Origin of the sequence: Pseudomonas sp. EA_65y_Pfl2_P74 (genome assembly GCF_963970575.1) — a bacterium.
Taxonomy (GTDB): domain Bacteria; phylum Pseudomonadota; class Gammaproteobacteria; order Pseudomonadales; family Pseudomonadaceae; genus Aquipseudomonas; species Aquipseudomonas baetica_A.
The window spans coordinates 1-57,671 of sequence record NZ_CAXAOQ010000005.1 but is presented as its reverse complement, the minus strand read 5'-3'; the positions used below and the strand labels follow the sequence as shown (position 1 = coordinate 57,671).

The following is a 57,671-nucleotide window of genomic DNA, read 5'->3' as shown; positions in this document are numbered from 1 at the left end:
GCTTTCGTCAACTTCGTTGCTCGGGAATTGGCGCAGGAAATCGGTGCGAGGCATGCGTGCATCACGTACGCACAGCTGCATGATCGCGCGCTCTTGCTGACGCAGGCGATCCAGGGCACTGCGAACACGCTCGACCAGGCCTTCGAATTGCTTCGGGACCAGTTTGATCGGCATGAACAGCTCGGCCAGAGCCAGCAGCTCGGCAATCGCTGCCTTGTTGCTGCGACCGTGCTTTTTCAGAGCCTTGCGCGTGATTTCCATCTGATCGGACACAGCGCCGAAACGCTGGGCAGCGATAACCGGATCCGGACCGCTTTCGGCTTCTTCTTCGTCATCGGAAGAATCGGCTTCATCGTCGTCGGAATCGTCGTCCGCTTTCACGGCCTTCGGATCGACAGGCGGCGGCACTTCTGCCGCAGGCGGCGCGATGCCGTCGTCCGGGTCGATATAACCGCTCAGAACGTCGGACAGGCGACCACCTTCGGTGGTGACGCGGGTGTACTCCGAGAGAATGTGGTCAACCGTGCCAGGGAAGTGCGCGATCGCGCCCATCACTTCACGGATGCCCTCTTCGATCCGCTTGGCGATTTCGATTTCGCCTTCACGAGTCAGAAGCTCGACCGTACCCATTTCGCGCATGTACATGCGCACCGGGTCGGTGGTGCGACCGATATCGGTCTCCACCGCTGCCAACGCAGCGGCTGCTTCTTCCGCAGCGGCCTCGTCGGTATCGGCGTCGGCCAACATAAGGGCGTCCGCATCCGGAGCACTCTCGTGTACGGGGATCCCCATGTCGTTAATCATGCGGATGATGTCTTCCACCTGCTCCGGATCTGAAATATCCTCGGGCAGGTGGTCGTTGACCTCGGCGTAAGTCAGATACTTCTGCTCACGACCCAGTTTGATCAACTCAATAATACGAGACTGCTGTTGCGCTTTTCCGGACATAACACCCTATCCACTGAAGGTCTTGGCGGGCAAAAAACAAGCCGAGGATTATACCTGAGCTATGACCTCACGCGCCAGTTGAGGTCGGGTTTGATGCGGAAACATTGCGACTCAATAGGTCGCGCAGTTGATTTTTCTCTTCGATACTCAGTTCGCTTTGACGCGCTTTGCTGAGCAACTGTTCCAGATTTCGCTCGCGTTGGCGGGCTGACAAGCTAGTAATGGTGTCGAAAAACTGTTGTTCAAGGTTATCTCCGTCAATCAACCACTCCTTTTCTGCCAGCGCCTTGAGCAAGCGACCCTGTTCAGTGCCGTGCCATCGTGCGATCAACTGAAATGAGTTTAGCTTGGGATTCTTCTGTACGGCTTCGAGCAGCGCCACAAGCAACTGGGCGTTGGTCTGATTTTCATCCGCGATGTGCCCGGCGTCTTCGACGCGCTCGGCCAATTGCGGGTGATGGAGCAGTGTGCGCAGGGCCGTCAGGGTCGGTGACTCCACGCCGATGGGCGTGCGCGGGCGTTGTTGATCACGATCTCCGCCGCGCTTGCCATTCTTGTCCCAGGGTTTCTTGTCCCACTTCTTGCCGCCGGCGCCGGGTTTCTTTGGCGTCCACTCTTGCTGCGGCACATACATGTCCTGTGCCTGCGGCTGATGGTAGTCGCTGTAGTCCGGCATTGCGTCGTAATCGATGCCCGGATCGTAGGCGGGTGGCGCTTCCTGCGGCGCACTTTGCGCCAGTTGACTGACGGTTTCGCTGCTCAGGCCGGTGATTTCGGTCAAGCGCTGACGCATCAGGATGCGCAGGTTGGCGCCCGGTACTTTGTCGATCAACGGTGCGGCGAGGGTGGCCATGTGGGCCTTGCCTTCGAGTGAGCGTGGATCGGCCTCTTCTGTCAGTTGCTGGAAGAAATAATCCGCCAGCGGTTGGGCGTGCTGATTGATTCGGGCTTTGAAAGCATCGGTGCCTTCGGCGCGGACCAGGGTGTCCGGGTCTTCGCCCTCGGGCAGGAACAGGAATCGCGCGCGGCGACCGTCTTGCAGGCTCGACAGTGTTGCTTCGAGTGCGCGCCAGGCGGCGTTGCGGCCGGCCTGGTCGCCGTCAAAGCAGAACAGTACGTTCGGCACGACGCGGAACAAGCGCTTCAAGTGCTCTTCGCTGGTGGCGGTGCCCAGTGTCGCGACGGCATTGCGCAAGCCTTGCTGGGCGAGGGCGATGACGTCCATGTAGCCCTCGACGACGATTATTTCGTCGAGGTTGCGGTTGTTCTTGCGTGCTTCATAAAGGCCGTAGAGTTCCTGGCCTTTATGGAATACCGGGGTTTCCGGCGAGTTCAAGTATTTGGGCTTGTCATCGCCGAGCACGCGCCCACCGAAAGCGATGATCCGGCCTCGGGTGTCGCGGATCGGGAACATCACGCGATCACGGAAGCGGTCATAGCGTTTGCCGGTTTCGGCGTTCTCGATCAGCAGGCCGGCGTCGATCATGGCTTTTTGCTGCAATGTGTCGCTGCTCAAATGCTTGAGCAGGTTGTCCCAGCCGGGCGGTGCGAAGCCGAGGCCGAAATCCCGAGCGATCTCGCCAGTCAGCCCACGGCCCTTAAGGTAATCCACTGCGGCTTTGCGCGATGGATGGCTCTTCAGTGCCTGCCGGTAAAAGTCGGCGGCGGCGCTAAGCAGCGGATACAGCGGCGAGTCGGTCGGCTGTCGCGGTTTGTGCTGACGGCCACCTTCTTCGCGGGGGATTTCCATGCCGGCAGCTTTCGCCAGATCTTCGATAGCCTGGGGGAAGTCCAGGTTGTCGTGATCCATAAGAAAGCCGAGGGCATTACCGCCAGCGCCGCAGCCAAAGCAGTAATAGAACTGCTTGTCGGGACTGACACTGAACGAGGGGGTTTTCTCTTTGTGAAACGGGCAGCAGGCGGTGTAGTTCTTGCCGGCTTTTTTCAGTTGCACACGCGAGCTGACCACGTCGACGATGTCGGTGCGGTTCAGGAGGTCGTCAATAAAGCTCTGGGGAATCAGCCCGGCCATGGCGTTCTCGTCGTCTGCGCTGTAATAAGTCCGATGCGAAGGGCGGCCGAACACGGTTCGTTGCTCGAAGCGCGCAAAATGTGCGGCTCGACCGGTGTCGTCTGCTTGATCGCTGTCGGGAAGTGTATCTGCCGAAAATCCACTGACGTTAATGCCTATCAGTTTTCGACTATTTGAAAGTGTTGCGCTGAATCCGCTGACGGCCGGTTAATGGCCTCGGATAGCTCAATAAAACGGGCACGCATGCAGGTGCCTTGGGCTGATCGTCGTTAGAGAAATCAGTGGGTGTGCTCGTCAGTAGCCTTGAAAGGCTCGTCAGAAAAGACGTGCACCGCTGGCAAAAGAGCCAGGCCTGACGCGGTGAAGCAGATTTGTCTAAGTCGCGTCTGCGGCTTCGACGGTGAAGCATCAAGCGTTTTACGCAAATGCCATTAGCCCGGCTGAGGGCCGGGCTTAGGCAAGAAGCTTGCTACGAACGTCTGTGTATTAGTACAGACGAACGGCGCGGCGCTGTTCGCGCTGAACTTTCTTGGCGTGACGCTTAACAGCGGCTGCTGCTTTACGCTTACGCTCAGAAGTTGGCTTCTCGTAAAATTCGCGGCTACGAACTTCAGCCAGTACACCGGCTTTTTCGCAGGAGCGCTTGAAACGACGCAGAGCTACGTCGAAGGGTTCGTTCTCTTTAACTTTGACGGCTGGCATCCAGAGCTACCTTCATTCATTACCGGGGTCAACATCCTCGCGGCAAAAGAGCACTTGAAGACGTCGGTTTTTAAGGGTTGCGGATGTTAACCCCTCATCGCTCGGAATGCAAAGCCTCTGATCGAAAACCGCTGGCCGGGGCATCACGCGGCGACTATTATGCGCGCCTTCGAATTCAGCCTAAACAAGGCGCAAACCCATGCTAGTACTGGGATTAGAAACCTCCTGCGACGAAACCGGTGTCGCATTATATGACAGTGAACGCGGCTTGCTGGCCGACGCATTGTTCAGTCAGATCGACTTGCATCGTGCCTACGGCGGTGTGGTGCCTGAGCTGGCCTCGCGTGATCACGTCAAACGCATGCTGCCCTTGATTCGTCAGGTGTTGGCCGAGGCTGACTGCGTGCCCACCGAGATCGATGCGATCGCTTATACCGCAGGTCCTGGCCTGGTGGGTGCGCTACTGGTCGGCGCTTCTTGCGCACAAGCGCTGGCCTTTGCCTGGGGCATTCCGGCGCTGGGTGTGCACCACATGGAAGGCCATTTGCTGGCGCCGATGCTGGAACCGAAACCGCCGCAATTCCCGTTCGTCGCTTTGTTGGTCTCCGGTGGCCATACGCAGTTGGTTCAGGTCGATGGCATTGGCCGATACAGCCTGCTCGGCGAGACCCTTGATGACGCCGCCGGTGAAGCTTTCGACAAAACCGCGAAAATGATGGGCCTCAATTACCCGGGCGGGCCGGAAATCGCCAAGCTGGCGGAGAAGGGTGTCGCGGGACGTTTTACTTTTCCGCGTCCGATGTGCGATCGCCCGGGGCTTGATTTCAGCTTCAGTGGTCTGAAAACCTTCGCACTCAACACTTGGCAGCAGTGCGTCAGCGCCGGGGACGACGGCGAGCAAGCCCGCTGCGACATCGCGCTGGCGTTCCAGCAGGCCGTGGTGGAGACTCTGACCATCAAGTGCAAGCGTGCCCTGAAACAGGCCGGCATGAAGCGTTTGGTGATCGCCGGTGGCGTCAGCGCCAACAAGGCATTGCGCGTTTCGCTGGAGAAAATGCTCGGCGACATGAAGGGCGACGTGTTTTATGCGCGCCCCGAGTTTTGTACCGACAATGGCGCGATGATTGCGTTTGCCGGCTGCCAGCGTTTGCAAGCCGGTCAGCAGGAAAGCCTGGCGATCAGCGTGCAGGCGCGCTGGCCGATGGAGCAGTTGTCGGCGTTGTAATGAGCGTCGCTCTTGAACGGTATTTAGAAATGCCGTTCGCGCCCGGCAAACAGGTCGCGTAGATTGCCGCGGTGGCGCCAGACGATGAGCAGTGTCAATGCGCACATCGGCAACAGCGCCTCCGGTTCCTGCCAGGCGAGCAACGGCAGGGTCAGCGGTGTCGCAATCAGGGCCGCCAGCGAGCTGGTACGGGTCAGGTAGAACGTCAGCAGCCAGGCGCACACCGCCAGCAGGGCTGCGGGCGGATACAGCCCCAGCAGCATGCCGGCAGCAGTGGCGACACCTTTGCCGCCGCGAAAACGGAAATACAGCGGGAACAGGTGACCGATCACGGCGCACACGCCGATCCAGGCCTGATCTTGCAGCGACAGGCCTGCTGCGGATGCGATCAGCACTGGCAGCAGGCCTTTGCACAGATCACCCAGCAGGGTCAGGATCGCCAGTTTGCGACCGGCCAGGCGCAGCATGTTGGTGGCGCCGGCATTACCCGAGCCACTCATTCGCGGATCCGGGTTTCCGGTCAGGCGGCTGAGCAAAATGGCGAAGGACAGCGAGCCGAGCAGGTAGGCGAGAGTCGCCAGTAACCAAAACATGCTAACTATTCCGGGCGAGGACGCCCTGATTCTAACGGCGCATTGCGCCCTTGTCGTGCAGCGGAGAAAAGTGCTTGGACAGAGTATTTATCGAGGGCCTGGAAGTTGACACCGTCATCGGTGCCTACGACTGGGAGCGCGGCATCCGACAGTGCCTGCGTCTTGATCTGAGCTTCGCCTGGGACAATCGCCCGGCCGCCGCCGGTGACGACCTGACCCTGGCGCTCGACTACGCTAGCGTTTCCACGCGTATTCAGGCTTTTGCCGAGCAGGCGCAGTTTCAGTTGGTCGAGACCTTCGCTGAGCGTCTGGTCGAGGTGCTGATGACTGAATTCAAGATCACTTGGGTGCGTCTGAAGCTGACCAAGCCTGGCGCCGTGCCGGCCGCCAAAGGCGGAGTGGGTGTGGAGATCGAGCGCGGATGTCGCTGACTCAGGTCTATCTCGGGCTCGGTAGTAACATCGAGCGCGAAACCCATTTGCGTGCCGGTCTTGATGCGCTGGCCACGTTTCTGGTGGATATCCGCTGTTCGGCGGTGTTCGAGAGCCAGCCGGTAGGCGTCAAGAGCGGGCCGTTCTTCAATTTCGTGGTCTCGGCGTTTACCGATTTGCCGTTGATGGAGCTGGATCGCCGGTTGAAATTCATTGAGGCCGATAACGGCCGTTATGCCCCGGATCGCAAGGGGTTGCCGCTGGATATCGACGTGCTGTTGTACGGCGATCTGGCGGGCAATTTCGACGGGCTGGTGCTGCCCCGAGCCGAAATCTTGAAAAATGCCTTTGTGTTGTGGCCGTTGTCGTTGATTGCCCCGGATCGCGTGCATCCGGGTGTGGGAAAAAGCTTCGCGACGTTGTGGGCTGAGGCACAGATTGATCAGGTCTTGGCGCCGGTGAGGTTTGAGTGGCGGGGTGAGCAATTGACCCCTTCAGTTCTGTGTTGACCTGACTGACACCTTCGCGAGCAAGTCAGCGCCCGCATTGGAGCGCATGTTACCTGTGAGCGCTGGCTTGCTCGCGAAGCTGTTCAGCAGGCCGAAGCTTCCTTGTAAGTCTTCAAGGCCTTGAGCCGCTCGCGCTTGAGCGCCTCGCCCAGTTCCGGGCCCTTGAAACCCTTCTCCAGCAACGGTTGCACCGCCACACCTCGCGCCACTGTTGCGGCGCCACGCAAGTAATCGGCCTGTGGATAACTGCGCTGCTCCAACCCTTTACGGCCTCGCGCATCCATCTCGCAGGCGGCAATGAACTCCTCAAAACGCTGCGGTCGGCGATACACGTCAAAACTCTGCAGTAACTCCAGCAATGTCGATGCTTTCAACTCCAGAGCGCGGTGGCCATGGGTGTGATACTGGCCAACCAGCAGGGCCAGTTCCTGGCAATCTTTCGGCGCCTTGAACCGCGCGTTGACGGCTTTGATCAGCTTCAGCCCTTTGTGCTCGTGGGCAATGTGCCGCGGCCATTCTTCTTCAGGGGTCAGGCCTTTGCCGAGGTCGTGCAGCAGGCAGGCCCAGCGCACGGTCAGTGGTTGCTTGTGCAGCGCTGATTGCTCCAGCACGCTCAACGTGTGAATGCCGCTATCGATTTCCGGGTGATGAACTTCCGGTTGCGGTACGCCAAACAGCGCGTTGACTTCCGGCATCAGCACCTTCAAAGCGCCGCATTCGCGCAGCACCTCAATGAACACCTGTGGCTGATTTTCCATCAGTGCCCGGGAGATTTCTTTCCAGCTGCGTTCAGCCGTCAGCGCCTCCAGTTCGCCCGAATCGCTGAGCTGACTCATCAGCGCCAGGGTCTCGGGTGCAATGCTGAAACCCAGCTCGGCGTATCGGGCCGCGAAGCGTGCAACGCGCAGTACACGGAGTGGATCTTCGGCGAACGCCGGAGAAACGTGGCGCAGAACTCGAGCCTCCAGATCGCGCTGGCCATGGTACGGATCGGTCAGATTTTGCTGATCGTCCTCGGCCATGGCGTTGATGGTCAGGTCACGGCGTATCAGGTCTTCTTCAAGTGTGACTTCGGGACTGGCGTGGAAAGTAAAACCGCCATAGCCACGACCGCTTTTGCGCTCAGTGCGGGCGAGGGCGTATTCCTCGCCGCTTTTTGGGTGAAGAAACACCGGGAAGTCTGCGCCAACCGGGCGATAACCCTTGGCGAGCATTTCTTCCGTAGTGGCGCCAACGACCACCCAATCGACATCGGTGACCGGTTTGCCCAGCAAGCGATCACGTACTGCACCGCCAACCTTGAAAATCTGCATAAAAAACCTCCGTTAGCCCGACAGGATAACCCTTGCGTCGGACTTTCGGAGGCCGCTAGCGGATCAAAGATGAATGACGGCCAGGTCGAGTCGACCGTAATCCCCTTCGCTGTGTTCACTGCGTGGCGGTACGTGATGGGTTTTCATGATCTGGTCGCCTTGCAGGGTTTCCAGATGAATGTCGAAGCCCCACAAGCGATGCAAGTGCTTGAGCACCTCGTCAGTGGAGTCACCCAGCGGTTTGCGGTCGTGTTGCTGGTGGCGCAGGGTCAGCGAGCGGTCGCCGCGACGATCGATGCTGTATATCTGCACGTTTGGTTCACGATTGCCGAGGTTGTACTGCGCAGCCAGGGTTTCGCGAATGATCCGGTAACCGGTTTCGTCGTGAATCGCCGGCACCAATAGATCGTCCTTTTGATCGTCATCGAGGATGCTGAACAGCTTGAGATCGCGGATCACCTTCGGTGACAGGTACTGAAGGATGAAGCTTTCGTCCTTGAAACTGCTCATGGCGAACTTGATGGACGACAACCAGTCAGTCCCGGCGATCTCGGGGAACCAGTGACGGTCTTCTTCTGTGGGTTCTTCGCACATGCGGCGAATGTCACGGTACATGGCAAAGCCGAGTGCGTAGGGGTTGATGCCGTTGTAGTAAGGGCTGTCGAAGCCTGGCTGGAACACCACGCTGGTATGCGATGTGAGAAATTCCATCATGAAACCATCGGTGACCAGACCCTCGTCGTACAGGTCGTTCATCAACGTGTAGTGCCAGAACGTCGCCCAGCCCTCGTTCATTACCTGAGTCTGGCGTTGCGGATAGAAATACTGGGCGATCTTGCGCACGATCCGCACGATTTCGCGCTGCCACGGCTCCAGCAACGGCGCGTGTTTCTCGATGAAGTAGAGAATGTTTTCCTGCGGCTCGGCCGGGAAGCGGGCGTTATCCTTGTCGCTGTACTTGTCTGCGCCTTTGGGGATGGTGCGCCACAGATCGTTGATCTGCTTCTGCAGGTGTTCTTCGCGATCCTTCTGCCGCCGGCGTTCTTCTTCGGCGGAAATCGGATAAGGGCGTTTGTAGCGGTCGACGCCGTAGTTCATCAGTGCGTGGCAGGAGTCGAGCAGGTCTTCTACCGCATCAATGCCATGGCGTTCTTCACATTGCATGATGTACTGCTTGGCGAACACCAGATAATCGATGATCGAACTGGCGTCGGTCCAGGTGCGGAACAGGTAGTTGCCCTTGAAGAAACTGTTGTGGCCATAGCAGGCATGTGCCACCACCAGAGCCTGCATGCAGATGGTGTTTTCCTCCATCAGATAGGCGATGCACGGATCGGAGTTGATGACGATCTCGTACGCCAGCCCCATCTGCCCGCGGCTGTATGATTTTTCGGTGCTGAGGAAGTGTTTGCCGTAGGACCAGTGGTGGTAACCCAGCGGCATGCCGACCGAAGCGTACGCATCCATCATTTGCTCGGCGGTGATCACTTCGATCTGGTTGGGGTAGGTGTCCAGCGCATAGCCCGCCGCGATGCGGGCGATCTCGCGGTCGTAGGTCTGGATCAGCTCGAATGTCCATTCGGAGCCGGTTGAAATGGGTTGGCGCTTCTGCTCTTTGGCGGTCATGTCACTAACCTGCGCTGGAAGAGTTCACGGAAGACCGGATAGATATCCCCGGCCGAGACCAGTTGCTGTTGGGCAAACGTGTCAGAGAAGGCTTCGGCGATACGTTCGTATTCGTACCACAAGGCCTGATGTTCGCGCGGGGTGATTTCCACATAAGTGTAGTACTGCACAAACGGCATGATCTGGTTGATCAGGATGTCGCGGCAGATCGGTGAGTCGTCGTTCCAGTTGTCGCCGTCGGAAGCCTGAGCCGCGTAGATGTTCCACTCGTTGCTCGGATAGCGCTCGGCCATGATCTCCTGCATCATTTTCAAGGCGCTGGAGACGATGGTGCCCCCGGTTTCCCGCGAGTAGAAAAACTCCTCTTCGTCGACTTCACGGGCACTGGTGTGGTGACGGATGAACACCACGTCGATCTTGTCGTAGTTTCGCTTCAAAAACAGGTACAGCAGGATGAAAAAGCGCTTGGCGATGTCCTTGGTCGCCTGGGTCATGGAGCCGGAGACGTCCATCAGGCAGAACATCACCGCTTTGGAGCTTGGATTCGGCTGCTTGACCAGCAAGTTGTATTTAAGGTCAAAGGTGTCGAGAAACGGCACGCGATGGATGCGCGCGCTGAGTTTTTCGATCTCCGTCTCGATTTCCTGAATGTCGCCGAAGTTGTCTGGCTCCTCGCGCTTGAGGCGCGCCAGTTCTTCTTTGGCTTCACGCAGTTTTGCGCGGCTGCTGCCGGACAGGGCGATGCGCCGCGCATGAGCTGAGCGCAGGGTGCGGATGATGTTGATGCGTGAGGGATTACCTTCGTTACTGATCCCCGCGCGAACGGTCTTGAACGTGTCGGTACCGGTCAGATTGCGTTTGACCAGGTTGGGCAGTTCGAGGTCTTCGAACATGAATTCGAGGAATTCTTCCTGAGTGATCTGGAAGACGAACTCGTCCATGCCCTCGCCAGAGTTGCCGGCCTTGCCCGGTCCACGTCCGCCGCCGCCTCCCGGTGGGCGCGCGATGTGTTCGCCGGCGGTGAATTCCTTGTTGCCGGGATGAACAACGGTCTGCTTGCCGCCGCGACCATGGTGAAGCACCGGTTCGTCGATGTCGCGACCGGGAATGCTGATCTGCTCGCCGTGCTCCATATCGGTAATGGAGCGCCGGCTGACCGCCTCTTCGACAGCCTTCTTGATGTGGTCACGGTAACGTCGCAGAAAGCGCTGACGGTTCACCGTGCTCTTGTTCTTGCCGTTGAGACGTCGGTCGATTACATAGCTCATAGGCCCCTCCGGGGAGCTTGAAGTCGTAAGCCTCAAGCAGCAAGCGATGCGCCGTCAGTTCCCGATATCGGGGCTCACCCGCTTTTCTCTTGCCGCTTGTAGCTAGAAGCTTGCAACTGCTTCACTGCGACTTCCGGACCCGTAGGTACCATTCGGAAAGTAGCCGTACCTGTTTGTCGGTGTAGCCACGTTCGACCATTCGTGTAACGAAGTCGTTGTGCTTTTGTTGATCCTCCTTGCTGGCCTTGGCGTTGAAGCTGATGACCGGCAGCAGGTCTTCGGTGTTCGAGAACATTTTTTTCTCGATGACCACCCGCAGTTTTTCGTAGCTGAGCCAGGTCGGGTTCTTGCCGTTGTTGTTGGCCCGTGCGCGCAGTACGAAGTTGACGATCTCGTTGCGAAAATCCTTCGGATTGCTGATGCCGGCCGGTTTTTCGATTTTTTCCAGTTCTTCGTTCAGGGCTACGCGGTTGAGAATCTCGCCGGTTTCCGGATCGCGGTATTCCTGATCCTGAATCCAGAAGTCTGCGTACAGCACGTAGCGGTCGAAAATGTTCTGGCCGTACTCGCTGTAGGATTCCAGGTACGCGGTCTGAATCTCCTTGCCGATGAACTCGATGTAGCGCGGTGCCAGGTATTCCTTCAGATAACGCAGATAGCGCTCGCGCGTCTCGGCCTGAAACTGCTCCTGTTCGATCTGCTGTTCCAGGACATAGAGCAGGTGCACCGGGTTGGCGGCGATTTCATGGGGATCGAAGTTGAAGACTTTCGAAAGGATCTTGAACGCGAAGCGGGTCGACAGGCCGTTCATCCCCTCGTCGACGCCGGCCGAGTCGCGGTACTCCTGAATCGATTTGGCTTTTGGGTCGGTGTCCTTGAGGTTTTCGCCGTCGTACACGCGCATTTTCGAATAGATGTTGGAGTTTTCCGGCTCCTTGAGGCGTGACAGCACGGTGAACTGCGCCAGCATCTTCAAGGTGTCGGGCGCGCAGTGGGCCTTGGCCAGGGAGCTGTTGAACAGCAGCTTGTCGTAGATTTTTACTTCATCGCTGACTCGCAGGCAGTACGGCACCTTGACGATGTAGATCCGGTCGATGAACGCCTCGTTGTTCTTGTTGTTGCGGAAGGTATGCCATTCCGACTCGTTGGAGTGGGCGAGCAGAATCCCGGTGAACGGAATCGCGCCCAGACCTTCGGTACTGTTGTAGTTGCCTTCCTGTGTGGCGGTCAGCAACGGGTGGAGCACCTTGATTGGTGCCTTGAACATTTCGACGAATTCCATCAGGCCCTGGTTGGCCCGGCACAGCGCACCCGAATAGCTGTAGGCGTCCGCGTCGTTCTGTGGGTATTCCTCGAGTTTACGGATGTCGACCTTGCCGACCAGCGCGGAAATATCCTGGTTGTTCTCGTCACCCGGTTCGGTTTTGGCCACGGCGATCTGGTTGAGGATCGACGGGTACAGCTTGACCACGCGGAACTGGCTGATGTCGCCGCCGAATTCGGCCAGGCGTTTGGTTGCCCATGGCGACATGATGGTGTTCAGGTAGCGCCGAGGGATGCCGAAGTCCTCTTCGAGGATCGCGCCATCTTCGGTGGCGTTGAACAGACCCAGCGGAGACTCGAATACCGGCGAGCCCTTGATTGCATAGAAGGGCACTTTTTCCATCAGCTGTTTCAGCTTCTCGGCCAGGGACGATTTACCGCCACCGACTGGGCCGAGCAGATAGAGGATCTGTTTCTTCTCTTCCAGGCCTTGGGCGGCATGGCGGAAATACGAGACGATCTGGTCGATGCATTCTTCCATCCCGTGGAAGTCTTCAAAGGCCGGATAGCGACGGATCACCTTGTTGGAGAAGATGCGTGACAGCCTCGAATTGGTCGAGGTGTCGAGCAGTTCCGGTTCGCCAATAGCCATTAACAGACGCTCGGCGGCGGAAACATAGGCGCTGCGATCCGTTTTGCACAGCTCCAGGTACTCCTGCAGTGAGAGTTCTTCCTGGCGTGTGGACTCGAAGCGTTGTTGGAAGTGGCTAAAGATACTCATGACGTCACCTCGCTCGATACGTGGAGCCGACGCCGGATCAGTCAGTCGATGCTGGCAAGCGGCCGTCGTGGCTGCTTGTTTACCCCCCAGAACACTTTCGCGGTCGACAACCTTGAAAGTCACTCCCGATGACCCGTGCGCCGGTGTACCGGCTCTCCCCTGTTTTGGATGGCCTGGGCTTAAGGATAGTTGGGAATTCGGGAGGTAAAGGCGAGATACGTAATTATGTGTGGCAGACCGTTTGTCTGCCCAGCGCGGGCCCACGGCAGCCGGGGCTCGCGCCTGACAAAAAAATTATTGCGCGCAGCTTTGAGCGGTTTCTGCAGGATAAGTCGTACGCCATAGCTCGAAGCCGCCGTCCATGCTGTAGACGTCGGAGAAGCCCTGGCTGATCAGGTACGCTGCTGCGCTCTGGCTGGAATTACCGTGATAGCAGACCACTACCAGTGGTGCGTCGAGGTCGGCGTTACGGATGAAATCGGCGATGGAATGGTTGTCCATATGTTGGGAGCCGGCAATGTGCAGCGCGGCGTAGGTTTGCGGGTCGCGGACGTCGATCACGACGGCGCCTTTCTCGCGCAGGGCCTGGGCTTGTTCCGGGGGGATTCGTTTGACTTCGCTCATGGCGGGTTCCTGTAGCTCGGCTGAATACGCAGTCTAGCGTGGTGTGCTGACTGGCGAGGTGTTGGGGGTAAGTGGTGCGACTGACGGCAGGACGCCACCGTGTTCGTCGCATTTGCATGACAGGCGTTCACCGCTGTCGACGTTCATCAGGGTCAGGCTGCCACCCCACACGCAACCGGTGTCGAGCGCTGCGATGCCCGGTTCGCTGACCTGGCCTTCGAGGGCGGCCCAGTGACCGAAGATGATCCGCAAGCCGAGGGTCTTGCGCTCCTTGTGCAGGAACCACGGTTTATAGCCCGGCGGTGCGGTATCGAGGCCTTCCTTGCTCTTGAGGTCAAGTTTGCCTTCGGCGGTGCAGAAACGCATGCGGGTGAAATAGTTGGTGATCACGCGCAGGCGAGGCACACCTTGCAGGTCGCTGTCCCATTTTGCCGGCTCGTTGCCGTACATGCCGTCGAGATAAAGCGGCAGCAGATTATCGTCACGCAGCGCCGCTTCGGCTTCGGCGGCCAGCTTCAAGGCTTTGCGCAGCGACCATTGCGGCGGTATGCCGGCATGCACCATGGCGACGTCACGTTGTTCGTCGTAGTGCATGAGCTTTTGCTGGCGCAGCCACTCAAGCAAGTCGGCGGCGTCGGGTGCGTCGAGAATCTCGCGCAGGGTGTCGGATTTCTTCAGGCGTTCGATGTTTTTTGCGGCGGCCAGCAGGTGCAGGTCATGATTGCCGAGCACACAGACCAGTGACTCGCGCATGCCATATAGAAATCGCAGGGTTTGCAGCGACTGCGGGCCGCGGTTGACCAGGTCACCTGCCAGCCACAGCCGATCGATCGCCGGATCGAACGCGACCTGCTTGAGCAGGCACTTGAGCGGTTCGAGGCAGCCCTGCAGGTCGCCGACGGCATACGTGGCCATCAGTGCAGCGCTCCGGGAGCGGCGAGAAGAAAGGGTTTGATGATCGCGTCGAAATGCTTGCCGTCGTCGGCGACCATTTCGTAGGTGCCTTGCATGGTGCCAACCTTGGTGGTCATTACCGTGCCGCTGCTGTAGGTGTGGCTTTCGCCTGCATCGATCAACGGTTGCTGACCCACGACACCTGCACCGCGCACTTCTTCGACGTGCCCGTCTCCGTCGGTGATGACCCAGTGTCGCGACATCAGTCGCGCCGGCTTGTCGCCGTTGTTCTGTACGGTGATGGTGTAGGCGAAGGCAAAGCGGTCGTGCTCGGGTTGCGATTGGTCTGCCAGATAGTGGGTAACCACGCTGACATCGACCTGGTAACGGGAATCGGACATGCAAAAGGCCTTAAACGAAGCGGAACGCGGGGCGTAGCTGATGGGGAATCAGTCTAGGCAAGTATCGGGCAGTAAACCAGAGTGGCGTCCTGCCCGATAGCGTTCATCACTTGTCAGTCGGCGGCGGGCGTCTCTGGGGCTTGCTCGCTGAGCTTGTCGGCCAGGCGCACGAAGGCGGCCAGATCCAGTTGCTCGGGGCGCAGGCTGCCATCGACACCGGCGGCTTCGATCTCGGCAGACGTCATCAATTGCTTGAGCGTGTTGCGCAGGGTCTTGCGGCGCTGGTTGAAGGCTTCGCGAACAACGCGCTCCAGCAGGCGATGATCCTTGGCCGGGTGCGGCAGTACCGCGTGCGGGACCAGACGGACGATAGCCGAGTCGACTTTCGGCGGTGGGTTGAACGCTCCCGGGCCGACGTTGAACAGGTGTTCCACGCGGCAGTGGTACTGAACCATGATCGACAGGCGACCCCAATCACCGCCACCAGGACCCGCTGCCAGGCGCTCGACAACTTCCTTTTGCAGCATGAAGTGCATGTCGCGAATGATGCCGGCGTTGCTCAGCAGGTGGAAAATCAGTGGCGTAGAGATGTTGTAAGGCAGGTTGCCGACTACGCGCAGGCTGTTCGGCGCGGCGTTGAGCGTATTGAAGTCGAACTTCAGCGCATCGCCTTGATGCAGGTTGAAGTTGCTCTTGCCGGCGAACTGCTGGTTGAGGATCGGGATCAGGTCCTTGTCCAGCTCCACGACGTCAAGTTGTGCGCCGGAGTTGAGCAGGCCGGCGGTCAGCGCGCCCTGGCCCGGGCCGATTTCCAGCAGGCGGTCTTCGGACTTGGCGCTGATGGAGCGCAGGATGCGGTCGATAACGCCGGCATCGTGCAGGAAGTTCTGGCCAAAGCGTTTGCGCGCCTTGTGTTGGTATTGCTCGGTCATAAACGGGTCTCGGCCATCTGGTAGGCGGTTTCCAGGGCGACTTGCAGGCTGCCGGTATCGATCTTGCCGCTGCCGGCCAGATCCAGGGCGGTGCCGTGGTCGACCGAAGTGCGGATGATCGGCAGGCCGAGGGTCACGTTGACGGCGGCGCCGAAGCCTTTGTACTTCAGCACGGGCAAGCCCTGGTCGTGGTACATCGCCAGCACTGCGTCGCAGTGCTCCAGATATTTGGGGGTAAACAGAGTGTCGGCAGGCAGCGGGCCACGAAGGTCCATGCCCTCGCCGCGCAGGCGCTCTAATGTGGGTTCGATGATGTCGATTTCTTCATGGCCCAGGTGTCCGCCTTCACCGGCGTGCGGGTTGAGCCCGCACACCAGAATGCGTGGCCGGGCGATGCCGAATTTGTCTTGCAGGTCGGCGTGCAGAATCCGCGTGACCCGCTCCAGCCGTTGCGGCGTGATCGCATCGGCAACCTCGCGCAGGGGCAGGTGAGTGGTGACCAGTGCCACGCGCAAACCGCGTGTGGCAAGCATCATCACCACTTGCGCAGTGTGGGTCAGATCGGCGAGAAATTCCGTGTGTCCGGAGAACGCGATGCCTGACTCATTGATCACGCCTTTGTGTACTGGCGCGGTGATCATCCCGGCGAATTCGCCGTTCAGGCAGCCATTGCCAGCGCGGGTCAGGGTTTCGAGGACGAAGGCCGCGTTGGCCTTGTCCAGTTGCCCGGTCACCACGGGGGCGCTGAGCGGCGTATCCCAGACGTAAAGGCTATGTTCAGGTGCGGGCGCATCCGGCCATTGACCGGGCGCAACATCCAGCAGATTGACGGCCAGCCCCAGCTGCGCGGCCCGCTCAAGGAGCAGGTCGCGGCTGGTGATGGCAATCAGGGGGTGTGGCTGGGCTTGCGAGGCGAGCAGCAGGCACAGGTCGGGACCGATGCCGGCTGGTTCGCCGGGTGTCAGCGCGAAACGCTTGGGTTTCACTGCGCTGCCTGGTCTGCACCAGGAAGTTTGATCTCTACGTACGCTTCGTCACGGATCTGACGCAGCCAGGTTTGCAGCTCTTCGTCGTATTTGCGATTACGCAATACCGTCATGGCTTGCTGCTCGCGGGCTTGTTCAGTGCTGTCAGTGGCGCGACGGCCAAGGACTTCCAGAACGTGCCAGCCGTATTGGGTCTTGAATGGCTTGGACAGCTGACCTTGAGGGGTCTTGGCCATTACTTCGCGGAATTCCGGAACCAGTACGTTCGGGTCGATCCAGTTCAGGTCGCCGCCGTTGAGGGCCGAACCCGGGTCTTCGGAGTAGCTTTTCGCCAGGGTGGCGAAATCTTCACCGGCCAGAATCCGCTCGTACAGCGATTGAACCAAGGCCTTGGTCTTGGCTTCGTCGCGGATCGGGCTTGGCTTGACCAGGATGTGGCGCACATGCACTTCATCGCGGGTTTGAGTTTCGCCACCACGCTTGGCCAGCAACTTCAGGATGATGAAGCCACCTGGCGTGCGTGCAGGCTGAGTCACGTCGCCGACGGCCATGCTGCTCAACTCGCGATCAAACGGAGGTGGCAACTGCGCGGCTTTACGCCAGCCCATGTCGCCGCCTTCCAGGGCGTTGTCGCTGGCGGATTTGGCGACGGCCAATTGACCGAAGTCGGCGCCTTGCTTGAGCTGCTGGTAAATCTCCATGGCCTGACGCGCGGCATTCTGAATCGCTTCAGAGTTGGCGCTTTCCGGGGTCGGAATCAGGATGTTGGCCAGGTGCAGTTCTTCGGACAATTGCATCTTGCCCAGGTCGGAGGCGAGGAAGTTCTTCACTTCCTGTTCCGACACCTGAATGCGTTCTGCTACACGGCGCTGACGTACACGGCTGATGATCATTTCGCGACGGATCTGGTCACGGGCGTCGTCGTAAGACAGGCCGTCGTGAGCCAGAGCAGCACGGAATTGATCCACCGTCATGTTGTTGCGCTGGGCAATGGTGCCAACAGCCTGGTTCAGTTCTTCATCGGTAATGCGGATACCGGAACGTTCGCCGATCTGCAATTGCAGGTTCTCGACGATCAGGCGTTCGAGCACCTGCTGATCCAGTACGCCTGGGGGCGGCAAACCGCCACCACGCTTGGCGATGGTCTGCTGAACTTCGTGGACACGCTGATCCAGTTGGCTCTGCATGACCACGTCGCTGTCGACGATCGCTACCACTTTATCGATGGGCTGTACTGCAGCATTCGCCGCAGTACCCAGGAACAGCGCGCCCAGCACAAGCGGGCGCAGACAATCAGAAAGCTTGGTCTTCACGTTCACGATAACCTTGAATGCCTTTGTCGAGGAAGCTCTCTACCTTGGCGCCAGTGAGGCCACCGAGTCCCTTCAGAACAATTTGGAGGAAGACGCCATGGTCGCCTTTTTCGTTTTCCGGTGCGTTCTGACTGAACTCGTCATAGGAAACCCAGTAACGGTTGATCAGGCGCAGTTTCCAGCAGCAGTTGTCGTACTCGAAACCACCGAAGGCTTCCAGGGTACGGTTACGGTTGTAGTCATACTGCCAGCGGCTGATGGCGTTCCACTGCGGCACGATCGGCCAGATCACCGAGAAGTCGTGCTGTTTGATTTTGTAGTAGTCCTTCACGTAGCCAGGCTGGCCTGGAGTGCCGTAGTCACCACCACCCACCGACCATTTACCGGTGTTCTGGTCGTAGCGAACCTGGTCATTGCGATAGCGATAGCCGGCGTTGATGACCTTGTTCGGGTTGTCTTCAGGCTGGTAGTGGAACATTGCACTGCCGGAACGTGGGCTGCGGCTGTCCGGATCCCAGTTGTAATCGGCCGTGGTGCGCCAATCACGGTTCCAGCGGTATTCGTATTCCAGTGCATATGGCGAAACGTTGGATTTCGCGTCATCACGGGTTTTTGCATCGATGCCTGGCAATTGGACTTCGCGATCCTTGAAGTACAGGGCCTGGCCGACGCTGATGCGTTGACGCTCGAAGCCATTGTCTTCGATCCAGCGGCTGGTTACGCCCAGCGACAGTTTGTTCTCGTCGCCGACACGGTCGGAGCCGGAGAAACGGTTGTCACGGAACAGCGACGCGTAGTTGAAGGTGTATTCGCTGGTGTCGAACACCGGAATGTCCTTCTGATCTTCCTCAGGAACGTAGAGGTAGAACAGGCGCGGTTCCAGGGTCTGGCGGTAGTTCTTGCCAAAGAACGACGTGTTACGGTCGAAGTACAGGCCGCTGTCGATGCTGGCGATTGGCACGCCGCGGTTCTGGTTGCTACCGAATTTTCCGTAGAGGTTCTGATTTTCCGGCGACATTGCAGCAATCTGGGATTTACCAGTACCGTCCAGATCCAATTGATACTGGGTGTACTGATACTTGAGCGATGGCTTTAAGAAGCCATAGGTCCAGTTCATTGGCAGACTTACACCGGGCTTCAGATTCAGACGGTCGCCGTTTGCACGGGCCAGACCTTGAATGTTGTTGTCCAGTCGAGGTTCTGTCGTAACGCCGTCTTCCTGAGTGAACGTCCCGCTTTTCAGATCACGATCAAACCGAACAAGCTCGGTCTCGTAATCGAAACTCAAACCTTGCGGGTGATACGGCAGCTGACCATTGAAGGTGATCTGCGGCAAACGATCATACGGCGTGATGTTCGAAACGGTTGCCAACTGATACGCCTGAGCGTTCAACCGCGCGGTATAGCTGTCGCCACGATAGGTAACCGCGCCCTGCTGGTTCACGTAGTCGCTGGATTTCACACCAATCTGATCGGTCTGCAGATCCTGGAAGTAATACGGATCGCTGATCTTGGTGTAGTCAACTTCAGTGAGCACGCGGGAGTCGAGACCGCCCTTGTGCTGCCAGTTGTACATGTATCGGGTTTTTTCGTAATCGGTCTGCTTGCTGCGTTCAGTGTCGTCATCGTTCAGGTACGCAGCGCCGAACTGGCCTTCGCTGGACTTGGTCAGATAACGGAACTCGCCTTCCACCAACATGCCACGCTTGCTCATGTAACGTGGATACAACGTGGCGTCGTAATTAGGCGCCAGGTTGAAGTAGTACGGCGTTACCAGCATGAAGCCGGTGTCGCTGCCGGTGCCGATGGTCGGCGGCAGGAAGCCCGACTGGCGACGGTCATCGATCGGGAAGTAGATGTACGGCGTGTACAGGATCGGAATGTCTTTGACGCGCAACGTCACGTTGGTCGCGGTACCGAAGCCGGTGGCCGGGTTCAGGGTGATGTTGTTGCCCTTGAGCTGCCAGGCGTTGCTGTTCGGTTCGCACGTGGTGTACGTGCCGTCCTTCAAGCGGATGATCGCGTTTTCGGCACGCTTGGCGTACAGCGCGTTACCGCGAATGCGCGATTTGTGCATCACGTATTCGGCGTTGTCGACCTTGGCTTCGCCAGTGTCGAGCTGCACATCGGCGTGGTCGCCAACGATCAGCGCGCCGTTGTCACGGATACGCACGTCGCCACTGAGCTCGGCGCGGCTCTCGGCCTGATACAGGCTGGCCTCGTCGGACTCGACCTGCATGCTGCCCTGACGCAGGACGACATCACCGGCCAGCGTACCGACTTGATCATCGGTGTTATAGCGAGAGGCTTTTGCGCCGATAAAGGTCGGAGCATCGCTTTTATTCGTCTTGTCATTCATGCCAGGACGAATCGGCTCGATATAAGCACCTGAGCAATATGGACCGGTCTCGGCCAATTGGGCGGCGGTGAGCTTCTCGCGCGCAACCCAGTCGAGGTGACTGAAGTCTTCGCTACGGGATTTCAAACCGCGGCCCTTGGCTTCGGTGACCAGCACGGGCTTGGCGCCAGTGTCGGTGGTCGAACCGTTCTGTGCCGGGGCTTCGCCGGTGGCGCTGACGGCACTGCCGTCATGCACCGGACGCGGCGGCAATGCAGCGGCCGGCGTCTTGGGCGAACAGTCCCAGGCACCCGTAGCCGATACAGAGCAGTCATACTGCTCGGCGGCGACAACGAATTGACTGGCCAGAGGTTGCATAGCCAGCAGACTGCCGGTTACCAACAACGGAAATTTTTTACGAAACGCGGGGGATTTCAATGCCATCTTATTAGTCCGGGCTTCCTGCGTGCCATCTGCCCGCGGTGTGGGCCGCACGCCTCTCGATGGTCTGAAAGTTGGGTAGGAGCAGACCATTTCTGGCCTGCTCCCCCCTAAAAACCGTACGTGCGCCTTTCAGCGCATACGGCTCAAGTCTCTACTTAACCCCCGAAATCGGGAGCCGGTTTGTTCACTGTTAGCCCACGAGCATGAAGCTGCTGGTGGCAAATGGGATGCAATAGTACCCGGTTGCTTAGCGAGTCACCACCGCCTTGTGAGCGATAAATGATGTGGTGGTCGTGCCACCCCGTCTCCCTGGTTATCGGGTTCTTGCACAGTAAACACAGACCTTTTTGCGATTGAAACAGGTTTGATACTTGTTTACGGTATTTCAGCTTCCCGAGCATCCGGGACATCCGCAGTTTCTCGCCCATTTCCTCCATCGAAGGATCGAACGGGTTGTACTCCCCGCTGATTTTTCTGTGCCTCTCGATCGGCGTAGCCTCAAGGGTGTATAGCCTGATCTCCTCTTTGTCCCCAGTCTCTGTCAGTAACGTGGTGCAGAACACCCAGTTTCGACCCTCGATGAGTTGGAAATACTTCTTCCTGATCCAGTCGAGGTTTTTGTTCGGGTGTCGCCGTTTTGCCCAGCGCCATAGCGCTTGGAATATTTGAAAGTCCATGCGGCTGTACGCCTTCTTGGCGACTACTGGCTGGTGATAGAACGCCCAGCCTCGCAGCATCGGGTTCAGCAATCGGATCAGATCCTCTTGCGTCACCGCTTTGTTGGTGCTGATGACCTCCTTGGCCTTGCGATAGAACGCTTTCACGTTTTTCTTGCTCGGCTTGATCAGAAGCTTCCCGCCGTACTTGCGGAAATTCCAACCCAGAAAGTCAAAGCCTTCATCTATATGGACGACATGGGTTTTCTCAGGGGATAACTGCAATCCGCGCACCGCGAGGAACTGCTCCACCCAAGGTTTGACTTCGCTATCGAGCACCTCTTTCGATTCGCCAGTGATCACAAAATCGTCCGCATATCGCACTACATTGATTTTCAGCTTCTTGGCCCGTGTCACGCCCAGATATCGCTTGAGCTGTGTTTCCAGGCCATCCAGCACCATGTTTGCCAAGGTCGGCGAGATAATCCCGCCTTGAGGTGTACCGGCATCCGTTGCCTGAAGCTGGCCTTTATGGATCACGCCTGCTTTCAACCATTTGCGAAGAACCATTTTGTCCGTAGGGACGTGGTGGATCAGCCAGTCGTGGTTGATATGGTCAAAGCAGCCCTTGATGTCCGCTTCCAAAACCCATTTGGCCGATAGCCTCTTGGACAGGCAAACGAACAACTGCCCCATCGCATCCGCCGTCGAGCGTTCGATCCTGAAGCCGTAGCTATTGGGATCACCCGTGGTTTCTGCGATGGGCGCCAGAGCAAGCAAGTACAACGCCTGCATTGCCCTGTCAGTCATGGTCGGGATGCCCAAAGGGCGCTCCTTTCCATTCGACTTTGGGATAAACACTCGCCGTAGCGGCCGAGGTTTATACCCGTGGCGCTTCAATCCATCTGCCGCTTTCCATTTGGCATCCGGTGTATCCCAGAGCACGCGGTCGACTCCCGCCGTGCGCTTACCCTGGTTTTCAGTGACTCGCCGTACGGCCAAGTATCTGGCCGAGCGTGAGCGGGTCAGCATCCGTTGCAAGGCTTTCACCCTGCGCCAGTTGCCTTCCCGACAAGCCTTCGCAATCCGTATCTGCATTGCCCGAACGTTCCGCTGAACGCGACACCAGTCGATGTCGTGCCATTGCTGCGGAACGTCGGAAGGCGCAGACACGGCCATTTGGCTGTGTTCTATCATGCTGCCTTCCTCTCAGATGACCCTGAGCAAAAGACGTACGCATCCCCTGATGAGGAGGGGCGCTTCCGTCAGGGTTGGACTATTGGAAGGTCCGGTATTTCTGGACCTCGAAGTTCATTGAAACAGGCTCAATCAGCATTCATGCGACGAAAGACCACGCAGAAGTCTGCCCGGTTTCCCGTGGGATAATGTTCCAATCCCTATCCGAACCATTACAGCCCGGCGTTCGCTTTCTCTGCGATCCCATACCCGCACAGCCAACAGTTCACCTTGCGGTTTGCCTGCCCGAAGGCAGCCATACGGGCTTACCACGTTCCCTGACTGTCACACGACTGGTTTAGGACCTGCCTTTTCGCCGGAGGCTTGTGCAGCGACGTATTCCCACATCCCACAGGAATATCTGGCCTCGTACCTTTTGGTTCATGCCTGACAGCAGTTTGGGCATGGTTATCCTTACGGCGTTTATCAGCAGTTCACTTACGTTGCCCTTGCCAGCCAGCCTAGCGCCTCAACCCGGTACTGCTCCGAGCATCCATGACTTGCCTCGCAGCAAGATCACGCCCTGACGGGGGCTACATTGTCGGAAGAGCTTCATACCCCACCGTTACCAGTGACGCATGTCTTCCTAGGCTATCGTTGGTCGCACAACGAGTCCGCTACTGTTCAGTGACTGCAACAGTTGGACAATGACAGACAGAACTTTCGCTCATGTCTCCAGTTGAAATGGACAAGGACCGTAGGAAAACGGCTTGTCTGGGTGATGTTCCCCCTATTTGCAGAAGGAGGAACCCCTGCGGGGATTCTTCCCGTCAGAGTAAGGCCATGGGGCCGATGTGATGAAGTAAGCACTCCCAGTCCGAAATCCGGACCATAACCACGCTTCCGAGTGCTAAGTGGTTTTGGGTTCGCTATTGCGCCGCAGCGACAACGAGTCTTTTTAAGCGAAGGACTCCTTGGGCGGTTTTGTTTCCCGAATTGGCTGCCGGGCTGTTGGTTCCTTTGCAAGAACCCTTCACGATGACTCCTCATCGCGAAGCTGGAGGCACGCTACGCGTGTCGCACAAGATGCTGGATAATAAAGCATGACCCGCTTGACGGCTAGCGCCGTCGGAGACCCTTGCAATGCCTGACCAAGATGTACGCTTGCAACACCTGAAACTTTGGCTCGATGAGCAGTTGGCAAACCTTTTTGCAGATCAGGGTTGGGGCGCCGTGCCCCCGGCCACGTTGACCGCGGCCAGTAGCGACGCGAGTTTTCGCCGTTACTTCCGTTGGGAGGGCGCGGGTCGCAGCTTCGTCGTCATGGACGCGCCGCCCCCCCAGGAAAACTGCAAACCGTTCGTGGATATCGCCTTTTTGCTGGCGAAATCCGGAATAAATGTGCCGAAAATTTATGCAGAAGACCTCGAACGCGGATTTCTTTTGCTCAATGACCTGGGCAACAAGACCTATCTGGACGTGATCGACACTGAAAATGCCGACGCATTGTTCAACGATGCCCTGCAAGCATTACTGGCTTTTCAGCAGTTGCCGATGGTTGCGCCGTTGCCCAGTTATGACGTTGCTTTACTGCGCCGCGAGCTGGAACTGTTCCCTGAGTGGTACGTGAAGCGTGAACTCGGTGTCGAGTTCGATGCGACTCAGCAACAACAGTGGCAGCAGGTCAGCGATCTGTTGATCAATAGCGCCCTGGCCCAGCCAAAAGTGCTGGTGCACCGCGACTACATGCCGCGCAATCTGATGCTCAGCGAGCCAAATCCCGGTGTGCTTGATTTCCAGGATGCGGTGTATGGCCCCGTGACCTACGACGTGACCTGTCTGTTCAAGGACGCCTTCCTCAGTTGGCCTGAGGAGCGCGTACACGGATGGCTGGAGCGTTACTGGCAGCAAGCCTCGGTGCTGAACATCCCGGTGCAGCCAGATTTTCAAGACTTCCTGCGCGCCAGCGACCTGATGGGTGTGCAGCGTCACCTGAAAGTCATCGGCATCTTCGCGCGCATCTGCCATCGCGACGGCAAGCCGCGTTATCTGGCCGATGTGCCGCGCTTCTTCTCTTATATAGAGGCGGTGATCGCTCGTCGTCCTGAGCTGGCGGAACTGCAAGCGCTGTTCACCAGCCTGCGTGGTGGAGCGACGGCATGAAGGCAATGATTCTGGCGGCAGGCAAAGGTGAGCGCATGCGCCCGCTGACCCTGACCACGCCCAAACCGCTGGTGCGTGCCGGCGGCGTCCCGTTGATCGAATATCACCTGCGCGCCCTCGCGGCAGCCGGATTCAACGAGATCGTGATCAATCACGCCTGGCTGGGTCAGCAGATCGAGGATTACCTGGGCGATGGCTCGCAGTTTGGGGTGAGCATTCAGTACTCGCCGGAAGGCGAGCCGCTGGAAACCGGCGGCGGTATTTTCCGGGCGCTGCCGTTGCTCGGTGACGACGCGTTTCTGGTGGTCAACGGTGACATCTGGACCGATTACGACTTCAGCGTGCTGCACCAACCGATCCCCGGTCTGGCGCATCTGGTGCTGGCGGACAATCCGGCGCATCACCCGGCCGGTGATTTCTCACTGGTTGACGGACAAGTGATTGATGGCCAGGCGGATGCCGCGACGCTGACTTACAGCGGCATCGCCGTGCTCCATCCGCAACTGTTCGAGGGTTGTGCGCACGGCGCCTTCAAACTGGCGCCGTTACTGCGCAAGGCCATGTCTGAAGGCGAGGTTACTGGCGAGCGACTCAAGGGCCATTGGGTTGATGTCGGCACGCACGAGCGTCTGGCCGAAGCTCAAACCTTGATAGAAGCGAGTCGCTGATATGTTGTGGCCAGGGACTCTGATTGGAGCCGGAGCGGGTTTTGCTATCGCCAGCATTCCGGGGGCCATGCTTGGGGCGTTGTTGGGGCAGGCGCTGGATCGGCGCCTGCACTTGCAGAGCTGGGGGCAACTGCGGGAAAAACTCGGTGGTCGGTCGGTGTTGCGCAACGACGAATTGTTGTTTGTGTTGCTCGGGCGTCTGGCCAAGAGTGATGGCCGGGTTACGGACGGGCATATTCAGCAGGCGCGCAACGAGATGCGAGCGCTGGAAATGAGCGACCCGGCGATGCGTCGGGCGATTGCGGCGTTCAATCGCGGCAAGTCCGGCAGTGATCGTCTGCGCGGCTATCTTCGGCGTTTGAGTGCGCAGCCGCACGCGGCCGAAGGCGTATTGCGTGCGTGTTGGCGGATGGTCTGGGCCGACGGTCGAGCTGGCGTCAGTGAGCGGGAGTTGCTGGCGCAGTGGGGTAAATGGCTGGGCTGGACGACGCATCAGGTGCAGGCACTGGCCAGTGATTACGAGCCCGGCAAGCGGCCAATCGTCAGTGCGGCGGTGAGCTATCAGGAAGCGATGCGTCTGCTGGGTGTTTCGGTGTCCAGCGAGCCGGCGCAGATCAAACGGGCTTATCGACGTTTGCTCAGTCGGCATCATCCGGACAAGATTGCCGGCAGCGGTGCGACACCGGCACAGGTGCGTGAAGCGACCGAGAAAACCCGCGATTTGCACAACGCCTACACGTTGATTCGGGAACGGCGGGATTTTCGTTAGGCACTAGATGGGTGTTGTTAGCACTTGCCTCTTCGCGAGCAAGCCCGCTCCCACATTCGATCGCGTTTGTTCAGTTGAAATGCAATCAAGTGTGGGAGCGGGCTTGCTCGCGAATGGGGCAACTCGGCGCTGGATCAGTCCGGGTTCTGCGGATTCAACCAACCACGCACCCGGCGGAACAATTGTTCCTGCTCTGCCTTGTTGTCCGGCAGTGCCTTGAGTGCGACTTGGCTGAACGCCGAAGTCTTCAAACGCTTGCTCGCCTGCATCCGTTCCAGCGCCGCATGGCGATCCAGCGGTTTGTCCATGTAGAAAATATCAGCGGTCGGCAACTTCAGCATGGGCGTGAGTTCGGCCAGTGGTGGTTTGGCCTTGGTCGGGACCTGCGCATCGACCATGACAAACTTCTCGACCTGCGCCGTTTGCTTCTCGCTCAAATAACGCGCTGCCCAGTAGGCCCCCGTGCCGTGACCGAGCACCACGATACGGCGTGCGCTCTGCTGTTCGGCGTAGGCAATGGCTGCGTCGATGCGCGCGAAGATGCGTTCGGCATCCGCTTTGGCTTGTTCTTCCGTTGTTTCGGCCACCACCTGATCGGCCACCTCCGCTTCACCGCCAGCCGCTTGTTCGATCGGTTGCGCAGTGGTGGCATCCTTGCTGCCACTTTCGGGGGCTTTCGCTGGTGCCGCCGCTTCGATCACGCGCGGTGCGATGACATCGCTTTGCAGGTCGGGCAGGGTGATGCTCAGGCTGCTCCATTCGACGTCCGGCAATTTTTGCCGTAACGGGCCGATTGCCTGAGGCCAGTCAGCTGTTTCGCCCGCGCCGGGGATGATAATCACCGCGCCTTTGGGTTCGGCGGTATTGGCCGGTTTCCACAGGGCAAGGAAGGTCTCGCTGCCAGCCTGCAATTGTTGCTGTTCTTGCGTCGGGACGATACGTTCCAGTGCCGCCGCCTCTTCCTGACTACGCTCAAGCAGTGGCTGACGTTCGACGGGTTTTTCTTCAGCGGGTTGGGCCGACGTGGTGGCAGGCGCCGGATCGGCCGCTTCGACGGAAAACGCACAAGGCAGGATCAGCGACAGGCACAATGCTGGCATTGCCAGGCGGTAGACAGAGGGCATCGGTTATTCCAGGCCAGAAAGTATCCCGGCAGCCTAATGGGTTGGTCAGAATTTGTCAGTGTATGGGGCTTCAATGAAGCGATTTTGCTGCCTGTGGGTTATCGGCTGTTTGTGGTTTCCCTTGATGGGCTGGGCCGCGCCTGCGCCACCGGCACACGTTGCACAATTGTCAGAGGGCCAGCAGCAATGGTTGGCGCAACACCATGAACTGCGTGTCGGTCTGGTGTTGCAGGCGCCCTTTGCGCAGTACGACCGACGCTTGCAGCGCCTGTCCGGGGCCAACGTCGAGTTGATGAAATGGCTGGCCCGGGCTCTTAATATCGAGTTGAGCTGGCGTAATTTTCAGGATCTGGCGCAATTGGAAACCGCTTTGCGCGACGGCGAGATCGACATCGCCCCGGGCCTGACCCAGACGCCGAGTGCCCTGCGTCTGTGGAAGTTTTCCGATCCATACATGCGTGTCCCGCAACTGGTGGTCAGCGATCAAAAGTCCAGCGGAGCAGTGGATCTGGAAAAAATCGACAGCCAGACTCGCGTCGCCATCCGCATGCCGAGTGCCACCGCCGACTATCTGCGCAGCAACTATCCCCATCTGAATCTGCAAGGCGTGCCGCTGGAGCGTCAGGCGTTGCAGTTGCTGCTGAGTCAGCAGGCCTCTTACGCGGTGATTGATGAGGCACAACTCGGTCGGTTGTCGGCCGAGCCCGAGTTTGCCGAACTGGTGGTGGTCGGTGATGTGGGCCTGCCGCAATTGCTGCGAGTCGCCTCACGTCGCGATTGGCCGGAACTGGCGGGCATTGTCCAGAGTGCCTTGAACGCAATCCCGGCCAGGGATCTGGAGCGCCTGCACAATCAATGGCTGCAACCCAAATACCCGCGACTGACGGAGTCGCCGGGGTTCTGGCAGAACCTCAGTCTGTTGTTCGCGGTGATGCTGCTCAGTTGCGCGGCGATTGTGTTCTGGCAGCGGCGCCAGCAACAGAGCCTTGAGCAACGTCTGCTCGCCGCACGGGAAGACATCGCCCTGCGCGCAGCCAGCGAAGAGGCGTTGCGCCTGACGCAGTTCTCCATCGATCAAAGTACCGTCGGCATTCTTTGGGTCAACTGGGACAGTCATGTTCGCTATGCCAACCGCGCGGCGGAAAACATGCTCGGCTACCCCTCTGGCGCACTCATCGAACGACCGCTGATCGACTTCGAACCGGGTCTGCACATGGACCGCTGGCTCAGCCTGTGGAAGCGCGCGCGGACCAGTGAAGAAGGCCCGCTGAGCTTCGAAACCAGTTGCGTGCGCGCCGATGGCAGCATCCTGCCGGCTGACGTATCGCTGAGCTTTCTGCGTTTTCGCGAGAGTGAATATCTGGTGGTTTACCTCACCGATGTCACGGAACGCCGTCGCGCGTTGGCGGCGTTGCAGGAAAGTGAGGCAAGGCTGCAGGGGATCGCCGCCAATGTACCGGGGCTGGTGTTCCGTCTGGAGCGGGCGCCAGTGACCGGGCAGATCGACTTTGCCTATATCAGCGAGGGCAGCGAAAGTCTGGTCGGTTACGCGCCGGCGGCGATTGCCCACCGCGACATGGGCCTGCGCAGTCTGGTGCACCCGGACGACAAGGCCGGTTATCACCGCACGCAGGATCACGCGCTGGATACCGACAGCGATTGGTCGTGGCAGGGGCGAATCCTCACGCGCCAGAGTGAGCAGCGTTGGGCCGAGATCAAGGCGATCACCCGTCAGTTGGAGGATGGCGCCTATGTCTGGGACGGCATCGTCTGGGACATCACCGAGAGCAAGCGCATCGAACTGGAACTGGCGGCATCGCGTGAGCAACTGCGTGAACTGTCGGCGCACCTTGAAAGTGTCCGCGAAGAAGAGAAGGCGCGCATTGCTCGTGAGGTTCACGATGAATTGGGGCAGATGCTGACGGTGCTCAAACTCGAAACATCGATGTGCGAACTGGCTTACGCGCAACTGGACCCGGGGCTGAATGAGCGGTTGAACAGCATGAAACGCCTGATCGCCCAGTTGTTCCAGTTGGTGCGCGATGTGGCGACAGCGCTAAGGCCGCCGATTCTGGATGCCGGGATCGCTTCGGCGATTGAATGGCAGGCCCGTCGATTCGAAGCGCGCACGCAAATTCCGTGTCTGGTGCAGGTGCCGGATAATCTGCCGGCGCTGAGCGATGCCAAGGCGATTGGCTTGTTCCGTATCCTGCAGGAAGCGTTGACCAACGTGATGCGCCATGCTCAGGCGCATACTGTGGAGCTGACGCTGGCGCTGGAAGGCGACGAATTGTGTCTGACGGTCAGCGATGATGGCGTAGGCTTTGTCGCCCCTACGGGCAGGGCGACGTCGTTTGGTCTGGTCGGCATGCGTGAGCGGGTGCTGATCATGGGCGGGCGCTTGGCGCTTGAGAGTGAGCCGGGGGAGGGCACCAGTCTGAATGTTTGGGTGCCGGTGGATGAGGTTTGACTGAATCTGGAGAAGAACGTGATCCGTGTACTGGTAGCCGAAGACCACACCATTGTCCGAGAAGGCATCAAGCAATTGATTGGCCTGGCCAAGGACCTGCAAGTGGTGGGGGAGGCGAGCAATGGTGAGCAACTGCTTGAAACCCTGCGTCATGTGCCGTGCGAAGTGGTGTTGCTGGACATCTCCATGCCTGGGGTCAACGGCCTTGAGGCGATCCCGCGAATCCGTGCGCTGAACAATCCGCCGGCCATTCTGGTGTTGTCGATGCACGACGAAGCACAAATGGCGGCACGGGCATTGAAGGTCGGAGCGGCCGGCTACGCGACCAAGGACAGCGATCCGGCGCTGTTGCTGACCGCCATTCGCAAAGTCGCGGCGGGCGGGCGCTACATCGATCCGGATCTGGCTGATCGGATGGTCTTCGAGGTTGGCCTGACTGATGCGCGACCGTTGCACTCTTTGTTGTCGGAGCGCGAATTCTCGGTGTTCGAGCGCTTGGCGCAAGGCGCCAACGTCAACGACATCGCCCAGCAACTGGCCCTGAGCAGCAAGACCATCAGCACGCACAAGGCGCGGTTGATGCAGAAACTCAACATTACTTCGCTGGCCGAACTGGTCAAATACGCGATGGAACACAAACTCCTCTGAAGATCACCGCAATCAAAAACGGTGGGAGGGGGCTTGCTCCCGAATGCGGTGTATCAGTCGCCAACTAAGTTGGATGACCCACTGCATTCGGGAGCAAGCCCCCTCCCACATGGAATCTCTACCGTGTTCCGGATTGTGGGCATATCCGTTAGCGACAGCGGCTAGTGCCTGCTCTGTTGGCTCGCAGCTTGTCGCTCGCGGCGGCCTTATCCGTTAGCGCCATCCTTGTAGGGCAATCCCTACCCCCAACCTTCCATCCGGCTGAGGCGATTCTCTCCTGCGCCCCGATTTGCGTGCCTGTCAGCAGCCACTAGGCTTAACCCACAAGCAGTCATCAACAACAAAGGTGCGGGTATGAGCCAGGTCGATTCAAACGCAGGGGCCAGTGATGTGTTGGTCAGCTTTCGTGGAGTGCAGAAGAGCTACGACGGCGAGAACCTGATCGTCAAAGACCTCAACGTGGACATTCGCAAAGGCGAGTTCCTGACCCTGCTCGGGCCGTCCGGCTCCGGCAAGACCACCAGCCTGATGATGCTCGCCGGTTTCGAAACACCGACGGCCGGGGAAATCCTTCTGGGCGGGCGTGCGATCAACAACGTACCGCCGCACAAGCGCGACATCGGCATGGTGTTCCAGAACTACGCACTGTTCCCGCACATGACCGTGGCCGAGAACCTTGCGTTCCCGCTGACCGTGCGCGGCCTGAACAAGAGCGACGTCGGCGACAAGGTCAAGAAAGTCTTGAGCATGGTTCAGCTCGACGCTTTCGCCTCACGCTATCCGGCACAGTTGTCCGGTGGCCAGCAACAGCGTGTGGCACTGGCTCGTGCGTTGGTGTTCGAACCGCAACTGGTACTGATGGACGAACCGCTCGGCGCCCTCGACAAACAACTGCGTGAACACATGCAGATGGAAATCAAGCACCTGCACCAGCGGCTCGGCGTGACCGTGGTCTACGTGACCCACGACCAGGGCGAAGCCCTGACCATGTCCGACCGCGTTGCGGTATTCCATCAGGGCGAAATTCAGCAGATCGCGCCGCCACGCGCCCTCTACGAAGAGCCGAAGAACACCTTTGTCGCCAACTTCATTGGCGAGAACAACCGCCTCAACGGCCGCTTGCTCAGCCAGAACGGCGAGCGCTGCGTGGTCGAACTCGGTCGTGGCGAGAAGGTCGAGGCGCTGGCGGTCAACGTCGGCCAGACCGGCGAACCGGTGACTTTGTCGATCCGCCCCGAGCGCGTCAGCCTCAACGGTTCGAGCGACCAATGCGTCAACCGCTTCTCAGGGAGGGTGGCGGAATTCATCTATCTGGGCGACCACGTCCGGGTGCGCCTGGAAGTCTGCGGCAAGACCGACTTCTTCGTGAAACAACCGATTGCCGAGCTCGATCCCGGGCTCACTGTCGGTGACGTGGTTCCGCTTGGCTGGCAGGTCGAGCACGTACGCGCGCTTGATCCTCTTTTAGAGGCGAACTGATCGCCCCGGCACTACCAACACCAACCCTGCACGTGGAGAGAACAATAAATGTTGAGATCCCTGAAGTTCACCGCCCTGACCCTGGGCCTGATGGGTGCGGCAAGCGCAATGGCCGCTGGCCCGGATTTGACCGTGGTGTCGTTTGGCGGGGCGAACAAGGCGGCGCAAGTCAAAGCCTTCTATGCACCGTGGGAAGCGGCGGGCAACGGCAAGATCATTGCCGGCGAGTACAACGGCGAAATGGCCAAGGTCAAAGCCATGGTCGACACCAAGAGCGTGTCGTGGGACCTGGTCGAGGTTGAATCGCCAGAACTGTCCCGTGGTTGCGACGAAGACATGTTCGAGCCACTGGACCCAGCGTTGTTCGGCAAGAGCGAAGACTACGTCAAAGGCGCGATCCAGCCCTGCGGCGTTGGCTTCTTCGTTTGGTCGACCGTACTGGCGTACAACGCCGACAAGCTGAAAACCGCGCCAACCAGTTGGGCTGATTTCTGGGACACCAAGAAATTCCCGGGCAAGCGTGGCCTGCGTAAAGGCGCCAAGTACACCCTCGAATTCGCCTTGATGGCCGATGGCGTTGCGCCGAAGGACGTCTACAAAGTACTGGCTGGCAAGGACGGTCAGGACCGCGCGTTCAAGAAACTCGATGAGCTCAAACCCAGCATTCAGTGGTGGGAAGCCGGCGCTCAACCGCCGCAATACCTTGCTTCCGGCGACGTGGTCATGAGCTCGGCCTACAACGGTCGCATCGCTGCCGTGCAGAAAGAGTCCAACCTCCAAGTGGTCTGGAACGGCGGCATCTACGACTTCGACGCATGGGCCATCCCGAAAGGTCTGGACGCCAAGCGTGCCGAAGCGGCGAAGAAGTTCATCGCCTACTCGGTGCAGCCGCAGCAGCAGAAGACGTACTCGGAAAACATCGCCTACGGCCCGGCCAACACCCAAGCCGTACCGCTGCTGTCCAAGGATGTTCTGAAAGACATGCCGACCACCCCGGAAAATATCGCCAACCAGGTGCAGATCGACGTCAGCTTCTGGGCTGATAACGGCGAGCAGCTTGAGCAGCGTTTCAACGCCTGGGCGGCGAAGTAACCCGAGGGCTCGCCCTCCTGTGGGAGCAGGCTTGCTCGCGAAAGCGCCAGTACATTCAACATTGATGTGACTGACACGCCGCCTTCGCGAGCAAGTCGAATCGTCGCACCGTCGCCCCCACATTTGGATCTGTGTGCATCAATCGATCGAGGTGGTTCGCCACCTCTGTAACGATCAAAGATTTGCGGAGTACGTCATGGCCATCGCCGTTCCCCTGAACGAGGGCGCCAGCCCCACCTTGAAGCAGAAGCTCAAGCACGCCGAGCGGGTCAACCGCTGGAAGGCCCAGGCGTTGATTGCGCCGCTGGTGTTGTTTCTGTTGTTGGTGTTCCTGGTGCCGATCGTGGCGCTGCTCTACAAAAGCGTCGGCAACCCGGAAGTGGTCGGCGGCATGCCGCGCACCGTGGCGGCCATCGCCAGTTGGGACGGTCGCGGTCTACCCGCCGAACCGGTCTACAAGGCTGCCAGCGACGACCTCGCCGAAGCCCGGAAAAACTCGATGCTGGGCGATTTGTCCAAGCGCTTGAACATGGAGTTGGCCGGCTATCGCAGCCTGCTGACCAAAACGGCCCGGGCGCTGCCATTTGCCAGCGAGCCGGCGTCTTATAAAGTCGCCCTGGAAACACTCGACGAGCGCTGGGGCGACCCGGCCTACTGGCAAGCGGTCAAGCGCAACACCAGTAGCATCACCCCGTATTACCTGCTGGCGGCGGTCGACCACCGCATCGACGACCTCGGCGAGATCGCCCCGGCCACCCCCGATCAGGCGATCTACCTCGACATCTTCGCCCGTACGTTCTGGATGGGCCTGGTCATCACCGTGATCTGCCTGCTGCTCGCCTATCCACTGGCTTACCTGTTGGCGAACCTGCCATCGCGCCAAAGCAACCTGCTGATGATTTTGGTGCTGTTGCCGTTCTGGACCTCGATTCTGGTGCGCGTCGCCGCCTGGATCGTGTTGCTGCAATCGGGTGGTCTGATCAACGGCGCCCTGATGGCGATGGGCATCATCGATAAACCGCTGGAGTTGGTGTTCAACCGCACCGGCGTTTACATCTCGATGGTGCATATCCTGCTGCCGTTCATGATTCTGCCGATCTACAGCGTGATGAAAGGCATCTCGCCAACCTACATGCGTGCCGCGATCTCGCTGGGCTGCCATCCGTTCGCCAGTTTTTGGCGGGTGTACCTCCCACAGACCTACGCCGGTATCGGCGCCGGTTGCCTGTTGGTGTTCATCCTCGCCATCGGCTACTACATCACCCCGGCGCTGCTCGGCAGCCCGAACGATCAGATGGTCAGCTACTTCGTCGCGTTCTACACCAACACCAGCATCAACTGGGGCATGGCCACCGCGCTGGGCGGCTTGCTGCTGCTGGCAACCGTGGTGCTTTATCTGATTTACAGCTGGCTGGTGGGCGCCAGTCGCCTGCGCCTGAGCTAAGGGGAATTTGAGATGCTGAGTCCTTACATGTCGCCCATCGAACGGGTGTGGTTCTACAGTTTGCGGATCCTGTGCGGCTTGATTTTGCTGTTCCTGATCCTGCCGGTGCTGGTGATCGTGCCGCTGTCGTTCAACTCGGGCAGTTTCCTGGTGTACCCGCTACAAGGCTTTTCGCTGCACTGGTATCAGGACTTCTTCGCCTCGGCGGAGTGGATGCGGGCGCTTCGCAACAGCATCATCGTGGCCCCGGCCGCAACCGCGCTGGCCATGGTCTTCGGTACGCTGGCAGCGATCGGCCTGACCCGTGGCGACTTTCCCGGCAAACCGCTGGTGATGGCGCTGGTGATTTCGCCGATGGTCGTGCCGGTGGTGATCATTGGTGTGGCCAGTTATCTGTTCTTTGCGCCACTGGGCCTGGGCAACAGCTTCTTCTCGCTGATCGTCGTGCATGCGGTACTCGGTGTGCCGTTTGTGATCATTACGGTGTCGGCGACGTTGCAGGGGTTTAACCATAATCTGGTGCGGGCGGCGGCCAGTCTTGGTGCTTCGCCGCTGACCGCGTTCCGTCGCGTGACTTTGCCGCTGATTGCGCCAGGGGTCATTTCCGGGGCGTTGTTTGCCTTTGCGACGTCGTTTGATGAAGTGGTGGTGACGTTGTTTCTGGCCGGGCCTGAGCAGGTTACGTTGCCTCGGCAGATGTTCAGCGGGATTCGCGAAAACCTCAGTCCGACGATTGCGGCTGCCGCGACCTTGCTGATCGCCTTCTCGGTGATCCTGCTGCTGACCCTGGAATGGTTGCGTGGCCGTAGTGAAAAACTGCGCACCGCCCAGGTCTAAAGCCGTACTCGGTGAAAACGGTGGGAGGGAGCAAGCCCCCTCCCACAAGGGATTTGTGTTGTGTGCGAAGTCTTGGGTTATTCACGACCTGAATAGCAGACAACCCCGAATCCCCAGCTAATCTTGTGCCCAGCTCCCCTATCTATAAGAGGCTGCGCACCATGAGTCTTTCCCAGTTCAAAATCGCTCACAAACTGATCACCGGCGCCGGCGCCATCGAGCAACTGGCGGCGGAACTCACCCGCCTCGACATCGACAACCCGCTGATCGTCACCGACGCCGCGCTGGTCAAATCCGGCACCGTTGAGCTGGCGCTGGTGCAACTGGGCGGGCGCGAGTACGAGATTTTCGACCGCGTGCTGCCGGACCCGGAAATCGCCATTGTCGAAGACTGCATGCGCGCGTACCGCGAGGGCGGGCATGACGGCTTGATTGGTCTGGGCGGCGGCAGTGCCATCGACATCGCCAAAAGTGTCGCCGCCTATGCCGGTTATCACGGCGCGCTGGAGGATCTGTTCGGCGTCGAACAGGTGCCACGCAAAGGCCCGCCACTGATCGCCATCCCGACCACCGCCGGCACCGGCTCGGAAGTGACCAACGTCGCCATTCTTTCGGACAAGGTTGCGCAACTGAAGAAAGGCATCGTCAGCGACTATCTATTACCGGACGTCGCGCTGGTCAGTCCGCAGATGACCCTGACGTGCCCACGCAGTGTCACCGCCGCCAGTGGCGTCGATGCGTTGGTGCATGCCATCGAATCCTATCTGTCGGTCAACGCCTCGCCGATCACCGATTCCCTGGCCATCGGCGCGATCAAACTGATCGCCAAGGCCCTGCCCAAGGCCTACGCCAACGGCGCCAACCTGCAAGCGCGGGAAGACATGGCCACCGCCAGCCTGATGGCCGGGATGGCCTTCGGTAACGCCGGGGTCGGTGCGGTGCATGCGCTGGCCTATCCGCTGGGCGGGCGTTTCAACATTGCCCATGGTGTCAGCAATGCGCTACTGCTGCCCTATGTCATGACCTGGAACAAGATGGCCTGCGTCGAGCGGATGCAGGATATTGCCGAAGCCATGGGGGTGAAGACCGCTCATCTGAGTGCCATTGAGGCAGCGGATAAAGCCGTGCAGGCCATGACCGACTTGTGTGCAGCGGTGGAGATTCCCGCCGGGTTGCGCAGTTTCGGTGTACCGCAAGACGCGATCCCGGCCATGGCCGTGGAGGCCGCCGGCATTGAACGGCTGATGCGCAACAACCCCCGTAAACTCAGCGCTATTGATATCGAGAAGATCTACCGCGCCGCCTACTGATCATCGCCGTCACGGTGCGCGCGCGCAAACTTGAGGTATACAATGCGCGCCATCGTGATTTAGCTCAGTAAAGGTGCGTCATGCAGCCCTTCGTAATTGCTCCGTCGATTCTTTCCGCCGACTTCGCCCGCCTCGGCGAAGAAGTGGACAACGTCCTCGCCGCGGGTGCCGACTTCGTTCACTTCGATGTCATGGACAACCACTACGTGCCCAACCTGACCATCGGCCCGATGGTTTGCGCGGCATTGCGCAAGTACGGCGTCACTGCGCCGATTGACGCGCACCTGATGGTCAGCCCGGTGGATCGCATCGTTGGCGACTTCATCGAAGCCGGCGCCACCTACATCACCTTTCACCCGGAAGCCACGTTGCACGTCGATCGCTCGCTGCAACTGATCCGCGAGGGGGGCTGCAAGTCCGGTCTGGTGTTCAACCCGGCGACTCCGCTGGACGTGCTCAAGTACGTGATCGACAAGGTCGACATGGTTCTGCTGATGAGCGTCAACCCAGGCTTTGGCGGGCAGAAGTTCATTCCCGGCACCCTCGACAAACTGCGCGAAGCACGGGCGATCATCGATGCGTCGGGGCGTGACATCCGTCTGGAAATCGACGGCGGCGTCAACGTCAACAACATCCGTGAAATCGCTGCCGCTGGCGCCGACACCTTTGTGGCCGGCTCGGCGATCTTCAATGCACCGAACTATCAGGAAGTCATCGACAAGATGCGTTCCGAACTGGCGCTGGCGCGCCCATGAGCGGTTTTGAGCAGCTGTTCCCGGGCAAACTGCCACGGTTGGTGATGTTCGATCTGGATGGCACGCTGATCGACTCGGTTCCCGACCTGGCAGCGGCGGTGGACAACATGCTGCTCACCCTCGGCCGCCAGCCGGCGGGCATCGAGTCGGTGCGCGAGTGGGTTGGCAATGGCGCGCCGGTATTGGTGCGTCGTGCGCTGGCCGGCGGTATCGATCATGCCTCTGTGGATGACGTCGAAGCCGAGCAAGCGCTGGAAATTTTCATGCAGGCCTACGGCGCCAGCCACGAGCTGACCGTGGTCTATCCCGGCGTGCGCGACACGCTCAAATGGCTGCAAAAGCAAGGCGTGGCCATGGCGCTGATCACCAACAAGCCGGAGCGTTTCGTCGCGCCGCTGTTGGACCAGATGAAAATCGGCCGCTATTTCAAATGGATCATCGGCGGCGATACCTTGCCGCAGAAGAAACCCGACCCGGCCGCGCTGTTCTTCGTGATGAAAATGGCCAACATCCCGGCCTCGCAATCGCTGTTTGTCGGCGACTCGCGCAGTGACGTGCTGGCCGCGAAAGCGGCGGGGGTCAAATGTGTGGCACTGAGTTACGGCTACAACCATGGCCGACCGATTGCCGAGGAATACCCGGCACTGGTGATCGACGACCTGCGCAAGCTAATTCCCGGTTGCCTGGATCCGGCCGCTGAGATAACGTTGCCCGACGCTTCTCAATCCCCTTCTGGAAACGCCATCGTGGTGGTCACCCGCAAACTCTGGATGAAAGTCATCAAGGCCCTGGCCCGCTGGCGTTGGCGCGCCTGACTTGTTTCTGGCCGGCCTGCCGGCGCGTTTGCACACCTGACTGACAGCACCTCACACCACGAGGCATCTTATGATTCGCGAAGAATTCCTGCGCTTGGCCGCTGATGGCTACAACCGCATTCCGTTGGCCTGCGAAACCCTGGCCGACTTCGACACGCCGCTGTCGATCTACCTGAAACTGGCTGACCAACCCAACTCCTACCTGCTCGAGTCCGTGCAGGGCGGCGAGAAATGGGGCCGTTACTCGATCATCGGTCTGCCGTGCCGCACCGTGCTGCGGGTTTACGATCATCACGTCAGCATCACCGTTGATGGCGTCGAGACTGAAAGCCACGACGTTGAAGATCCGCTGGCCTTCGTCGAAACCTTCAAGGCCCGCTACAACGTGCCGACCATTGCTGGCCTGCCGCGATTCAACGGCGGTCTGGTCGGTTATTTCGGTTACGACTGCGTGCGTTATGTCGAGAAACGCCTGGGCAAGTGCCCCAACCCTGATCCGCTGGGCGTACCGGACATTCTGTTGATGGTGTCCGATGCGGTCGTGGTGTTCGACAACCTCGCCGGCAAGATGCACGCCATCGTATTGGCCGACCCTGCGCAGGCGGATGCCTACGAGCAAGGTCAGGCGCAATTGCAGGGACTGCTGGAGAAGCTGCGCCAGCCGATCACCCCGCGTCGTGGTCTGGACTTCAGCAAGCAGCAGTCCGCTGACCCGGTGTTCCGCTCCAGTTTTACTCAAGACGATTACGAAAAAGCCGTCGACACCATCAAGCAATACATCCTCGCCGGTGACTGCATGCAGGTCGTGCCGTCGCAGCGCATGTCGATCGACTTCAAGGCCGCACCGATCGATCTGTATCGCGCCTTGCGCTGTTTCAACCCGACGCCGTACATGTACTTCTTCAACTTCGGCGACTTCCACGTCGTCGGCAGTTCGCCGGAAGTGCTGGTGCGGGTCGAGGATAACCTGATCACGGTGCGTCCGATTGCCGGTACTCGCCCGCGTGGCGCGACAGAAGAAGCCGATCTGGCGCTGGAAGAAGACCTGCTGTCCGACGATAAAGAGATCGCCGAGCACTTGATGCTGATCGATCTGGGGCGTAACGACACCGGACGTGTCTCGGAAATCGGTTCGGTGAAACTCACCGAGAAGATGGTCATCGAGCGTTATTCCAACGTGATGCACATTGTTTCCAACGTCACCGGCCAGTTGAAAACCGGGCTGACGGCGATGGACGCGCTGCGGGCGATTCTGCCGGCGGGCACCTTGTCCGGGGCACCGAAGATTCGTGCGATGGAAATCATCGACGAACTCGAACCGGTCAAGCGTGGTGTGTATGGCGGTGCGGTGGGTTACTTCGCCTGGAACGGCAACATGGACACCGCGATTGCGATCCGTACCGCGGTGATCAAGAACGGCGAACTGCACGTACAGGCCGGTGGCGGCATCGTCGCCGACTCGGTGCCAGCGCTGGAATGGGAAGAAACCCTGAACAAGCGCCGTGCGATGTTCCGTGCCGTGGCACTGGCCGAGCAAACCCCGGATAGCTGAGTTCACGCCAATACCTGTGGGAGCAGGCTTGCTCGCGAAAGCGGCGGATCTGCGAATATTCAACGCGGCGCCCGAAAGGACGCCGCGTTTTTTATTGATCCTAGAAGTCCAGCACGACGCCGACGTTAACCCCCTGCTGGGTAAAGTCATCGTCCTTGCGCAACGTATAACCGCCACGCAGCGCCAGATCGGCCGTCAGTTTATGGCTGACGCCCAGGCTCAAACGGTTCAAATGACTCTGCGGTGTGTAGCCCTCGAGTTTGAAGTCGTTGGCCGGCAGGGTATTGAGCGCGATGTTGACCTTCTGCACGTCATCCTCGTACTCACGTTCGTGGGCGTACTCACCAAACACCTGGGTTTGTGGGGTGATGTTGTACTTGCCCTGAATACCGAGGCCCAGACGTTTCGAATCGCGCGCCTGGTCATCGAAGGTCAGCGCTGTGGCCCGGTTGCTCTTTTCCGAGTAACCGTCGACATCCACGCTGGCGTAGTCGGCGCTGACGAACGGCGACAAATGCCATTCACTGCCCGGTTGGGCAATGTCGTATCCGATGCGGGTACTGAACGCCCACAGGTGGCCGTCGGTATCACCTTTCTCCGCACCTTCACTGACGCCCAGATCGAACTTGCGCTTGAGGTTGTCGTAGTCGAGTTTGCCACCGGTCAGCGCAGCGTCAGCCCACCAGCGGTTTTGCTGGAACTGGGCGAAGGCTGTCGCCAGATAGCTGTTGAGTTTGTAGTCCGAATCGTTGTGGCCTGCCTCCAGATTCTGCCGGTAGAAACCTGCCGCTACGCCTAACCGCCAAGCGTCATTGAGGCGATAGCTGCCACCCACGTTGAGGTTGTAACCACTGCCGTCGGCGCTGGCGCCGCTGCTTTGGCTGTCGACATCCAGGTGCTGGCCACCGGCGGAGACAATCGCCCGCCACTGACCGACGGGTTGCCAGTTCTCCCAATCCGCTTTCCATTGAGTACGCAGTTCATCCTGGTGCGCACGCAGCGTGGCGTGGGCCATTTCCGGCAGCAGTGTCAGCTCCCACGGTGCGGCCAACAGCGAATAGGCGTAGTCGGAGATCAGTTTCTGCCCGGTTTCGGTCGGGTGTACGCCGTCGTTGTAGATCAGCTTGCTCGGATCCGGCGTCGCACTGTTGATGCCGTAGCGGGCATTCTCCGTGCAACTGCTGCCGCTGAAGCAGGTTGCGGTCAGGTTCTGGTCGGTGGCCAGGCCAAAACGTCCGGGATCTGCGAAAGCCTCCGACAGGAGCACTGGAATATTCAACGGAATGATTTCAGCGTTGATGCCCTGTAAACGTGTCACCAATTGGCTGTTGAACTGGCTGGCGAGTTGACTGCTGAGCGCCTGAAAAGGCGTACCGTTGATGGCCGGGGTCAAACCGACATCAGGCAACAGCCAGACCATCACGTATTTGGCGCCGGCCGTTTGCAGGGCTTGTACGCTGTCAGCCAATCGGTCGGCACCCGCGTTAGCCTGAGGCAGGCTGAGAATTCGACCCTGCAGGAAGTCATTGCCACCGCCGGAAATGTAGTACAGCGCATTCGGGTCGGCGCGCAAGCCGTTCGACGGCAGGTAGCCGGCGCGGGTGCGTTCCCCTGTGGCAGATTGCGTAGTGATCGAGTCAAGGATCTGGTCAGTTCGATACCCCCCCACCGCCCAGTTGTTGCCGTCCGGCAGGCCTGCGTTGGCGCGTACAGCGGAGCTGGAGGAGGCCGTTTGATCCGCCGTAAACCCGAGGCGTCCGCCCAGCAGTTGCGTGGAGTTCAGCGAGCGCAGTTCACCGCTGCCATCCAGATAAACCGGGCCGGTACGGTTGGTGTAGCGCTGGGTGGCGCCCGCCGGGCCGCCGGTGTCGGTGAATGTCCCGGCATCGTTGAGGCTGTCGCCAAAGACAATGAAGCTTGAGTATGGATTGGGTGCAGCATTCGCCTGGGCGCAGGCCAGGGCGAGCAAGCAACCGGCCAGCGGTGCAAACAACGTCTGTTTGATCATGAGCAAGTCCATTTATTTATTGTTGTAGGTGAACGAAACGACAGTACCAAAAACTTTCGACCTTTAGCCATCGGTCACGAACCCTTGCGTAGTTTTGTCCCCAGTCAGCCCCGCCATATTGCACGCTCTGCCCAGCTAAGTTACTGTGCCGGAACGTATGAACGAGACCTTCCCCGTGTTGATCACCAGCAAACTTCTGGATCAAGTCATCAAGGCACACGCCCGTTGGCGTTGGCGCGCCTGAATCTTTTCTGCCGGCCTGGCCGGATTTGTATCGCTTTGCCTTCCTTGCCCGTTTGAAATGCCGCTTTGCCGACGCCACCTGTGCGCCCGACATCGTGCAGCGCCCTGCGGGCAAGTCATCTGAAGGCTGTCTTCAAGTCAGAATTCAAGAGGTTCGAAACGCCATGTTGCTGATGATCGACAACTACGACTCCTTTACTTACAACGTTGTGCAGTACCTCGGCGAACTGGGGGCCGAAGTCAAAGTCGTGCGCAACGACGAATTGACCATTGCCGAAATCGAAGCGCTCAAGCCAGAGCGCATCGTGGTTTCTCCGGGGCCTTGCACGCCGACCGAAGCCGGCATCTCCATCGAGGCCATCAAGCACTTTGCCGGCAAGCTGCCCATTCTCGGCGTCTGCCTCGGCCACCAGTCCATCGGTCAGGCCTTTGGCGGGAATGTGGTGCGTGCCCGCCAAGTGATGCACGGTAAGACTAGTCCGGTATTCCATGAGGACAAGGGCGTTTTCGAAGGTCTCAACCATCCGCTGACTGTCACCCGCTACCACTCGCTGATCGTCAAGCACGCGACCTTGCCCGATTGCCTGGAGCTGACGGCCTGGACGCAACACGAAGACGGCTCTGTCGACGAAATCATGGGCCTGCGTCACAAGACCCTGAACATAGAAGGTGTACAGTTCCACCCCGAGTCGATCCTGACTGAGCAGGGCCATGAACTGTTTGCCAACTTCCTCAAACAAACCGGCGGCACGCGCTAAGGACTTCCCGTGAATATCAAGACAGCCCTGAGCCGTATCGTCGATCACCTCGACCTCAGCACCGATGAAATGCGCGACGTGATGCGCGAAATCATGACCGGCCAATGCACTGACGCGCAGATCGGCGCGTTCATGATGGCCATGCGCATGAAGAGCGAAAGCATCGATGAAATCGTCGGCGCCGTATCGGTGATGCGTGAACTGGCCGATCAGGTCGAACTCAAGACCCTCGACGGTGTGGTCGATGTGGTCGGCACCGGCGGTGACGGTGCCAACATTTTCAACGTATCGACCGCTTCTTCTTTTGTTGTTGCGGCAGCGGGTTGCACCGTGGCCAAACACGGCAATCGCGCGGTGTCGGGCAAGAGCGGCAGCGCCGACTTGCTGGAAGCCGCCGGTATCTACCTCAACCTGACGCCGGTTCAGGTCGCCCGTTGCATCGACAACGTCGGCATCGGTTTCATGTTTGCCCAGACCCATCACAAAGCCATGAAGTATGCCGCCGGCCCGCGCCGCGATCTGGGGCTGCGTACGCTGTTCAACATGCTCGGCCCGCTTACGAATCCGGCCGGTGTTAAACATCAGGTGGTGGGTGTGTTCAACCCGGCGTTGTGCCGCCCGTTGGCGGAAGTCTTGCAACGCTTGGGCAGCAAGCATGTGCTGGTGGTGCATTCCAAGGATGGTCTGGACGAATTCAGCCTTGCTGCGCCGACTTTTGTTGCCGAGCTGAAAAACAACGAGATCACCGAGTATTGGGTCGAACCCGAGGACTTGGGCATGAAGAGCCAGAGCCTGCACGGCCTGTCGGTCGACGGCCCGGAAGCTTCGCTGGCGTTGATCCGCGACGCACTGGGCAAGCGCAAAACCGAGAACGGCCAGAAAGCCGCCGAAATGATTGTGCTCAACGCCGGCGCGGCACTCTACGCCGCCGACGTGGCCAGCAGTTTGAAACAAGGCGTGGAGCTGGCGCACGACGCTCTGCACACCGGCCTCGCTCGGGAAAAACTCGAGGAGCTGGGCGCCTTTACCGCGGTATTCAAAGTGGAGAATGAAGGATGAGTGTACCGACGGTTCTGGAAAACATTCTGGCGCGCAAAGTTCAGGAAATCGCCGAGCGTAGCGCTCGTGTGAGCCTGAGCGAGCTGGAAAATCTGGCCAAGGCGGCCGATGCGCCCCGTGGTTTCGCCCAGGCGTTGTTGGCGCAGGCCAAGACCAAGCAGCCGGCGGTCATTGCCGAGATCAAAAAGGCGTCGCCAAGCAAAGGCGTGATCCGCGAAAACTTCGTTCCGGCCGACATTGCCAAAAGTTACGAGAAGGGTGGGGCGACCTGTCTTTCCGTACTGACCGATATCGATTACTTCCAAGGCGCCGATGCGTACCTGCAACAGGCTCGCGCCGCGTGCAAACTGCCGGTGATCCGCAAGGACTTCATGATCGATCCGTACCAGATCGTCGAAGCCCGTGCGCTGGGCGCCGACTGCGTGCTGTTGATCGTTTCTGCACTGGATGACGTGAAAATGGCCGAGTTGGCGTCGGTGGCCAAAGGCGTTGGTCTTGATGTCTTGGTGGAAGTGCACGACGGTGATGAGCTGGAACGTGCGTTGAAAACTCTCGATACGCCACTGGTCGGGGTCAACAACCGTAATCTGCACACTTTCGACGTCAGTCTGGAAACCACCCTCGACCTGCTCCCGCGTATTCCGCGCGATCGTCTGGTGATCACCGAGAGCGGCATCCTCAACCGTGCAGATGTCGAACTGATGGAAATCAGCGACGTTTACGCGTTCCTGGTCGGCGAAGCGTTCATGCGCGCCGAAAGCCCGGGGGTCGAATTGCAGCGTCTGTTCTTCCCGGAACGTGGGGCTGCGGTCAGCGGCTCGACCCTCGACTGATCTTTTTTGCAGGCGCCCGCGTCCCCTTTGGGGCCGGGCTTGCTCGCGAAGAGGCCCTCAAATTCTCTAAAGACTTCAAGTCTGTCGGAGCCATGCATGTCGCAGCCAACCGCCCTGACCATCGAAGCCGGACTGCAAGCCGAGCAGGACTTGCTCGCCTCCGTCTGCGCCGGTGATGCGGAGTTCGGTCTTCTGTTCTGGCGACCCAGCGACCGCGCGCTGGTCATGCCGCGCCGCCTCAATCGCCTCCCCGGTTTCGAACATGCCTGCGAAGTCTCTGCCGCTGCCGGCTGGCCGGTGCTTCTGCGCGAAACTGGCGGCGAACCCGTCCCGCAATCTGCGGCGACGATCAACATTGCACTGGTCTACGCGCCACCCCGCAACGAAGGCGATCTGAACCGCATCGAAACCGGCTACCGCCGCTTGTGCGATCCGATCTGTCAGTTGCTTGATGAGTTGGGCGGCACATCGTCCTTGGGTGAGATCGACGGAGCTTTTTGTGACGGGCGTTTCAACGTTAATCTCGACGGCCGCAAAATGGTTGGCACCGCCCAGCGCTGGCGCCAGAGTCAGGGCGGACAGCGTCCGGTAGGCCTGGTACACGGTGCGATGCTGATGGAGAACGAACGCGAATCGATGGTCGCGGCGGTCAATCGTTTCAACCAAGCTTGTGGCCTGGAATCGCGAGTGCGTGCCGAAAGCCATATCGCTTTGCACGAGAAATTCAGCGCGCCACAGGCGTTGGCGCGACTCGATGAGCTCTTTCGTTTAATGCTGGCGCAGATGTACAGCGTCGGTATCTAACGCGTACCGAAGACCACCATCGTCTTGCCTTTCACGTCGACCAGGTTGCGCTCCTCCAGATCCTTGAGCACACGACCGACCATCTCCCGCGAACAACCGACGATCCGGCCGATTTCCTGACGGGTCACCTTGATCTGCATGCCGTCCGGGTGGGTCATCGCGTCGGGTTGCTTGCACAACTCCAACAGGCAGCGTGCCACTCGTCCCGTGACGTCGAAGAACGCCAGATCGCCGACCTTGCGCGTGGTGTTGCGCAGGCGTTGTGCGATTTGTCCGCTGAGGACGTAAAGAATGTCCGGATCCTGCTGTGACAATTCGCGGAACTTCGCGTAGCTGATTTCCGCCGTTTCGCACTCGACCTTGGCCCGCACCCAGGCACTGCGCTGCTGTTCCTGGCCGGCCTGTTCAAACAGTCCCAGTTCGCCGAAGAAGTCCCCCGCATTCAGGTACGCAATGATCATCTCGCGGCCGTCGTCATCCTCGATCAGGATCGTCACCGACCCCTTGATGATGAAGTACAACGTGTCCGAACGATCGCCAGCACAAATGATGTTGCTCTTGGCCGCATGCCGGCGGCGTTGACAATGCGTCAACAGCTTGTCGAGGTTCTTGATTTTGGGTGTGGGGGTAATAGCAACCATGGTTGTATCCCGAAAAAACTGCACGGTTATGTTTGATTTTTTATGAGGCGCTGAAGGCGGTCGCTACACAACTGGCTGAGCGCCAGCGAATTGGCGCCAGCTTACCAGACACTTCCGCGCAAATTCGAGAAATTACCTACGCTGGTGGAGCATTCGTCCTATGAACGCTGCTCGCTGCCAGAGCAAAGCCCTGTGATAAGCTGGCGACCCTTTTTTTACAGTGGAGTCTGGGCGATGAAGGCACGCATCCAATGGGCTGGTGAGGCCATGTTTCTCGGCGAATCCGGTAGTGGGCATGTTGTGGTCATGGACGGTCCGCCGGACGCCGGTGGTCGTAATCTGGGTGTTCGCCCGATGGAAATGCTCCTGCTGGGCGTCGGCGGTTGCAGCAACTTCGACGTGGTCAGCATTCTGAAAAAGTCCCGTCAGAACGTTGAAAGCTGTGAAGCCTTCCTTGAAGCCGAGCGCGCGACTGAAGATCCGAAGGTGTTCACCAAGATCCACATGCACTTCGTGGTCAAGGGCCGTGGCCTGAAAGAAGCTCAGGTCAAGCGCGCTATCGAACTGTCTGCCGAAAAATATTGCTCGGCTTCGATCATGCTCGGCGCCGCTGGCGTTGCTATCACCCACGATTACGAAATCGTCGAACTCGGTTGAATCGACATTCAACCGTCATAAAGGCAGTGCAGGATCTGGCGACCCCCGGTTGACGTCTGCATGATGCGCCACTTTTTTAAGGGCGGTGATCGGCCAGCCGGCGGGGCCGAGGCACAAAAAAGGCGACTACTTAGCGGTAGTCGCCTTTTTTATGGCTGGGATAAAGAAGCGGTGGGCGTTGACTGACCAGCGAAGAGGCTCTTTCGCAGGGATGCAATCTTCAGATCCGGTAGGTGCTCTTGGTCATCACCTTCGCCAAAAGACTCATCCCGAACTTGACCGGTGCCGGAAAGCGGAAACCGCCAGCCTCCAGCGCACTTTCGGCATGATGCTCTTCATCGATACGCATCTGCTGCAGAATTGCCCGAGATTTTTCATCCTCAGTCGGCAGTTGCTCCAGATGCTCATTCAAGTGTTTGCACACCTGATGCTCGGTGGCCGCGACAAACCCCAGGCTGACCTTGTCGCTGATCAAGCCAGCGACAGCACCGATGCCGAACGACATGCCATAAAACAGCGGATTGAGAACGCTGGTATGGCTCCCTAGTTGCTGGATGCGTTGTTCGCACCAGACCAGGTGATCAATTTCCTCTTCGGCGGCGTGCTCCATGGCTTCGCGCACCTGCGGCAACTTGGCGGTCAGCGCCTGGCCCTGATACAGCGCTTGGGCACAGACTTCACCGGTATGGTTGATACGCATCAGGCCGGCGACATGGCGGGTGTCTTCGTCGCTCATTTGTGTTTCCGGCTGCAGGATGGCCGGCGACGGGCGATACGGCTGGCCACTGAATGGCAGTAATGTACGCATCGCGGCATCGGCTTGCAGCAGAAGACGGTCAATCGGCGAGTAGTGACGTTGGGTAGTCATGCTGACCTCCGGGAAGAATCTCGATGGCCAGTTTAACCGAATCGGCCAGGGAAGGTTTGCGCTGGGTCATATGCCGCAGGGGCATGCTGCTTTGTGGGCGCGGGGTGTGCTCGCGAAAACGGTGTGTCAGCCGAAGATGCTCCGAAAGTACTCACATCTTCACGAGCAAGCCCCACCCCCGCAGTGGAGGGGATTGTGCCTTAGCCCGGTGGCCAGTTCATCTGGCGCTGACCCAGTACGTGCATATGAATGTGATAGACGGTCTGCCCACCTTTTTCATTGCAGTTCATCACCACGCGAAAGCCTTCTTCACAACCCAACTCCAGCGCCAGACGCTGTGCAGTGAACAGGATATGCCCAGCCAGTGCCTTGTCGTCTTCAGTCAGATCATTGAGGGTACGCACCGGTTTCTTCGGGATCACCAGAAAATGTACCGGTGCCTGAGGGGCGATGTCGTGGAACGCCAGAACCTGGTCGTCCTCGTAAATGATGTTCGCCGGGATTTCCCGGTTGATGATCTTGGTGAACAGAGTATCCACTGCTGTTTTCTCCGTTGTGTGGGCTGGCCTGAGTGTACTCATGGGGAATGGGCCCGCCCAGTGTTTTGCCGTAGGACAGTTCAGCGCGGGCAGTAAGCCTTGTTGACCATGCCGACGAGGGTGCGATTGAGCCAGCGCGAACCGAGTCGCGGCAGAAACGCGAGCCAGCGATTGCGCCGTCCTGGAATGATGATCGCGCGGTTTTTTTCCAGTGCGCGCACGGTGTATAGCGCGACTTCTTCGGGACTCATCAGCATTTTGCTGTCGTTGAGTTTGTCGTTGTTGAGCTGCGCGGTGCGGAAAAAGGCTGTGCGGGTAGGGCCAGGGCACAGAACCGAAACTTTTACTGCGCTCTGCTTGAGTTCCACGCGCAGCGCTTCGGAAAAATGCAGGACATAGGCCTTGCTGGCGTAGTACGTGCTCATCCACGGGCCGGGATAGAACGCGGCAATCGAGGCAACGTTGAGAATCTGCCCGCCACCCTGCAGCGCCATGCTGTTGCCGATCGCATGGCACAAGCGGGTGAGGGCGAGGATGTTGACCTCGATCAGATCCTGTTCGGTCATCCAGTCCTGAGCCAAAAAGGGGCCACAGGTACCGATGCCGGCGCAGTTCACCAACAGATCGATCTGTCGGTCACCTTCTTCAAGCTCCAGCAAAAAACCGGACAGGCGCAACGGCTCGCCCAGATCGCAGGCGCGGAACAGCACATCGACGCCGAAGCGCTGGGTCAGTTCGATCGCAATGCTTTCCAGCTGATCACGCTGTCGTGCCACCAGAATCAGGTTGCGGCCGCGCCGGGCCAGCGCTTCGGCCATGGCCAGGCCGATTCCGCTGGAGGCGCCAGTGATCAGAGCGTAACGGGTCATGCCATTCTCCATCGCAACAACTGCGCGCCAGCGACGCGGGTGTCACGGCGGTGAGCGCTGTTCATTCGTTCGCAGAGTCTACAGGGGCCTGCGCGGCTTCGGCTGCCTCGTCAGCGGAATTTGCTGCCGGCTCGACTTCGACATCGATTTCGTCGGTGGTCACAGAGCCGCTTTCGTAACTGCTTTCCAGGGTGCTTTCGTATTCCTGCTGAACCGCCGAGATTCCACCGAGTATTGCGCCCGCGAATATCAGCGCGACAAACACGATCCACAGGGAGCACAGCACTTTCACTGCGGTGCTGTTGGGGGGCGGTGGAGGGCCATAGCGATTGGCGACGGTATTGCCGGGGACGGCCATAATCACCAGCGGGAAGAAACTGCCCACGAACGGTACAAGGTTCAGTAACCACAGCCAGCCTGACCAGCCGATGTCGTGCAAACGTTGAACGGTGAACAGGATGCTGACAATCATGAATCCCAGAAACAGGAAAAAGGCAAAGATGCCGCCGATGATCAGTCCGGTGGTGGAGTCACTGCTGACCAGTCCCAGCGCAATCAAGGCGAACACGCCGACGATGGGCATCGTCACCAGGCTGAGTACCATCGTCCAGGCCAGAAAGCGTAAACGTCCAATCCTGCCTTCGACGCTGAATGGTTTGAGCGTGGCGAATGGCGGCAGGCTCTCGCCTACGCTGGCGCGAGGTGGTGCATAGGGTGAGTCCGGTTCTGCCACGCCAGCGGATTGTTCGTGGACGTCCGATAGCTTCAGCTCAATGGCTGTTTCTGTTTCGATGCGCGCATCGATCCCGGTTTTGCTCAGCGCTTGCAAATAAGCTTGGGCATCGCCATGGGACAGGTCGCGTTTGAGTGCCACTGTACTGCCATTGAACAGACGCTCGATGGCGGTCACTTCGGTTTTGAACAGATCCGCCAGATTGAGTTTGGCAGTGGTGATATCGACACCGGGCTGTAGAGCGCCGTCGAAAACGATCTTGTAACGGGTGTCGCTCATGAGCGAGGCATCCTTGTCGCGAGTAGATTGAAAGGTCGTTAGTGTAAGGCCTGTCCACCAGGGACGGGCGCAATTTTCTCAGCGAGGCCAGCGTTTGGGCAACTGCGCTGCGCGCTCCTGGGCCTGGCGGTACTCGGCATCGAGGCGCGCGATCAACTGATCCACGCTTGGCAGATCATCGATCTGTCCGACACCTTGACCGGCAGACCACACGGTTTTCCAGGCTTTGGCTTCGTCGCTTATCGGTTTGAGCTTGTCGCCGAAATTCACTTCACCCTTGCCTTGTAGCGCGGTCATGTCGAAACCGGCCGCCTCCAGGCTTTGACGCATGAAACTGGCCGGCACCCCCGAGACCGCGGGAGTATGAATGATGTCTGCCGCTTTGGCTGTCAGCAGCATCTGCTTGTAGGCGTCAGGTGCATGACTTTCAGTGGTGCCGATAAATCGCGTACCGAAGTAGGCCAAATCCGCGCCGAGCATCTGTGCAGCGAGAATCTCATGCCCATGGTTCAGGCATCCTGCAAGCAACAACGTTTTGTCGAAGAACTCACGGATCTCGGCAATCAGTGCAAACGGGCTCCAGGTGCCGGCATGACCGCCGGCGCCGGCCGCCACTGCGATCAAACCGTCGACACCCGCCTGGGCAGCCTTCTCGGCATGACGGCGGGTGGTGACGTCGTGGAAGACCAGACCGCCATAGCTGTGCACGGCGTCGACCAGCTCCTTGACCGCGCCGAGACTGGTGATGACGATGGGCACCTTGTGCTCGATGCAGATATTCAGATCCGCCTGCAAACGCGGGTTGCTGTTGTGAACAATAAGGTTCACTGCGTACGGTGCCGGGTTGCTCAGTGTCGCCAACCCCGCTTCGATCTGTTCCAGCCAGGCTTTGAAACCGCTGCTTTCGCGTTGGTTCAGCGCCGGGAAGCTACCGACCACGCCATTACGGCAGCAGGCGATCACCAGTTCAGGGTTGGAGATCAGAAACATCGGCGCCGCTACCACTGGCAGGCGCAGACGTTGTTCGAGCAGAGCGGGCAGCGACATTGGAAGTACCCCAAAGTGTTGTGTTCGTTGAAGTTAGAACGGCTTGACCACGACCAGAATTACGATAGCCAGCAATATCAGAACCGGCACTTCATTGAACCAGCGATAAAAGACATGGCTGCGGGTGTTCTCGCCACGAGCGAAACGTTTTACCTGCGCGCCGCACATGTGGTGGTAACCGATCAGCAAGACGACCAGGGTCAGTTTCGCGTGGATCCAGCCCCCCTGGCTGAAGATGCTCGGGTTGAGGTAGATCAGCCAGCCGCCAAAAATCAGCGTAGCGATCATTGCCGGGCCCATGATGCCGCGATACAGCTTGCGCTCCATGACGCTGAAGCGTTCCTTGCTGACGGTGTCTTCACTTTGCGCGTGATACACGAACAGTCGCGGCAGGTAAAACAGCCCGGCAAACCAGCAAACGACGCTGACGATGTGAAAAGCCTTGATCCACAGATAGAGCATTTTGGTTTTTCCTTCATTCACGGTAAGCCGGATAGTAGAGGCTTGAGCGTCCGCACGTCACCTTGATGGTTGTCGCAGGCGCGCGTGGCCCCTATTATCGACGGCTTTCCAGTGGGTTCGTTGAGGGCAGGTTTATGGTCAAGGTCGGTATCGTCGGCGGCACGGGTTACACCGGTGTCGAACTGCTGCGTCTGTTGGCGCAGCATCCGCAGGCAGAAGTGGTCGTGATCACTTCCCGATCCGAGGCCGGTCTGCCCGTGGCTGACATGTACCCGAACCTGCGCGGACACTACGACGGCCTTGCGTTCAGCGTGCCCGATATCAAAACGTTGGGCGCTTGCGATGTGGTGTTTTTCGCGACGCCGCACGGTGTGGCTCACGCACTGGCAGGTGAATTGCTGGCCGCAGGCACCAAGGTCATCGACCTGTCTGCGGACTTCCGTCTTCAAGACGCTGAAGAATGGGCAAAGTGGTACGGTCAGCCTCACGGTGCTCCGCAGTTGCTGGATGAAGCTGTCTATGGCTTGCCTGAAGTCAATCGTGAGCAAATCAAGAAAGCACGCCTGATCGCGGTGCCGGGTTGCTATCCAACCGCAACACAGTTGGGTTTTCTGCCGTTGCTTGAAGCCGGTCTGGCCGACACCACGCGTTTGATCGCTGACTGCAAGTCCGGTGTCAGCGGTGCAGGTCGCGGCGCGGCTGTAGGCTCGCTGTACTCCGAGACGTCGCAAAGCATGAAGGCCTACGCGGTGAAAGGTCACCGTCACCTGCCGGAAATTCGCCAAGGGCTGCGTCGTGCAGCGGGCAAGGATGTCGGTCTGACGTTCGTTCCTCACTTGACCCCGATGATCCGTGGCATTCATTCCACGCTCTACGCGACCGTGGTTGATCGCTCGGTGGATCTGCAGGCATTGTTCGAAAAGCGTTATGCCGATGAGCCGTTCGTCGATGTGATGCCAGCCGGCAGTCATCCGGAAACCCGCAGTGTGCGCGGCGCCAACGTTTGCCGTATTGCGGTTCACCGTCCGCAGGATGGCGATCTGGTTGTGGTGTTGTCAGTGATCGACAACCTGGTCAAAGGCGCGTCGGGGCAGGCGGTGCAGAACATGAACATCCTGTTCGGCCTGGACGAGCGTTTCGGTCTGTCCCACGCCGGTATGCTGCCGTAACCTTTCGGTTGCACAGTAAAAAGGCCCGTTGAACGGGCCTTTTTGCGTTCTGAACCGCCGATCGGCTTGATTGATATACCGTAACAATAGTTGACCGATTTTCTCGGACAAGCGGATAATGCGCGTCATCACGCATTATGGCGGCGTAACGCCGGGAGATAGTCAGCATGAGCGTCGAATCCTTCACCCCCACGGCTTTGCAATTCACCCACGGTGCCGCGCACAAGGTGAAGAGCCTGGTCGATGAAGAGGGGAATGATCGCTTGAAGCTGCGCGTATTCGTTACGGGCGGCGGTTGTTCAGGGTTTCAATACGGTTTCACCTTCGATGAAGAGGTGGCAGAGGACGACACCATCGTCGAGCGCGAAGGCGTGAGTCTGGTGGTTGACCCGATGAGCTTCCAGTACCTGGCCGGTGCCGAGGTGGATTACCAGGAAGGTCTGGAAGGTTCGCGTTTCGTGATCAAGAACCCTAACGCCACCACGACCTGTGGTTGCGGATCTTCGTTCTCGATCTGAACGCACTTCGCTGTACACAGCAAAACGCCGCAGAGCCTCACGGTTCTGCGGCGTTTTGTTTTCTGTGAGTTGAGTCAGGCCGGGTAGATGGCGCCAAGTACTCGAAAGCCGCGGGCGCCGGTGACACTTGGGCGGTTGGCGGCAATGCCTTCGAGACAGCAATGGGCCAGCCAAGCGAAAGCCATGGCTTCGACCCAGTCCGGGTCTACACCGCGCGTGGCGGTGCTGGCGACTTTTGCCTTCGGCAGCAGATCGGCCAGTCGCTTCATAAGCGTGGCATTGTGCGCGCCGCCACCGCAGACCAACAGTTCTCTGGTATCGGATTGAGCGCTTTGCAGCGACTCAACGATAGTCAGCGCAGTCAGCTCCAGCAACGTGGCCTGGACGTTTTCAGCAGCAAGCTTCGGTAGGTGCGAGAGGTGCTGCTCCAGCCAAGGCAGATTGAACACTTCCCGCCCCGTGCTTTTCGGCCCTTTGGTCACGAAGAAAGGGTCGCTGAGCAGTGCTTTGAGCAGGCTTGGTTCAACGGCGCCAGTGGCTGCCCACTGACCATTGCGATCGTAGTTTTCTCCGACTTGTTGTTGAATCCAGGCGTCCATCAACACGTTTCCGGGGCCGCAGTCGAAACCGGCTACAGGCTTGTTCGGCTCGATCAGGCTGAGATTGCTGAAACCGCCGACATTCAAGACAGCCTGGTTGCCGGTACGCTCTTCGAACAAGGCTTCATGGAAGGCTGGTACCAGTGGCGCGCCTTGGCCTCCGGCAGCGACATCGCGGCTGCGGAAGTCGCTGACCACGGTGATCCCCGTCAACTCTGTCAGCAGGGCTGGGCTGCCGATTTGTACGGTGAAGCCGCGTGCGGGCTCATGGCGAATGGTCTGGCCGTGACTGCCTATCGCGCGTATGGCTTGAGGTTGGAGCTTCTGCTGATCGAGGAGGGTGTGAATGCCCCGAGCGGCGAGCTTTACCCAGTTCTGCTGTGCAATCGCAGAGCGGGCGATCTCGTCAGGGCCGCTGGCGCACAAGCCAAGTAGCTCGGCGCGCAGGGGTTCAGGCATAGGGATGTAATGCGAGGCGATCAGTTTGATCGCCGGGGCAAGTTCGATCAGCGCGATGTCCAGGCCATCGAGGCTGGTGCCTGACATTACACCGATATACAGGGTCATGGCTTAACGCTTGCTCGAAGCCAGCATTGTGGCCTTCTCTTTATCCATGCGTGCCATCAGCGGCTGGCTCTGAGCCATGAAGCGAGCGCGCTCGGATTTGGCGATCGGATCGGCCATTGGCAGCTTTTGTCCCAGTGGATCGACGTGAACGCCGTTGACCTGGAATTCATAGTGCAAGTGCGGACCGGTGGAGAGGCCGGTGGTGCCAATGTAGCCGATCACTTGGCCCTGCTTGACGGTACCACCGGTTTTTACGCCTTTGGCGAAGCCTTGCATGTGTCCGTAAAGGGTACGGTAAGTATTGCCGTGCTGGATGATCACTGTGTTACCGTAGCCACCGCGACGGCCGGCCAACAGCACTTTGCCGTCACCGGCAGCCTTGATTGGGGTGCCGCGTGGTGCTGCGTAATCGACACCTTTATGAGCGCGGATCTTGTTGAGAATAGGGTGTTTACGTCCCATGGAGAACTTCGAGCTGATGCGGGCAAAGTCCACCGGGGTACGGATAAACGCCTTGCGCATGCTGTTGCCGTCAGCCGTGTAATAGCTGCTGTTGCCCTGTTTGTTGGTGTAACGAACTGCGGTGTAGGTCTTGCCTCGGTTGGTGAACCGCGCGGACAGGATCGGACCGTTGCCGACAGCTTTGCCGTTAACCACTTTCTGCTCGTAGATGACGTCGAAATCATCACCCTGACGGATGTCCTGCGCAAAGTCGATGTCATAGCCGAATACGTTGGCCATATCCATGGTCAGGCTGTGAGAGAGACCAGCACGCGCAGCGGACTGCGACAGCGAACTGTTGATGACGCCGTGTGCATAAGCAGTGCGAACGGTAGGTTTCGCGATAACACGGTTGAAGGAATAACCTTTGTCATTCTTGGTCAGGGTGATGGTTTCGACATCACTGACCTTGCTGTGAAGGCTGGTCAGTTGCCCTTCCGGATTCAGATCGAATTCGAGTTTCTGGCCGTGTTTGAGCTGGCTGAATTGCTTGGCTTGCTTGTCACTGGCCAGTACTTCATGCACGGCCGAAGCCGGCAGCCCCACCTTTTCGAATAATGTGGACAGCGTATCGCCCTTGGCGACGACGATTTCACGGTGTCCGGGGTCTTTCGGTTTTTCGGGGGGCTGAGCTGTCGCAGAGGCGGTTTCAGGGGCGTTTTCGCTACTGTTTTCTACCTGTGCAAATGGCGAAGCTACTGGCTCGTTTGTGGCTTGAGCCGCGTCAGCGGCGTCTTGATCTTGTGCCAGTTGATCAGCAGGACTTTCCAGTTCAAGGCTCAGGGTTGTCTTTTTGGCTTCAACATCACTGGAAGGAAATACCAGGAGCGCCAGGCTGAGAAGGGCGGCGATTCCACTTGCGGCGAGCAGGTGGGTCTTCGGGTAAAGCGGCGGCGCTTTAGACTGTTCTGTGGTCATAAGTAATTTTGACTTTGAAAAATGATGAATTGGAAAAGATGAATGACATGATGAAGATGAAATAACTGTATAAAATATAACCAAATCATCTCTGAAGCAAGTCTACAGACCTCGCGTCTGTGGATTGGTGTCCGTGCGCCGGGCAAAACTTGTAATTGGTGCGCGATCTTGTATGGTTGGTTCCCTTTGAATCTGAGCCTTGCGGGTCTGTTATGAAGTCGGTTGAAGAGCAGCTAGCGCTGATTAAACGTGGTGCGGAAGAACTGTTGGTCGAGTCCGAGCTGGTCGAGAAGCTCAAGCGTGGCCAGCCGCTGCGTATTAAGGCTGGTTTCGATCCAACCGCTCCCGATCTGCACTTGGGTCACACCGTGCTTATTAATAAGCTGCGCCAGTTCCAGGAGCTGGGGCATCAGGTGATCTTCCTTATAGGTGACTTTACCGGGATGATCGGTGATCCGAGCGGCAAGAGCGCAACACGGCCGCCGCTGACTCGTGAGCAGGTTTTGGAAAATGCCGAGACATACAAGACTCAGGTGTTCAAGATTCTTGATCCGGCGAAGACCGAAGTTGCGTTCAACTCCACCTGGATGGATCAGATGGGGCCGGCAGATTTCATTCGTCTGACTTCGCAGTACACCGTTGCTCGCATGCTTGAACGTGATGACTTCGATAAGCGATACACCACCAATCAGCCGATCGCGATTCACGAATTTCTCTATCCGTTGGTTCAGGGTTATGACTCTGTCGCTCTGCGTGCGGATGTCGAGTTGGGTGGTACCGATCAGAAGTTCAATCTCCTGATGGGGCGTGAGTTGCAACGTGGTTATGGTCAAGAGGCTCAGTGCATTCTGACTATGCCGCTGCTGGAAGGGCTGGATGGCGTGAAGAAAATGTCCAAGTCGCTGGGCAATTACGTCGGCATCCAGGAGGCGCCTGGTGTCATGTACGGCAAGCTGGTTTCTATTCCGGATGCGCTTATGTGGCGTTACTTCGAGTTGCTCAGTTTCCGTACCATGGATGAGATTGGTGCGTTCCGTGCTGATGTAGAGGCTGGAGCCAATCCGCGCGATATCAAAATCAAACTGGCTGAAGAGATCGTTGCACGCTTCCATGGTGAAGAGGCGGCTGCCAATGCTCACCGCGCAGCGGGTAATCGTATGAAGGATGGCGAGTTGCCGGATGATCTGCCGGAGATCGAATTGGCTTCTGCTGAAGATATGCCAATCGCTGCTGTCCTTAACAAGGCGGGCCTGGTGAAGAACTCCGCTGCTGCACGAGATCTGCTGGCTTCTGGTGGTGTGCGGGTTGATGGTGAGGTGGTTGATCGCTCCTTTATATACGTACTGGGGGCGACTCACGTTTGCCAGGCCGGTAAGAAGGCATTCGCGCGTATTTCGTTGAAGTCTGAGGGGAATTGAAAATAGGTGTTGACGGCGAATTCCAGACGTCTATAATTCGCCCCGCTTCCGGCGCAGTCGAAACGAAAAACTCCCTGAGATTCAATGAGTTATGAAGTTTTCGGCAGCAAGTTGCTTCAGTTCATCGAAGCCAGAAAGAAGTTGAAAAAGAGGTGTTGACAGCAGCGTGTAACGCTGTAGAATTCGCCTCCCGCTGACGAGAGATCGAAGGCGCAAGTGGTTGAAGTTGTTGAAGAATTCTTCGAAAGCTTCTGAAAATAATCACTTGACAGCAAATGAGGCTGCTGTAGAATGCGCGCCTCGGTTGAGACGAAAGATCTTAACCAACCGCTCTTTAACAACTGAATCAAGCAATTCGTGTGGGTGCTTGTGGAGTCAGACTGATAGTCAACAAGATTATCAGCATCACAAGTTACTCCGCGAGAAATCAAAGATGTAACCAACGATTGCTGAGCCAAGTTTAGGGTTTCTTAAAAACCCAAAGATGTTTGAACTGAAGAGTTTGATCATGGCTCAGATTGAACGCTGGCGGCAGGCCTAACACATGCAAGTCGAGCGGATGAAAGGAGCTTGCTCCTGGATTCAGCGGCGGACGGGTGA

General features: G+C 58.7%; 51 protein-coding genes and 1 rRNA gene (1 of these 52 running past the window's edge). 25 read left to right on the top strand and 27 right to left on the bottom strand.

Features of this window, described 5'->3' with window-relative positions; all coding sequences use genetic code 11:
* The 3 genes from rpoD to rpsU all read right to left on the bottom strand — a co-directional run.
* Window positions 1-948 carry the 5' portion of an RNA polymerase sigma factor RpoD gene (rpoD, locus tag AACY18_RS05095; protein ID WP_339433294.1) on the bottom strand. The gene continues 900 nt to the left of window position 1, outside the view, so 948 of the gene's 1,848 nt are visible here — the first part of the coding sequence; its start codon is at window positions 946-948; the stop codon falls past the left edge of the window.
* Window positions 949-1,015: 67 nt separating this feature from the next.
* A complete protein-coding gene (dnaG, locus tag AACY18_RS05090; RefSeq protein WP_339433335.1) occupies window positions 1,016-2,980 on the bottom strand; it encodes a DNA primase in 1,965 nt (654 codons plus the stop codon).
* A gap of 486 nt (window positions 2,981-3,466) precedes the next feature.
* A complete protein-coding gene (gene rpsU, locus AACY18_RS05085; RefSeq protein WP_002551877.1) occupies window positions 3,467-3,682 on the bottom strand; it encodes a 30S ribosomal protein S21 in 216 nt (71 codons plus the stop codon).
* A 199-nt stretch (window positions 3,683-3,881) separates the two neighbouring features.
* Here rpsU and tsaD point away from each other — a divergent pair, with 199 nt between their 5' ends.
* On the top strand, window positions 3,882-4,907 hold the full coding sequence (gene tsaD / locus AACY18_RS05080) for a tRNA (adenosine(37)-N6)-threonylcarbamoyltransferase complex transferase subunit TsaD (RefSeq protein ID WP_339433295.1): 1,026 nt from the start codon (window positions 3,882-3,884) through the stop codon (window positions 4,905-4,907).
* A 23-nt stretch (window positions 4,908-4,930) separates the two neighbouring features.
* On the opposite strand, the gene plsY is transcribed toward tsaD, so the two are convergent.
* Window positions 4,931-5,500 carry a glycerol-3-phosphate 1-O-acyltransferase PlsY gene (gene plsY, locus AACY18_RS05075; protein ID WP_339433296.1) on the bottom strand — a complete coding sequence of 190 codons (570 nt, stop codon included), beginning with the start codon at window positions 5,498-5,500 and terminating at the stop codon, window positions 4,931-4,933.
* Window positions 5,501-5,574: 74 nt separating this feature from the next.
* Here plsY and folB point away from each other — a divergent pair, with 74 nt between their 5' ends.
* Both folB and folK read left to right on the top strand, forming a co-directional pair.
* Window positions 5,575-5,931, top strand: a complete 357-nt coding sequence (gene folB / locus AACY18_RS05070) for a dihydroneopterin aldolase (protein WP_056786656.1) — start codon at window positions 5,575-5,577, stop codon at window positions 5,929-5,931.
* Complete coding sequence (folK, locus tag AACY18_RS05065; RefSeq protein WP_339433297.1) at window positions 5,922-6,440, top strand: 2-amino-4-hydroxy-6-hydroxymethyldihydropteridine diphosphokinase; 519 nt, start codon at window positions 5,922-5,924, stop codon at window positions 6,438-6,440. The genes folB and folK overlap by 10 nt, the downstream gene beginning before the upstream one ends.
* Before the next feature lie 83 nt (window positions 6,441-6,523).
* On the opposite strand, the gene AACY18_RS05060 is transcribed toward folK, so the two are convergent.
* The 12 genes from AACY18_RS05060 to ltrA form a co-directional block, all read right to left on the bottom strand.
* Window positions 6,524-7,753, bottom strand: a complete 1,230-nt coding sequence (locus tag AACY18_RS05060) for a multifunctional CCA addition/repair protein (RefSeq protein ID WP_339433298.1) — start codon at window positions 7,751-7,753, stop codon at window positions 6,524-6,526.
* A 63-nt stretch (window positions 7,754-7,816) separates the two neighbouring features.
* Complete coding sequence (locus AACY18_RS05055) at window positions 7,817-9,379, bottom strand: SpoVR family protein (RefSeq protein WP_221731106.1); 1,563 nt, start codon at window positions 9,377-9,379, stop codon at window positions 7,817-7,819.
* Complete coding sequence (locus AACY18_RS05050) at window positions 9,376-10,647, bottom strand: YeaH/YhbH family protein (RefSeq protein WP_221731105.1); 1,272 nt, start codon at window positions 10,645-10,647, stop codon at window positions 9,376-9,378. The genes AACY18_RS05055 and AACY18_RS05050 overlap by 4 nt, the downstream gene beginning before the upstream one ends.
* A gap of 121 nt (window positions 10,648-10,768) precedes the next feature.
* Window positions 10,769-12,691, bottom strand: coding sequence for a PrkA family serine protein kinase (locus AACY18_RS05045; RefSeq protein ID WP_339433299.1), 1,923 nt, complete (start codon window positions 12,689-12,691; stop codon window positions 10,769-10,771).
* A 294-nt stretch (window positions 12,692-12,985) separates the two neighbouring features.
* Window positions 12,986-13,315: a thiosulfate sulfurtransferase GlpE gene (glpE, locus tag AACY18_RS05040; protein ID WP_339464439.1), complete on the bottom strand. Its 330-nt coding sequence runs from the start codon at window positions 13,313-13,315 to the stop codon at window positions 12,986-12,988.
* Between the two features lie 33 nt (window positions 13,316-13,348).
* The gene (locus tag AACY18_RS05035) at window positions 13,349-14,230 is read right to left on the bottom strand and encodes a symmetrical bis(5'-nucleosyl)-tetraphosphatase (protein ID WP_339433301.1); all 882 of its coding nucleotides are present in this window, start codon (window positions 14,228-14,230) and stop codon (window positions 13,349-13,351) included.
* Entirely contained in the window at window positions 14,230-14,610 is a 381-nt protein-coding gene (gene apaG / locus AACY18_RS05030; protein WP_339433302.1) for a Co2+/Mg2+ efflux protein ApaG, read from the bottom strand. Before apaG ends, AACY18_RS05035 begins: the two co-directional genes overlap by 1 nt.
* Window positions 14,611-14,723: 113 nt before the next feature.
* Entirely contained in the window at window positions 14,724-15,542 is an 819-nt protein-coding gene (gene rsmA / locus AACY18_RS05025) for a 16S rRNA (adenine(1518)-N(6)/adenine(1519)-N(6))-dimethyltransferase RsmA (RefSeq protein WP_339433303.1), read from the bottom strand.
* Complete coding sequence (gene pdxA / locus AACY18_RS05020) at window positions 15,539-16,528, bottom strand: 4-hydroxythreonine-4-phosphate dehydrogenase PdxA (protein WP_339433304.1); 990 nt, start codon at window positions 16,526-16,528, stop codon at window positions 15,539-15,541. Before pdxA ends, rsmA begins: the two co-directional genes overlap by 4 nt.
* On the bottom strand, window positions 16,525-17,841 hold the full coding sequence (gene surA, locus AACY18_RS05015; protein WP_401138670.1) for a peptidylprolyl isomerase SurA: 1,317 nt from the start codon (window positions 17,839-17,841) through the stop codon (window positions 16,525-16,527). The genes pdxA and surA overlap by 4 nt, the downstream gene beginning before the upstream one ends.
* On the bottom strand, window positions 17,822-20,623 hold the full coding sequence (locus AACY18_RS05010) for an LPS-assembly protein LptD (RefSeq protein WP_339464438.1): 2,802 nt from the start codon (window positions 20,621-20,623) through the stop codon (window positions 17,822-17,824). The genes surA and AACY18_RS05010 overlap by 20 nt, the downstream gene beginning before the upstream one ends.
* Before the next feature lie 155 nt (window positions 20,624-20,778).
* Window positions 20,779-22,476: a group II intron reverse transcriptase/maturase gene (gene ltrA / locus AACY18_RS05005; RefSeq protein WP_057449615.1), complete on the bottom strand. Its 1,698-nt coding sequence runs from the start codon at window positions 22,474-22,476 to the stop codon at window positions 20,779-20,781.
* Window positions 22,477-23,598: 1,122 nt separating this feature from the next.
* Between ltrA and AACY18_RS05000 the strand changes: the two genes are divergently transcribed.
* From AACY18_RS05000 to AACY18_RS04990, 3 genes are read left to right on the top strand one after another with little or no spacing between them, the layout of a single operon-like run.
* Window positions 23,599-24,618: an aminoglycoside phosphotransferase family protein gene (locus AACY18_RS05000; protein WP_339433307.1), complete on the top strand. Its 1,020-nt coding sequence runs from the start codon at window positions 23,599-23,601 to the stop codon at window positions 24,616-24,618.
* Window positions 24,615-25,286: an N-acetylmuramate alpha-1-phosphate uridylyltransferase MurU gene (gene murU, locus AACY18_RS04995; RefSeq protein ID WP_339433308.1), complete on the top strand. Its 672-nt coding sequence runs from the start codon at window positions 24,615-24,617 to the stop codon at window positions 25,284-25,286. Before AACY18_RS05000 ends, murU begins: the two co-directional genes overlap by 4 nt.
* 1 nt (window position 25,287) lies before the next feature.
* Entirely contained in the window at window positions 25,288-26,055 is a 768-nt protein-coding gene (locus tag AACY18_RS04990) for a TerB family tellurite resistance protein (RefSeq protein WP_339464437.1), read from the top strand.
* Between the two features lie 134 nt (window positions 26,056-26,189).
* Here the strand turns inward: AACY18_RS04990 and AACY18_RS04985 are convergent, their stop codons facing one another.
* Window positions 26,190-27,179, bottom strand: coding sequence for an alpha/beta hydrolase family protein (locus AACY18_RS04985; RefSeq protein WP_339433310.1), 990 nt, complete (start codon window positions 27,177-27,179; stop codon window positions 26,190-26,192).
* A gap of 73 nt (window positions 27,180-27,252) precedes the next feature.
* On the opposite strand from AACY18_RS04985, the gene AACY18_RS04980 reads away from it, so the two are divergent.
* The 10 genes from AACY18_RS04980 (at window position 27,253) to trpE (ending at window position 39,581) form a co-directional block, all read left to right on the top strand.
* Window positions 27,253-29,649: a PAS domain-containing sensor histidine kinase gene (locus tag AACY18_RS04980; RefSeq protein WP_339464436.1), complete on the top strand. Its 2,397-nt coding sequence runs from the start codon at window positions 27,253-27,255 to the stop codon at window positions 29,647-29,649.
* A gap of 18 nt (window positions 29,650-29,667) precedes the next feature.
* A complete protein-coding gene (locus tag AACY18_RS04975; RefSeq protein ID WP_008085218.1) occupies window positions 29,668-30,297 on the top strand; it encodes a response regulator in 630 nt (209 codons plus the stop codon).
* A gap of 354 nt (window positions 30,298-30,651) precedes the next feature.
* Window positions 30,652-31,776: an ABC transporter ATP-binding protein gene (locus AACY18_RS04970; protein WP_339464435.1), complete on the top strand. Its 1,125-nt coding sequence runs from the start codon at window positions 30,652-30,654 to the stop codon at window positions 31,774-31,776.
* A 48-nt stretch (window positions 31,777-31,824) separates the two neighbouring features.
* On the top strand, window positions 31,825-32,868 hold the full coding sequence (locus tag AACY18_RS04965; protein ID WP_221731090.1) for an ABC transporter substrate-binding protein: 1,044 nt from the start codon (window positions 31,825-31,827) through the stop codon (window positions 32,866-32,868).
* Window positions 32,869-33,064: 196 nt separating this feature from the next.
* Complete coding sequence (locus AACY18_RS04960) at window positions 33,065-34,312, top strand: ABC transporter permease (RefSeq protein ID WP_339464434.1); 1,248 nt, start codon at window positions 33,065-33,067, stop codon at window positions 34,310-34,312.
* Between the two features lie 12 nt (window positions 34,313-34,324).
* The gene (locus AACY18_RS04955) at window positions 34,325-35,149 is read left to right on the top strand and encodes an ABC transporter permease (RefSeq protein WP_339433315.1); all 825 of its coding nucleotides are present in this window, start codon (window positions 34,325-34,327) and stop codon (window positions 35,147-35,149) included.
* A gap of 161 nt (window positions 35,150-35,310) precedes the next feature.
* A complete protein-coding gene (locus AACY18_RS04950) occupies window positions 35,311-36,459 on the top strand; it encodes an iron-containing alcohol dehydrogenase (RefSeq protein WP_339464433.1) in 1,149 nt (382 codons plus the stop codon).
* An 80-nt stretch (window positions 36,460-36,539) separates the two neighbouring features.
* Window positions 36,540-37,214, top strand: a complete 675-nt coding sequence (rpe, locus tag AACY18_RS04945; protein ID WP_007918813.1) for a ribulose-phosphate 3-epimerase — start codon at window positions 36,540-36,542, stop codon at window positions 37,212-37,214.
* Entirely contained in the window at window positions 37,211-38,029 is an 819-nt protein-coding gene (locus AACY18_RS04940) for a phosphoglycolate phosphatase (protein ID WP_339433318.1), read from the top strand. Before rpe ends, AACY18_RS04940 begins: the two co-directional genes overlap by 4 nt.
* Window positions 38,030-38,099: 70 nt before the next feature.
* On the top strand, window positions 38,100-39,581 hold the full coding sequence (gene trpE, locus AACY18_RS04935) for an anthranilate synthase component I (protein ID WP_339433320.1): 1,482 nt from the start codon (window positions 38,100-38,102) through the stop codon (window positions 39,579-39,581).
* 100 nt (window positions 39,582-39,681) lie between these two features.
* On the opposite strand, the gene estP is transcribed toward trpE, so the two are convergent.
* Window positions 39,682-41,589, bottom strand: coding sequence for an esterase EstP (gene estP / locus AACY18_RS04930; RefSeq protein WP_339433321.1), 1,908 nt, complete (start codon window positions 41,587-41,589; stop codon window positions 39,682-39,684).
* A gap of 407 nt (window positions 41,590-41,996) precedes the next feature.
* Here estP and AACY18_RS04925 point away from each other — a divergent pair, with 407 nt between their 5' ends.
* From AACY18_RS04925 to AACY18_RS04910, 4 genes are all read left to right on the top strand, one after another.
* Entirely contained in the window at window positions 41,997-42,590 is a 594-nt protein-coding gene (locus AACY18_RS04925; protein WP_339433322.1) for an aminodeoxychorismate/anthranilate synthase component II, read from the top strand.
* Between the two features lie 9 nt (window positions 42,591-42,599).
* On the top strand, window positions 42,600-43,649 hold the full coding sequence (gene trpD, locus AACY18_RS04920; protein WP_123532375.1) for an anthranilate phosphoribosyltransferase: 1,050 nt from the start codon (window positions 42,600-42,602) through the stop codon (window positions 43,647-43,649).
* Window positions 43,646-44,482: an indole-3-glycerol phosphate synthase TrpC gene (gene trpC, locus AACY18_RS04915; protein WP_339433323.1), complete on the top strand. Its 837-nt coding sequence runs from the start codon at window positions 43,646-43,648 to the stop codon at window positions 44,480-44,482. Before trpD ends, trpC begins: the two co-directional genes overlap by 4 nt.
* A 96-nt stretch (window positions 44,483-44,578) precedes the next feature.
* Window positions 44,579-45,286, top strand: coding sequence for a lipoate--protein ligase family protein (locus tag AACY18_RS04910; RefSeq protein ID WP_339433324.1), 708 nt, complete (start codon window positions 44,579-44,581; stop codon window positions 45,284-45,286).
* On the opposite strand, the gene crp is transcribed toward AACY18_RS04910, so the two are convergent.
* Entirely contained in the window at window positions 45,283-45,927 is a 645-nt protein-coding gene (gene crp, locus AACY18_RS04905) for a cAMP-activated global transcriptional regulator CRP (protein WP_339433325.1), read from the bottom strand. The two genes, AACY18_RS04910 and crp, sit on opposite strands and share 4 nt — an antisense overlap.
* 234 nt (window positions 45,928-46,161) lie before the next feature.
* Here crp and AACY18_RS04900 point away from each other — a divergent pair, with 234 nt between their 5' ends.
* Complete coding sequence (locus tag AACY18_RS04900; protein WP_221731079.1) at window positions 46,162-46,584, top strand: OsmC family protein; 423 nt, start codon at window positions 46,162-46,164, stop codon at window positions 46,582-46,584.
* Window positions 46,585-46,804: 220 nt separating this feature from the next.
* Here AACY18_RS04900 and coq7 read toward each other — a convergent pair whose 3' ends face one another.
* From coq7 to hemJ, 6 genes are all read right to left on the bottom strand, one after another.
* Window positions 46,805-47,452 (bottom strand): 2-polyprenyl-3-methyl-6-methoxy-1,4-benzoquinone monooxygenase, encoded by a 648-nt coding sequence (coq7, locus tag AACY18_RS04895; RefSeq protein WP_339433326.1) that lies wholly within the window; start codon window positions 47,450-47,452, stop codon window positions 46,805-46,807.
* Between the two features lie 200 nt (window positions 47,453-47,652).
* Entirely contained in the window at window positions 47,653-47,991 is a 339-nt protein-coding gene (locus AACY18_RS04890; RefSeq protein WP_122594836.1) for a histidine triad nucleotide-binding protein, read from the bottom strand.
* Window positions 47,992-48,071: 80 nt separating this feature from the next.
* Window positions 48,072-48,860, bottom strand: coding sequence for an SDR family NAD(P)-dependent oxidoreductase (locus AACY18_RS04885; RefSeq protein WP_339464432.1), 789 nt, complete (start codon window positions 48,858-48,860; stop codon window positions 48,072-48,074).
* Between the two features lie 61 nt (window positions 48,861-48,921).
* Window positions 48,922-49,872: a DUF805 domain-containing protein gene (locus AACY18_RS04880; RefSeq protein WP_339433328.1), complete on the bottom strand. Its 951-nt coding sequence runs from the start codon at window positions 49,870-49,872 to the stop codon at window positions 48,922-48,924.
* Window positions 49,873-49,950: 78 nt separating this feature from the next.
* Window positions 49,951-50,919: an NAD(P)H-dependent flavin oxidoreductase gene (locus AACY18_RS04875; RefSeq protein ID WP_339433329.1), complete on the bottom strand. Its 969-nt coding sequence runs from the start codon at window positions 50,917-50,919 to the stop codon at window positions 49,951-49,953.
* A gap of 33 nt (window positions 50,920-50,952) precedes the next feature.
* A complete protein-coding gene (gene hemJ, locus AACY18_RS04870) occupies window positions 50,953-51,381 on the bottom strand; it encodes a protoporphyrinogen oxidase HemJ (RefSeq protein ID WP_339433330.1) in 429 nt (142 codons plus the stop codon).
* 134 nt (window positions 51,382-51,515) lie between these two features.
* On the opposite strand from hemJ, the gene argC reads away from it, so the two are divergent.
* A complete protein-coding gene (gene argC / locus AACY18_RS04865) occupies window positions 51,516-52,550 on the top strand; it encodes an N-acetyl-gamma-glutamyl-phosphate reductase (RefSeq protein ID WP_339433331.1) in 1,035 nt (344 codons plus the stop codon).
* A gap of 167 nt (window positions 52,551-52,717) precedes the next feature.
* Window positions 52,718-53,068: an iron-sulfur cluster insertion protein ErpA gene (gene erpA, locus AACY18_RS04860; RefSeq protein WP_060541601.1), complete on the top strand. Its 351-nt coding sequence runs from the start codon at window positions 52,718-52,720 to the stop codon at window positions 53,066-53,068.
* Window positions 53,069-53,142: 74 nt separating this feature from the next.
* On the opposite strand, the gene AACY18_RS04855 is transcribed toward erpA, so the two are convergent.
* Together AACY18_RS04855 and AACY18_RS04850 are read right to left on the bottom strand one after the other, a co-directional pair.
* A complete protein-coding gene (locus tag AACY18_RS04855) occupies window positions 53,143-54,234 on the bottom strand; it encodes an anhydro-N-acetylmuramic acid kinase (RefSeq protein WP_339464431.1) in 1,092 nt (363 codons plus the stop codon).
* Window positions 54,235-54,237: 3 nt separating this feature from the next.
* On the bottom strand, window positions 54,238-55,653 hold the full coding sequence (locus tag AACY18_RS04850) for a peptidoglycan DD-metalloendopeptidase family protein (RefSeq protein ID WP_339433336.1): 1,416 nt from the start codon (window positions 55,651-55,653) through the stop codon (window positions 54,238-54,240).
* Window positions 55,654-55,865: 212 nt separating this feature from the next.
* Between AACY18_RS04850 and tyrS the strand changes: the two genes are divergently transcribed.
* Window positions 55,866-57,071: a tyrosine--tRNA ligase gene (gene tyrS, locus AACY18_RS04845; protein ID WP_339433333.1), complete on the top strand. Its 1,206-nt coding sequence runs from the start codon at window positions 55,866-55,868 to the stop codon at window positions 57,069-57,071.
* A 490-nt stretch (window positions 57,072-57,561) separates the two neighbouring features.
* Window positions 57,562-57,671 (top strand): 16S ribosomal RNA (locus AACY18_RS04840); the annotation flags it as partial.

Coding starts and splice junctions, on each gene's coding strand:
- argC (WP_339433331.1), top strand. CDS start 51,516: ATGGTCAAGGTCGGTATCGTCGGCGGCACGGGTTACACCGGTGTCGAA.
- AACY18_RS04960 (WP_339464434.1), top strand. CDS start 33,065: ATGGCCATCGCCGTTCCCCTGAACGAGGGCGCCAGCCCCACCTTGAAG.
- AACY18_RS04880 (WP_339433328.1), bottom strand. CDS start 49,872: ATGAGCGACACCCGTTACAAGATCGTTTTCGACGGCGCTCTACAGCCC.
- AACY18_RS04955 (WP_339433315.1), top strand. CDS start 34,325: ATGCTGAGTCCTTACATGTCGCCCATCGAACGGGTGTGGTTCTACAGT.
- AACY18_RS04990 (WP_339464437.1), top strand. CDS start 25,288: ATGTTGTGGCCAGGGACTCTGATTGGAGCCGGAGCGGGTTTTGCTATC.
- trpC (WP_339433323.1), top strand. CDS start 43,646: ATGAGTGTACCGACGGTTCTGGAAAACATTCTGGCGCGCAAAGTTCAG.
- crp (WP_339433325.1), bottom strand. CDS start 45,927: ATGGTTGCTATTACCCCCACACCCAAAATCAAGAACCTCGACAAGCTG.
- tyrS (WP_339433333.1), top strand. CDS start 55,866: ATGAAGTCGGTTGAAGAGCAGCTAGCGCTGATTAAACGTGGTGCGGAA.
- coq7 (WP_339433326.1), bottom strand. CDS start 47,452: ATGACTACCCAACGTCACTACTCGCCGATTGACCGTCTTCTGCTGCAA.
- folK (WP_339433297.1), top strand. CDS start 5,922: ATGTCGCTGACTCAGGTCTATCTCGGGCTCGGTAGTAACATCGAGCGC.
- plsY (WP_339433296.1), bottom strand. CDS start 5,500: ATGTTTTGGTTACTGGCGACTCTCGCCTACCTGCTCGGCTCGCTGTCC.
- AACY18_RS04970 (WP_339464435.1), top strand. CDS start 30,652: ATGAGCCAGGTCGATTCAAACGCAGGGGCCAGTGATGTGTTGGTCAGC.
- rpsU (WP_002551877.1), bottom strand. CDS start 3,682: ATGCCAGCCGTCAAAGTTAAAGAGAACGAACCCTTCGACGTAGCTCTG.
- estP (WP_339433321.1), bottom strand. CDS start 41,589: ATGATCAAACAGACGTTGTTTGCACCGCTGGCCGGTTGCTTGCTCGCC.
- glpE (WP_339464439.1), bottom strand. CDS start 13,315: ATGAGCGAAGTCAAACGAATCCCCCCGGAACAAGCCCAGGCCCTGCGC.
- AACY18_RS04925 (WP_339433322.1), top strand. CDS start 41,997: ATGTTGCTGATGATCGACAACTACGACTCCTTTACTTACAACGTTGTG.
- AACY18_RS05035 (WP_339433301.1), bottom strand. CDS start 14,230: ATGGCCACGTATGCCGTCGGCGACCTGCAGGGCTGCCTCGAACCGCTC.
- AACY18_RS04950 (WP_339464433.1), top strand. CDS start 35,311: ATGAGTCTTTCCCAGTTCAAAATCGCTCACAAACTGATCACCGGCGCC.
- AACY18_RS04875 (WP_339433329.1), bottom strand. CDS start 50,919: ATGTCGCTGCCCGCTCTGCTCGAACAACGTCTGCGCCTGCCAGTGGTA.
- AACY18_RS04940 (WP_339433318.1), top strand. CDS start 37,211: ATGAGCGGTTTTGAGCAGCTGTTCCCGGGCAAACTGCCACGGTTGGTG.
- AACY18_RS05045 (WP_339433299.1), bottom strand. CDS start 12,691: ATGAGTATCTTTAGCCACTTCCAACAACGCTTCGAGTCCACACGCCAG.
- AACY18_RS04985 (WP_339433310.1), bottom strand. CDS start 27,179: ATGCCCTCTGTCTACCGCCTGGCAATGCCAGCATTGTGCCTGTCGCTG.
- apaG (WP_339433302.1), bottom strand. CDS start 14,610: ATGTCCGATTCCCGTTACCAGGTCGATGTCAGCGTGGTTACCCACTAT.
- AACY18_RS05010 (WP_339464438.1), bottom strand. CDS start 20,623: ATGGCATTGAAATCCCCCGCGTTTCGTAAAAAATTTCCGTTGTTGGTA.
- hemJ (WP_339433330.1), bottom strand. CDS start 51,381: ATGCTCTATCTGTGGATCAAGGCTTTTCACATCGTCAGCGTCGTTTGC.
- AACY18_RS04980 (WP_339464436.1), top strand. CDS start 27,253: ATGAAGCGATTTTGCTGCCTGTGGGTTATCGGCTGTTTGTGGTTTCCC.
- ltrA (WP_057449615.1), bottom strand. CDS start 22,476: ATGATAGAACACAGCCAAATGGCCGTGTCTGCGCCTTCCGACGTTCCG.
- murU (WP_339433308.1), top strand. CDS start 24,615: ATGAAGGCAATGATTCTGGCGGCAGGCAAAGGTGAGCGCATGCGCCCG.
- trpE (WP_339433320.1), top strand. CDS start 38,100: ATGATTCGCGAAGAATTCCTGCGCTTGGCCGCTGATGGCTACAACCGC.
- AACY18_RS05055 (WP_221731106.1), bottom strand. CDS start 9,379: ATGACCGCCAAAGAGCAGAAGCGCCAACCCATTTCAACCGGCTCCGAA.
- AACY18_RS04900 (WP_221731079.1), top strand. CDS start 46,162: ATGAAGGCACGCATCCAATGGGCTGGTGAGGCCATGTTTCTCGGCGAA.
- AACY18_RS05060 (WP_339433298.1), bottom strand. CDS start 7,753: ATGCAGATTTTCAAGGTTGGCGGTGCAGTACGTGATCGCTTGCTGGGC.
- AACY18_RS04855 (WP_339464431.1), bottom strand. CDS start 54,234: ATGACCCTGTATATCGGTGTAATGTCAGGCACCAGCCTCGATGGCCTG.
- AACY18_RS04850 (WP_339433336.1), bottom strand. CDS start 55,653: ATGACCACAGAACAGTCTAAAGCGCCGCCGCTTTACCCGAAGACCCAC.
- dnaG (WP_339433335.1), bottom strand. CDS start 2,980: ATGGCCGGGCTGATTCCCCAGAGCTTTATTGACGACCTCCTGAACCGC.
- AACY18_RS04965 (WP_221731090.1), top strand. CDS start 31,825: ATGTTGAGATCCCTGAAGTTCACCGCCCTGACCCTGGGCCTGATGGGT.
- rpe (WP_007918813.1), top strand. CDS start 36,540: ATGCAGCCCTTCGTAATTGCTCCGTCGATTCTTTCCGCCGACTTCGCC.
- AACY18_RS04910 (WP_339433324.1), top strand. CDS start 44,579: ATGTCGCAGCCAACCGCCCTGACCATCGAAGCCGGACTGCAAGCCGAG.
- AACY18_RS05050 (WP_221731105.1), bottom strand. CDS start 10,647: ATGAGCTATGTAATCGACCGACGTCTCAACGGCAAGAACAAGAGCACG.
- AACY18_RS05000 (WP_339433307.1), top strand. CDS start 23,599: ATGCCTGACCAAGATGTACGCTTGCAACACCTGAAACTTTGGCTCGAT.
- erpA (WP_060541601.1), top strand. CDS start 52,718: ATGAGCGTCGAATCCTTCACCCCCACGGCTTTGCAATTCACCCACGGT.
- rsmA (WP_339433303.1), bottom strand. CDS start 15,542: ATGACCGAGCAATACCAACACAAGGCGCGCAAACGCTTTGGCCAGAAC.
- tsaD (WP_339433295.1), top strand. CDS start 3,882: ATGCTAGTACTGGGATTAGAAACCTCCTGCGACGAAACCGGTGTCGCA.
- AACY18_RS04885 (WP_339464432.1), bottom strand. CDS start 48,860: ATGACCCGTTACGCTCTGATCACTGGCGCCTCCAGCGGAATCGGCCTG.